The 57,671-nt window shown below is 44.9% G+C and carries 54 protein-coding genes, 1 tRNA gene and 1 pseudogene (1 of these 56 running past the window's edge); 25 read left to right on the top strand and 31 right to left on the bottom strand.

Annotated elements, in window-relative coordinates; all coding sequences use genetic code 11:
* The first annotated feature begins 245 nt into the window (after window positions 1-245).
* Window positions 246-1,865, top strand: coding sequence for a Na/Pi symporter (locus FTU40_RS12055; RefSeq protein WP_180041002.1), 1,620 nt, complete (start codon window positions 246-248; stop codon window positions 1,863-1,865).
* Here the strand turns inward: FTU40_RS12055 and FTU40_RS12060 are convergent.
* The 4 genes and pseudogenes from FTU40_RS12060 to FTU40_RS12075 form a co-directional block, all read right to left on the bottom strand.
* The gene (locus FTU40_RS12060) at window positions 1,831-3,210 is read right to left on the bottom strand and encodes a dihydrolipoyl dehydrogenase (RefSeq protein WP_180001895.1); all 1,380 of its coding nucleotides are present in this window, start codon (window positions 3,208-3,210) and stop codon (window positions 1,831-1,833) included. The two genes, FTU40_RS12055 and FTU40_RS12060, sit on opposite strands and share 35 nt — an antisense overlap.
* Before the next feature lie 85 nt (window positions 3,211-3,295).
* Window positions 3,296-4,502 (bottom strand): annotated as a pseudogene (locus FTU40_RS12065) (hypothetical protein).
* A 200-nt stretch (window positions 4,503-4,702) separates the two neighbouring features.
* On the bottom strand, window positions 4,703-5,125 hold the full coding sequence (locus FTU40_RS12070) for a beta-lactamase hydrolase domain-containing protein (protein ID WP_100329847.1): 423 nt from the start codon (window positions 5,123-5,125) through the stop codon (window positions 4,703-4,705).
* Complete coding sequence (locus FTU40_RS12075; protein WP_005098133.1) at window positions 5,118-5,453, bottom strand: TIGR01244 family sulfur transferase; 336 nt, start codon at window positions 5,451-5,453, stop codon at window positions 5,118-5,120. The genes FTU40_RS12070 and FTU40_RS12075 overlap by 8 nt, the downstream gene beginning before the upstream one ends.
* A 125-nt stretch (window positions 5,454-5,578) precedes the next feature.
* On the opposite strand from FTU40_RS12075, the gene FTU40_RS12080 reads away from it, so the two are divergent.
* Genes FTU40_RS12080 through FTU40_RS12090 form a run of 3 tightly spaced genes read left to right on the top strand, consistent with a single transcriptional unit; the run spans window position 5,579 to window position 7,353 of the window.
* On the top strand, window positions 5,579-6,475 hold the full coding sequence (locus FTU40_RS12080) for an alpha/beta hydrolase (protein WP_005168660.1): 897 nt from the start codon (window positions 5,579-5,581) through the stop codon (window positions 6,473-6,475).
* Window positions 6,476-6,907: a thioredoxin TrxC gene (gene trxC, locus FTU40_RS12085; RefSeq protein WP_180041004.1), complete on the top strand. Its 432-nt coding sequence runs from the start codon at window positions 6,476-6,478 to the stop codon at window positions 6,905-6,907.
* A 5-nt stretch (window positions 6,908-6,912) separates the two neighbouring features.
* Window positions 6,913-7,353, top strand: a complete 441-nt coding sequence (locus tag FTU40_RS12090) for an acyl-CoA thioesterase (RefSeq protein ID WP_218944670.1) — start codon at window positions 6,913-6,915, stop codon at window positions 7,351-7,353.
* Between the two features lie 61 nt (window positions 7,354-7,414).
* Here the strand turns inward: FTU40_RS12090 and FTU40_RS12095 are convergent, their stop codons facing one another.
* Window positions 7,415-7,918, bottom strand: a complete 504-nt coding sequence (locus FTU40_RS12095; protein WP_180041006.1) for a DUF4442 domain-containing protein — start codon at window positions 7,916-7,918, stop codon at window positions 7,415-7,417.
* Between the two features lie 28 nt (window positions 7,919-7,946).
* Window positions 7,947-8,435, bottom strand: coding sequence for a YajQ family cyclic di-GMP-binding protein (locus tag FTU40_RS12100; RefSeq protein ID WP_005098115.1), 489 nt, complete (start codon window positions 8,433-8,435; stop codon window positions 7,947-7,949).
* Window positions 8,436-8,526: 91 nt separating this feature from the next.
* Here FTU40_RS12100 and FTU40_RS12105 point away from each other — a divergent pair, with 91 nt between their 5' ends.
* Window positions 8,527-8,841: a rhodanese-like domain-containing protein gene (locus tag FTU40_RS12105; protein ID WP_005098114.1), complete on the top strand. Its 315-nt coding sequence runs from the start codon at window positions 8,527-8,529 to the stop codon at window positions 8,839-8,841.
* A 161-nt stretch (window positions 8,842-9,002) separates the two neighbouring features.
* On the opposite strand, the gene mnmC is transcribed toward FTU40_RS12105, so the two are convergent.
* The 4 genes from mnmC to FTU40_RS12125 are packed head-to-tail and all read right to left on the bottom strand — an operon-like array spanning window position 9,003 to window position 12,407.
* Window positions 9,003-10,913, bottom strand: a complete 1,911-nt coding sequence (gene mnmC, locus FTU40_RS12110; protein WP_180041008.1) for an FAD-dependent 5-carboxymethylaminomethyl-2-thiouridine(34) oxidoreductase MnmC — start codon at window positions 10,911-10,913, stop codon at window positions 9,003-9,005.
* Window positions 10,914-10,952: 39 nt separating this feature from the next.
* The gene (locus FTU40_RS12115; protein ID WP_005168651.1) at window positions 10,953-11,459 is read right to left on the bottom strand and encodes a hypothetical protein; all 507 of its coding nucleotides are present in this window, start codon (window positions 11,457-11,459) and stop codon (window positions 10,953-10,955) included.
* A 5-nt stretch (window positions 11,460-11,464) separates the two neighbouring features.
* Window positions 11,465-11,767, bottom strand: coding sequence for a YciI family protein (locus FTU40_RS12120; RefSeq protein WP_005098111.1), 303 nt, complete (start codon window positions 11,765-11,767; stop codon window positions 11,465-11,467).
* A 28-nt stretch (window positions 11,768-11,795) separates the two neighbouring features.
* Window positions 11,796-12,407: a septation protein IspZ gene (locus tag FTU40_RS12125; RefSeq protein ID WP_005168649.1), complete on the bottom strand. Its 612-nt coding sequence runs from the start codon at window positions 12,405-12,407 to the stop codon at window positions 11,796-11,798.
* Between the two features lie 44 nt (window positions 12,408-12,451).
* Between FTU40_RS12125 and FTU40_RS12130 the strand changes: the two genes are divergently transcribed.
* A complete protein-coding gene (locus tag FTU40_RS12130) occupies window positions 12,452-13,306 on the top strand; it encodes a PHP domain-containing protein (RefSeq protein WP_180041010.1) in 855 nt (284 codons plus the stop codon).
* A 74-nt stretch (window positions 13,307-13,380) separates the two neighbouring features.
* Here the strand turns inward: FTU40_RS12130 and FTU40_RS12135 are convergent, their stop codons facing one another.
* Together FTU40_RS12135 and radC are read right to left on the bottom strand one after the other, a co-directional pair.
* Window positions 13,381-14,292, bottom strand: coding sequence for a bestrophin family protein (locus FTU40_RS12135; RefSeq protein ID WP_004281608.1), 912 nt, complete (start codon window positions 14,290-14,292; stop codon window positions 13,381-13,383).
* A 65-nt stretch (window positions 14,293-14,357) separates the two neighbouring features.
* On the bottom strand, window positions 14,358-15,059 hold the full coding sequence (gene radC, locus FTU40_RS12140) for a DNA repair protein RadC (protein ID WP_074383531.1): 702 nt from the start codon (window positions 15,057-15,059) through the stop codon (window positions 14,358-14,360).
* Window positions 15,060-15,172: 113 nt separating this feature from the next.
* Here radC and coaBC point away from each other — a divergent pair, with 113 nt between their 5' ends.
* Both coaBC and FTU40_RS12150 read left to right on the top strand, forming a co-directional pair.
* Entirely contained in the window at window positions 15,173-16,447 is a 1,275-nt protein-coding gene (gene coaBC, locus FTU40_RS12145; protein ID WP_180041012.1) for a bifunctional phosphopantothenoylcysteine decarboxylase/phosphopantothenate--cysteine ligase CoaBC, read from the top strand.
* 229 nt (window positions 16,448-16,676) lie between these two features.
* Window positions 16,677-17,189 (top strand): hypothetical protein, encoded by a 513-nt coding sequence (locus FTU40_RS12150; protein ID WP_100357996.1) that lies wholly within the window; start codon window positions 16,677-16,679, stop codon window positions 17,187-17,189.
* Window positions 17,190-17,264: 75 nt separating this feature from the next.
* On the opposite strand, the gene dusA is transcribed toward FTU40_RS12150, so the two are convergent.
* A complete protein-coding gene (dusA, locus tag FTU40_RS12155) occupies window positions 17,265-18,290 on the bottom strand; it encodes a tRNA dihydrouridine(20/20a) synthase DusA (protein ID WP_373686063.1) in 1,026 nt (341 codons plus the stop codon).
* Window positions 18,291-18,562: 272 nt separating this feature from the next.
* On the opposite strand from dusA, the gene FTU40_RS12160 reads away from it, so the two are divergent.
* Window positions 18,563-19,207, top strand: coding sequence for a hypothetical protein (locus tag FTU40_RS12160; protein WP_180041015.1), 645 nt, complete (start codon window positions 18,563-18,565; stop codon window positions 19,205-19,207).
* Between the two features lie 14 nt (window positions 19,208-19,221).
* On the opposite strand, the gene FTU40_RS12165 is transcribed toward FTU40_RS12160, so the two are convergent.
* Window positions 19,222-20,409: an MFS transporter gene (locus FTU40_RS12165; protein ID WP_005098097.1), complete on the bottom strand. Its 1,188-nt coding sequence runs from the start codon at window positions 20,407-20,409 to the stop codon at window positions 19,222-19,224.
* Between the two features lie 759 nt (window positions 20,410-21,168).
* Complete coding sequence (locus FTU40_RS12170; protein ID WP_228127723.1) at window positions 21,169-21,312, bottom strand: hypothetical protein; 144 nt, start codon at window positions 21,310-21,312, stop codon at window positions 21,169-21,171.
* Window positions 21,313-21,381: 69 nt separating this feature from the next.
* Between FTU40_RS12170 and FTU40_RS12175 the strand changes: the two genes are divergently transcribed.
* From FTU40_RS12175 to FTU40_RS12185, 3 genes are read left to right on the top strand one after another with little or no spacing between them, the layout of a single operon-like run.
* Window positions 21,382-22,509 (top strand): Re/Si-specific NAD(P)(+) transhydrogenase subunit alpha, encoded by a 1,128-nt coding sequence (locus FTU40_RS12175; protein WP_074383527.1) that lies wholly within the window; start codon window positions 21,382-21,384, stop codon window positions 22,507-22,509.
* 11 nt (window positions 22,510-22,520) lie between these two features.
* A complete protein-coding gene (locus FTU40_RS12180; RefSeq protein WP_004281642.1) occupies window positions 22,521-22,844 on the top strand; it encodes a proton-translocating transhydrogenase family protein in 324 nt (107 codons plus the stop codon).
* Window positions 22,845-22,847: 3 nt separating this feature from the next.
* Window positions 22,848-24,293, top strand: a complete 1,446-nt coding sequence (locus tag FTU40_RS12185; RefSeq protein ID WP_005098093.1) for an NAD(P)(+) transhydrogenase (Re/Si-specific) subunit beta — start codon at window positions 22,848-22,850, stop codon at window positions 24,291-24,293.
* Window positions 24,294-24,551: 258 nt separating this feature from the next.
* Here FTU40_RS12185 and rsfS read toward each other — a convergent pair whose 3' ends face one another.
* The 5 genes from rsfS to FTU40_RS12210 all read right to left on the bottom strand — a co-directional run bounded on the left by rsfS (window position 24,552) and on the right by FTU40_RS12210 (window position 30,477).
* Window positions 24,552-24,959, bottom strand: coding sequence for a ribosome silencing factor (gene rsfS, locus FTU40_RS12190; protein WP_005098092.1), 408 nt, complete (start codon window positions 24,957-24,959; stop codon window positions 24,552-24,554).
* Between the two features lie 81 nt (window positions 24,960-25,040).
* Window positions 25,041-25,829 (bottom strand): hydroxypyruvate isomerase family protein, encoded by a 789-nt coding sequence (locus FTU40_RS12195; protein WP_159138804.1) that lies wholly within the window; start codon window positions 25,827-25,829, stop codon window positions 25,041-25,043.
* A gap of 40 nt (window positions 25,830-25,869) precedes the next feature.
* On the bottom strand, window positions 25,870-26,739 hold the full coding sequence (locus FTU40_RS12200; RefSeq protein ID WP_180041017.1) for an NAD(P)-dependent oxidoreductase: 870 nt from the start codon (window positions 26,737-26,739) through the stop codon (window positions 25,870-25,872).
* A 36-nt stretch (window positions 26,740-26,775) separates the two neighbouring features.
* Window positions 26,776-27,564: a crotonase/enoyl-CoA hydratase family protein gene (locus tag FTU40_RS12205; RefSeq protein WP_180041019.1), complete on the bottom strand. Its 789-nt coding sequence runs from the start codon at window positions 27,562-27,564 to the stop codon at window positions 26,776-26,778.
* Window positions 27,565-27,669: 105 nt separating this feature from the next.
* On the bottom strand, window positions 27,670-30,477 hold the full coding sequence (locus FTU40_RS12210) for an ATP-binding protein (RefSeq protein ID WP_180041021.1): 2,808 nt from the start codon (window positions 30,475-30,477) through the stop codon (window positions 27,670-27,672).
* A 366-nt stretch (window positions 30,478-30,843) separates the two neighbouring features.
* Here FTU40_RS12210 and cysM point away from each other — a divergent pair, with 366 nt between their 5' ends.
* From cysM to FTU40_RS12235, 5 genes are all read left to right on the top strand, one after another.
* Window positions 30,844-31,773, top strand: coding sequence for a cysteine synthase CysM (gene cysM / locus FTU40_RS12215; RefSeq protein WP_005168623.1), 930 nt, complete (start codon window positions 30,844-30,846; stop codon window positions 31,771-31,773).
* A gap of 18 nt (window positions 31,774-31,791) precedes the next feature.
* A complete protein-coding gene (locus FTU40_RS12220; RefSeq protein ID WP_005098085.1) occupies window positions 31,792-32,610 on the top strand; it encodes a 3'-5' exonuclease in 819 nt (272 codons plus the stop codon).
* Window positions 32,611-32,616: 6 nt separating this feature from the next.
* Window positions 32,617-33,993: a 23S rRNA (uracil(1939)-C(5))-methyltransferase RlmD gene (gene rlmD, locus FTU40_RS12225; RefSeq protein ID WP_005098083.1), complete on the top strand. Its 1,377-nt coding sequence runs from the start codon at window positions 32,617-32,619 to the stop codon at window positions 33,991-33,993.
* A 44-nt stretch (window positions 33,994-34,037) separates the two neighbouring features.
* Window positions 34,038-36,347, top strand: a complete 2,310-nt coding sequence (locus tag FTU40_RS12230) for a bifunctional (p)ppGpp synthetase/guanosine-3',5'-bis(diphosphate) 3'-pyrophosphohydrolase (protein WP_005098082.1) — start codon at window positions 34,038-34,040, stop codon at window positions 36,345-36,347.
* A 100-nt stretch (window positions 36,348-36,447) separates the two neighbouring features.
* Window positions 36,448-37,101: a hypothetical protein gene (locus tag FTU40_RS12235; protein WP_180041023.1), complete on the top strand. Its 654-nt coding sequence runs from the start codon at window positions 36,448-36,450 to the stop codon at window positions 37,099-37,101.
* Window positions 37,102-37,148: 47 nt separating this feature from the next.
* Here the strand turns inward: FTU40_RS12235 and secF are convergent, their stop codons facing one another.
* The 8 genes from secF to queA all read right to left on the bottom strand — a co-directional run bounded on the left by secF (window position 37,149) and on the right by queA (window position 45,431).
* Window positions 37,149-38,123, bottom strand: a complete 975-nt coding sequence (secF, locus tag FTU40_RS12240; protein ID WP_171255744.1) for a protein translocase subunit SecF — start codon at window positions 38,121-38,123, stop codon at window positions 37,149-37,151.
* An 8-nt stretch (window positions 38,124-38,131) separates the two neighbouring features.
* Window positions 38,132-40,030: a protein translocase subunit SecD gene (secD, locus tag FTU40_RS12245; RefSeq protein WP_005168609.1), complete on the bottom strand. Its 1,899-nt coding sequence runs from the start codon at window positions 40,028-40,030 to the stop codon at window positions 38,132-38,134.
* Window positions 40,031-40,081: 51 nt separating this feature from the next.
* Window positions 40,082-40,411 (bottom strand): preprotein translocase subunit YajC, encoded by a 330-nt coding sequence (yajC, locus tag FTU40_RS12250; RefSeq protein WP_005098077.1) that lies wholly within the window; start codon window positions 40,409-40,411, stop codon window positions 40,082-40,084.
* Between the two features lie 101 nt (window positions 40,412-40,512).
* Window positions 40,513-41,643 (bottom strand): tRNA guanosine(34) transglycosylase Tgt, encoded by a 1,131-nt coding sequence (tgt, locus tag FTU40_RS12255; protein WP_005098076.1) that lies wholly within the window; start codon window positions 41,641-41,643, stop codon window positions 40,513-40,515.
* A gap of 119 nt (window positions 41,644-41,762) precedes the next feature.
* On the bottom strand, window positions 41,763-42,614 hold the full coding sequence (locus FTU40_RS12260) for a DUF4303 domain-containing protein (protein WP_180041025.1): 852 nt from the start codon (window positions 42,612-42,614) through the stop codon (window positions 41,763-41,765).
* A 111-nt stretch (window positions 42,615-42,725) separates the two neighbouring features.
* Window positions 42,726-43,295, bottom strand: a complete 570-nt coding sequence (locus tag FTU40_RS12265) for a LemA family protein (RefSeq protein ID WP_005098074.1) — start codon at window positions 43,293-43,295, stop codon at window positions 42,726-42,728.
* Window positions 43,296-43,352: 57 nt separating this feature from the next.
* Complete coding sequence (locus FTU40_RS12270; protein ID WP_005098073.1) at window positions 43,353-44,381, bottom strand: hypothetical protein; 1,029 nt, start codon at window positions 44,379-44,381, stop codon at window positions 43,353-43,355.
* 15 nt (window positions 44,382-44,396) lie between these two features.
* Window positions 44,397-45,431, bottom strand: a complete 1,035-nt coding sequence (gene queA, locus FTU40_RS12275) for a tRNA preQ1(34) S-adenosylmethionine ribosyltransferase-isomerase QueA (RefSeq protein ID WP_180041027.1) — start codon at window positions 45,429-45,431, stop codon at window positions 44,397-44,399.
* A gap of 167 nt (window positions 45,432-45,598) precedes the next feature.
* Here queA and FTU40_RS12280 point away from each other — a divergent pair.
* Window positions 45,599-45,685, top strand: a tRNA-Leu gene (locus FTU40_RS12280).
* 257 nt (window positions 45,686-45,942) lie between these two features.
* Here the strand turns inward: FTU40_RS12280 and FTU40_RS12285 are convergent.
* On the bottom strand, window positions 45,943-48,174 hold the full coding sequence (locus FTU40_RS12285) for an NADP-dependent isocitrate dehydrogenase (RefSeq protein WP_159138812.1): 2,232 nt from the start codon (window positions 48,172-48,174) through the stop codon (window positions 45,943-45,945).
* A gap of 486 nt (window positions 48,175-48,660) precedes the next feature.
* Between FTU40_RS12285 and FTU40_RS12290 the strand changes: the two genes are divergently transcribed.
* Both FTU40_RS12290 and FTU40_RS12295 read left to right on the top strand, forming a co-directional pair.
* On the top strand, window positions 48,661-49,170 hold the full coding sequence (locus tag FTU40_RS12290) for a DUF1543 domain-containing protein (RefSeq protein WP_005098068.1): 510 nt from the start codon (window positions 48,661-48,663) through the stop codon (window positions 49,168-49,170).
* Between the two features lie 136 nt (window positions 49,171-49,306).
* A complete protein-coding gene (locus FTU40_RS12295; RefSeq protein ID WP_005168593.1) occupies window positions 49,307-50,299 on the top strand; it encodes a DUF2804 domain-containing protein in 993 nt (330 codons plus the stop codon).
* A gap of 61 nt (window positions 50,300-50,360) precedes the next feature.
* Here the strand turns inward: FTU40_RS12295 and FTU40_RS12300 are convergent, their stop codons facing one another.
* Window positions 50,361-51,239: a metal-dependent hydrolase gene (locus FTU40_RS12300; protein WP_180041030.1), complete on the bottom strand. Its 879-nt coding sequence runs from the start codon at window positions 51,237-51,239 to the stop codon at window positions 50,361-50,363.
* Window positions 51,240-51,381: 142 nt separating this feature from the next.
* Here FTU40_RS12300 and FTU40_RS12305 point away from each other — a divergent pair, with 142 nt between their 5' ends.
* On the top strand, window positions 51,382-52,419 hold the full coding sequence (locus tag FTU40_RS12305; protein WP_180041032.1) for an AraC family transcriptional regulator: 1,038 nt from the start codon (window positions 51,382-51,384) through the stop codon (window positions 52,417-52,419).
* Window positions 52,420-52,467: 48 nt separating this feature from the next.
* Here FTU40_RS12305 and FTU40_RS12310 read toward each other — a convergent pair whose 3' ends face one another.
* Entirely contained in the window at window positions 52,468-53,802 is a 1,335-nt protein-coding gene (locus FTU40_RS12310; protein WP_005098063.1) for a Na+/H+ antiporter NhaC family protein, read from the bottom strand.
* A 365-nt stretch (window positions 53,803-54,167) separates the two neighbouring features.
* Between FTU40_RS12310 and trpA the strand changes: the two genes are divergently transcribed.
* The 4 genes in view from trpA to FTU40_RS12330 are tightly spaced (at most 1 nt apart) and all read left to right on the top strand, a layout consistent with a single transcriptional unit that may run on beyond the window.
* Window positions 54,168-54,968 carry a tryptophan synthase subunit alpha gene (gene trpA, locus FTU40_RS12315; protein WP_180041034.1) on the top strand — a complete coding sequence of 267 codons (801 nt, stop codon included), beginning with the start codon at window positions 54,168-54,170 and terminating at the stop codon, window positions 54,966-54,968.
* A 1-nt stretch (window position 54,969) separates the two neighbouring features.
* Window positions 54,970-55,866 (top strand): acetyl-CoA carboxylase, carboxyltransferase subunit beta, encoded by an 897-nt coding sequence (accD, locus tag FTU40_RS12320; RefSeq protein ID WP_034608357.1) that lies wholly within the window; start codon window positions 54,970-54,972, stop codon window positions 55,864-55,866.
* Complete coding sequence (folC, locus tag FTU40_RS12325; RefSeq protein ID WP_100355751.1) at window positions 55,863-57,146, top strand: bifunctional tetrahydrofolate synthase/dihydrofolate synthase; 1,284 nt, start codon at window positions 55,863-55,865, stop codon at window positions 57,144-57,146. The genes accD and folC overlap by 4 nt, the downstream gene beginning before the upstream one ends.
* A protein-coding gene (locus tag FTU40_RS12330; protein ID WP_373686065.1) for an SPOR domain-containing protein crosses the window boundary here: on the top strand, window positions 57,137-57,671 show its 5' portion. Its footprint extends 515 nt past the window's final position; the window shows 535 of its 1,050 coding nt (coding positions 1-535); it begins with the start codon at window positions 57,137-57,139; its stop codon lies off the right edge, out of view. Before folC ends, FTU40_RS12330 begins: the two co-directional genes overlap by 10 nt.

A 57,671-nucleotide genomic window follows, 5' to 3' on the forward strand; every position in this document is an offset into this window, starting at 1 on the left:
GAACTCAGAAGTGAAACCTCTTTGCGCTGATGGTAGTGTGGGGTTACCCATGTGAGAGTAAGTCATCGCCAGCTCATTATTCGAAACACCCCCAACTTAACAGTTGGGGGTGTTTTTTTGTGCGCGGAATTTATAGCAAAATTAAAAAGTAAAAATAATATTCTGAATTTACTCAAGGTTATTTGCTGTTTTTAAATCAGCCTGATTATGTTTTAATCATTAAAATTTAAAGCCTAGGAATCTGCGTGTTTGAGGTATTTACACAGCTCTGTGGTGGAATCGGTTTATTTTTGCTTGGCATGACTTTAATGACCGAGAGCCTTAAAGATATTGCAGGTGAAACATTAAGACAATGGTTAGGTCGGTTTACTGGTTCTCCTTTTAAAGCAATGACTTCAGGTGTTGCCTTGACCTTGATTGTGCAATCCTCCACAGCCACGACGCTAGCAACCATTGGCTTTGTCAGTGCAGGCGTACTCTCTTTTTCGCAAGCCATTGGTGTAATTATTGGCGCCAATATCGGTACAACCAGTACTGGCTGGATTGTGGCTTTTTTAGGTTTAAAGTTTTCTATTGGACAAGTGGCTTTGCCTCTTATTGCCATAGGCGCTTTACTTAAAATATTAGCACATGGACGTACAGCGCTTACCGGCTTGGCGCTTGCGGGATTCGGCCTGATTTTCTTTGGAATTGATTTGCTTCAAGTAGCAATGTCAGGTGTCGCAGAACATCTCGATCTTTCAATTTTCTCGACCGAAAGTTTTGCTGCCAAACTGTTATTGGTGCTTTTCGGTTTGGTCATGACTGTGGTTTTGCAGTCCTCTAGTGCCGCCATTACAGCGACACTTGCTGCATTAGCAAGTCAGGCGATTCAGCTCGATCAAGCGCTTGTGCTCGTCATTGGTCAGAATATTGGAACCGTTGCAACTGCAGTACTGGCAGCCATCGGTGCAAATGCCAATGCAAAACGAACTGCTGCTGTGCATGTCTGTTTTAATGTCGTGAGTGCAATTTTTGCATTTTGTATTTTGGTTCCTTTGTTTTTATGGCTGTATCAACCACAGTATTTTTTATCTGGTTGGGATCATGTGGTCATTGTGGCAGCCTTTCATACAGCCTTCAGTGTATTTGGTGCCTTATTTTTTATGCCATTGATTCGCCCCTTTGAACAGCTGTTGGTGAAATATATTCCGGCACATGAAGATTCATTATTACAGGCCTTGGATGAAGCCAGTTTGGCAGTACCTGCGGTCGCAATTAATACGGCAGAACAAGTGATCTTTAAAACCATATTGACCCAATATTCCTGGATTCTAAAAGCCATCAAGTCAGCAGAATTGGTTTCGGCCAATGAATTAAAACAGCAAGATGAATTAATTTACAAATTACAGGATTATTTAGAAAAAATTGTTGTGCCTGAAAATAGCACTGATCAAAGTCGGCTGTTTAGCTTATTAAGGATGATGGTTTATCTGAAAGTGTTGCGTAGTGATTTGGAAAATCTAAAGCATGTTGTGAGTATTCGTACCCAACCCGCGATTCATCAACTTGCCTTGGATTTTATCCAGATTCTGGAAAATGCTGGAAATAGCATGCTAGATACTCGCTCATCTGAAGATTTGAGCCAACTGTATATTGAAATGGGACATCTAAAACAGTGGAGTAAACAGCATCGTAGTGAATTACGTGAAAAAATTAATATTTATGCTTCAACCTATCAGTTGAATGCAGCCAAAACTTTGGAGTTACTGGCTGCTCAGCGTTGGTTAGATCGTTTAGTTGCCCACAGTCATCGTCTGATTAATGTGCTCAATGAACGTCAGCAAGCACTTACAATGCATCAAATTGACGACGAGCATGTTTGAGTGCCGATCTGAGACCTTCTTCCAGCGTTGGATGGTAAAAAGGTTTCGCCAGAATTTGGTGGATATCCTGATCTGCATCAATGGTCCAGGCCAGAAGATGGGCAAGATGTTCGGCTTGTGAACAGAACAGTTCTGCGCCTAATAATTTGCCTGATTTTTTATCAATATAAACTTCGATACCGCCTTTATTTTCTGCCAGTACCAGCGCCCGTCCCTGATTTTCATAGGAGGCAAATCCTCGGATAAACTCAATCTCTTGCTGTTCTAGCTGCTTAAAACTTTGTCCCACAATCGCCATTTCCGGATGAGAAAATACGATTGCCAATACAGTGAGTGCTGGAATCGGTTTAACTTCTGGATAATTTAAACAGTTATGCACCACTTCTTTGCCGGCATGTGCAGCTTCATGTTGAATGGGGGCATCAGGTGCGGCATCACCGACTATAAATATTGGCAGATCTGCGAGTTGTTTGGTTTTTTTATTGATAGGCAGTTTTTTGATATCTGTAAAAGCAGGGTTTAATTGGTCTAAGCCTAAACGATCTAGGTTCGTCTGACGTCCTGTAGCACCCAAGATATAGTCAACTTCAATACTTTGCACTTGATCATTCTCAGTAAAATTAATCTTGATCTGATCGGCTAGTTTTTTGACTTGATCTGGCAAGACTTTAAACTTGATATTGATCTCTTGACTGAGCTCTTTTTGCGCGAGTGACTGCAAAGTAGGGCTGCTTAACGAGCCTACTTTCTGGCTACGAGCAAACATGGTGGTGGATACGCCAAGCCGTTGCATGGCTTGGGCCAGCTCAATGGCAATTACACCACTTCCGATTACTGCTAAGGACTTGGGTAATTGGGAAAGTTCAAATATTTCATCAGAAGTCAGATATCTGTCGCCTAATTCTTGCTTTAATACTTTATCAATATTAGGCCGTGAACCCACTGAAACAATAAAGCTTTTAGCCTGATAGGTTTGTCCATTGACTTCAACAGTATGTGTATCAATAAACTTGGCTTGACCGGAAATTTTATGTGAAGCTTCCCATTGATCTACGCCTTTCAAGGTTGCACGAATAAAACGTTCTCTTAAGCTATGCAAGCGTTGCATGACTCTTGAAGTATCCACCGCGGCATCATGTTGTAAAGCGAGAGCTTCTGCAGACTGAATGTCATGCATCCGATTTGCAGATGAGATCAGCAGCTTACTCGGCATACAGCCGACACGGGCACAGGTGGTATCCCATGGGCCATCATTGATAATTAAAATATTCTGGTTGTATTTGATGGCTTCATTATATGCACTGATTCCGGCTGTGCCTGCGCCAATGATGATGAGGTCGTACATATCTAGACTTTTTCAAAATTTGTATTCTTAATTCCAATATACAAAAAAACCCTCTATAAAAGAGGGCTTTTATTAAATCTTTACATTAATATTTTACATTTTTTGGAGAAGTAATATTGGTTGTTACACCACCTGTAGTATTGGTTGATGTTCCTTGATATTGAACTTCGTTAATAAGATGATTAAACGTCAATACTGAATTAAGTGTTGATGCTTTAAAGTTCAAAATATTTGGACCTTGTAAATAAATACTCCCAACAAATTCTTTCGCATTCAGTGTAGGTGCTTCATGCTCAACACGTGTACCCGCAATTGAAACACTTGGTAAGTTAAGTGTTTCAATATTATTTAAGATTTTGTATGTACTAGGTTTATCACCATGTGTAGATTCAATTTTGAAATTTACAGGCTCAGCATACGCGACATTGGTATTGTCATTAATCAGTGTATTAAAGCCCGAACCTGCTTCCGTCACATAGTATTCACTTTGATCAGCAGTTTTAGGGACTTTATAAATACTTAAGGCACCCATTGTGGTCACTTGATCTTCCCAAACAATTTCAGGCTCGCCTTCTTCATTCGTCACTTCAGTTGGAATTCTTTTTGTTACATCAATTTTGAAATCACTTGTTTCTTGGTTAATGAGAATAAAGCGTTTTTGAAGACCTTGTGTTTGTTTAAATGGATATGAAAATGCACCAGCAATCGTAATATCTTGTAAGTTTTTTAGAGGATTTTCATTTTCAAACACAAATAAATAGGTTTCACCATAGTAGCTATTTAAATCTGGTAGAATATCATCTGACTTTAGACGAATATTGGTCAAATCATCATAGGCAACGCCTGCTGCATTGATTCCTTTATCAATTTCAAAGTCCCACCCATCGTATTTACTGCCAAGTAAATTTCTAATTTCATTTCCTTTGAATACATAGCATGCGCGGAAATCAGTTGTGCTGTTTGCAAAACATTTCTCTAAACGATGCGTATTTTTAAAGGCAGTAATATTCACATTGCGAATATCTTGTGAAATTTTTAATACACTTTCAGCATAGGTATCTAAGGCGTGATCAATATAGCCCTTTTTTTCAGAATTAGCTTGACCAAATAAAGAAGCTGCTTCCACTTTTAAAGCATTAAAAACTTTTTGTTGATCTGCTGTTGACGGCGTTTCTGATGGATCAATAGTATTTTCTCCATTTGTAGAGGTATTATCATAGTAACCACCGCCCCCACATGCAGCTAAAAAAACCTGCTAAAGTGATAACAAGCACACTTTTATTAAACTTCATGTTTTACCCCAAAATAATTATATAAAGAATATAGTTTTACTATTTGAAGATTATCATATAAAAAAAATGGCGCAAAGAGCGCCATTCTCATTTGCTCAGAACCTTATAGAGTAGTTCCCACACTTACGCCTACAGTTGGCTTCAAGTTCATTGAACTACAGCCGATAAAGGTCAAGCTCAGACATAACACCACTAAGATTTTATTCATGAATCAATCCTTGAGATTTAGCCTGGTTAAACAAGGTCGCTGAACGTGTACCACTCCGGCAAACCATCAAAATAGGTTTAGGTAGCTCATTATAATATCGAGCAAATTCCTCAATATTGGCCTGAGAAAGCTGACCACTCACCACAGGCTGATAAATCACACTCACTTGAGATTTCTCCGCAATGGAGCGTAATTGACTCACCGTGACATTATTGCCAGTTTCCTGATCCGGCCGGTTTACAATCACAGATTTGAAACCTTGCTGAATCAATTGCTGAAACTTGCTTAATGTCATTTCACCTGACACACTCAGCGAAGAGGTCATTGCACGGCTGAGATCATTTGCGGCAAAACCAAGTGAGCTGACACTTAAACAGCTTGCCAGTACTACAATTTTCCAAAAAGACTTAGTCATCCAGCAGGTCCATCTGTTTTGCCAGTTGATATAAATTATTTGAGCGATTTCCAGTACGGCAGAACATCAGAATAGGTTTCGGTAATTCATTATAATGATTGGCAAAAGTACGTACATCGAGCTCAGTAATCTGACCAGCGACGACAGGCTGAAAGACATAATCCAGACCGGCACTGCGTGCAGCTTCTTCAATTTGTGCACTGGTCGGCTGCTCAGAACCACCTTCCATATCCGGGCGGTTATTGATAATAGATTTAAAACCTTTCTCGACCACCTGAGTCACGTGTTCCGGACCAATTTGACCAGCAAAGCCTACATTTTCGCTCATGACGCCACTCCATCATTTCATTTATATCGATATGCTTTATGATAGCATTAAGCGGAAAACATGCTGAAGCTGTTGTGAAATTTTTATAAATGATGATCACCATAAGATAACGCAATGGAGCGCGTATGCAGGCTTATACAGTTGAGCCACTGTATGTAAAAAGCGGTCAGGATGTGATTGCTGCAGATTTTTATCGGCCTAAAAATATAGAAAAACCGGCCGTGATCTTGATGGCCCATGGTCTGGCGGCCTTACGTCAATTTAAACTGGTGCACTATGCCCAGCATTTTGCCAGTGCCGGCTATGCGGTGGTGTTATTCGATTATCGCTATTGGGGGGGGAGCACCGGGCGACCGCGTGAGCTGGTCTCGATTTCTGCCCAGCTGGATGACTGGCGAACCATGATCAAGCATATTCAGGCACGTAAGTCGATTGACAGTCAACGGATCGTGCTCTGGGGAACTGCGCTAAGTGGAGGGCATGTACTCACCCTGGCAGCAGAACTGAAAAATATTCAGGCCGCAATGGTACAGGTGCCTTTTGTCGATGGGGCTGAAAGTGCCAGGCTTTATCCTTTGCAGCAACTCCCCAAGGCACTTAAGGTTTCTAGTCAGGACTATATGGGAAGCAAGGTCGGTATGCAGCCCAAAACCTTGCCGGTGGTCGATCCTTACGAGCTGTGTTTTATGCCGACACAGGACAGCTACGAGGGTTATCTGTCGATTGTGAATCCGGATTATTATTGGAGTGGTCAAATTCCTGCGCGGGTCTTTTTTAATTTAATGCGTTATCGCCCGATTCAGCAAGTTAGAAAAATCACCATTCCTGTGCTGTTTATTGCAGCAAAACTGGATAGTTTAATTCCGATTGAATCCAGTCGCGAAACCGTGACCAATCTTGCACCGTTTGTACAATATCAGGAGTGGAATATCCGGCATTTTGATATTTATCATGGTGAATGGTTTGAAAAAGCCGTTTCAACCCAATTAGAATTCCTACATCAACATATTGGAGTACGCTAGATGATTATTGTATGCCCAGAATGTCAGGCCAAAAATCGTGTTCCTGAAGATAAACTCACCGCCAACCCTGCCTGTGGTCAATGTCATCAGGCCCTGATTCCATTGGCGCCAATTGAATTAAATGAGCAGAATTTCAGCCAGTTTGTCACCCATAGTGATTTACCAATCCTGATTGATCTCTGGGCAGAATGGTGTGGCCCCTGTAAAATGATGGCACCGCATTTTTCGACTGTCGCGCAGCAATATCCAAACGTGGTTTTTGCAAAAATTGATACCGAAGCGAATCCGCGCTTAAGTTCAGCATTTAATGTTCGCAGTATTCCGACGCTGGTGTTGATGAATAAAAGCAACGAAATTGCTAGAATAAGCGGTGCATTACGATCAAGCGAACTACAAAAATGGCTTGATCAGCAGTTAAATACCCAACCCTAATTCAAATGCCTGGAGTGAATGTGTCAGATTCTCAAGTAAAACCAGAGGGGATTCTTTCCCTACAAACGATCGCAATGCCTGCAGATACCAACTGGAGTGGTGATGTGTTTGGTGGCTGGATCGTTTCACAAATGGACTTGGCAGGCGCGATTCACGCAGAACGATTTTCAAAGGGACGTTGTGCCACGATTTCGATTAACCAGATGACCTTTCTGGTGCCAGTGAAAGTCGGGGATGTCATTAGCTGTTATACCCAGATTTTAAAAGTTGGCAAGACCTCTATTCAGATGGAAATTGAAGTCTGGGACAGTCATGATGATTCACGTGCGCCGATTCGTGTCACAGAAGGAGTATTTACTTTTGTCGCGGTCGATGTAAAAGGCAATAAGCGTCTGATTCCAGAGGAAGCCAAACAGAAGTTTTTAGAGTCTCAAGCAGCCCAATGATTGAATGAGATATAAAAAAATCCCAGAGATGATCTCTGGGATTTTTCTTGCTTAGAAAGAATTATGATTGCTTGAGCTGATCTTTGGCAATCCAGGCCCAGAGCATTTCACATTGAATCGGCGTTTCACCGGATTCATCCGTGACCGTGACCTGAACCAATGTTTCGCCTTTATCGGAGCTTTGCATGAGTGCTTGTTGCTCCGGCGTCAAGGTAGCGACTGCAGTCATGGCGCCTTTGGTCGGACGTTTAAAATCAATCTTCAAACTTTTGATTAATACAATCGCGGTATCCGGCACATTCATTGCCGTCACAAAGCCGGTCGCAGTTTCTGCCACTAAGGCCATGGCGCAGGCATGTACCTGACCAATATGGTTTTGCATGGCTTTATGGTTGGCGATTGTGACCACCACTTTTTCCCCACTGAGTTCTACATAGCGAATCTTGGCAGAACCTACCATGGGAATAATCCGGCCAAAGGTTTTACTCAATAAAGTATTACGAATAGCTTGAGGTAGTCTGGAAGTAGCTTTTACCAGTTTGGTCAGTCGATTGCGATGCGTCATAATTCCTTCTTTAAGACACTGTGCGGTCTTAATCTTTAAAGTTATTGAACTGTAAAGGCAGACCAAATTGCTGTTCTTTTAAGAAGGTCATCACTTGTTGCAAAGTGTCGCGCTTCTTGTCCGTTACACGAATCTTGTCACCCTGAATAGAAGATTGCGCTTTAATGCCGCTTTCTTTAATGGCTTTATTGATTTTTTTTGCGGTATCAGAGTCAAGACCATCTTTGAGTTTGATTACCTGAATCACGTTTTTACCAGAAGCCGTCATTTTCTGTGGATCGAGTGCCTGAATATCAACTTTGCGTTTAAAGAAATGACTTTCGAGCATGCTATACACTTGTTCACACTGGAAATCACTTTCAGTCGAAATCTTGATTTCCTTGTTTTTTTCATTCAGTTCAATAGAAACGTCCTGACCGCGGAAGTCAAAGCGGGTCGCAATTTCTTTTTGCGTGTTTTGAACTGCATGATTTACTTCAAAAATTTCTAATTCAGAAACAATATCGAAAGAAGGCATGGTTTAGACCTTTACAAATGGAAAGAATATCTGAGATGCTAGGGATGTTTTCTTCATTTGCCAAGTGTTGTTTACATCAAAGGAGTGCGCAATGATCCGTAAACAAGAAATTACAACATTTGAGTTCCCAGAAAATGCAATTATCTGGGATGTACGCGATACAAGTGCTTTTGCTGAAGCACACGTGAAAGGGGCGGTGAATCAGCCCATTAACGATCTTTCAGCAGAGAGCCTAACTCAGGTGTCAGCGGATCAACCCATTTACATCTTGTGTGGTGGGGGTAGTAAAGCTCCACGTGCTGCTGAAAAACTAGAGGGTTTTGACAGTTCACGTGAATATGTCATTCTGATGGGGGGTACTCGTGCCGCCCGTGATGCAGGCTTACCGCTTGAACAGGGTGCATAAGCATTCTGTTAAAAAGAAGCGCCGCAAGGCGCTTTTTTATTGGCTGAAATTTAATCCCTCCCAACCTCCCTTTTCTAAAGGGAGGAGCTACAGGCATTCGATTTATTCATAAAAGTAGAGAAAAGTCCCCCTTTAAAAAAGGGGGACTTAGAGGGATTCATTCAAAAGGGTAATTCAATTTGTGGCTTAAAATAAGGCTTCTTGGCTTTTACTTTCTTTTGAAAGCGGCTCACGCTGAGTTTTTTAACCAGACTTGCTGGAACAGGACAGGCTTCACCCAGAATCTGGGCGGCCAGAATTTCACTACAAAGGGGTGCAAATAAAAAGCCTTTGGAGCCTAGACCGGCAAAACTATAAATTTCCTGTTCAGGCTGCATTTTACCGAGTAAAGGAAAGTAATCCTGACTTTGGGCACGTAGTGCTGCACGGCCTTGCCAGGTGTCCATCGGTGCTAATGACGCGGCATAATCTGGAAAGACGCTCTGGAGCAGCTCATGATTATGTGCATGATCTTCTGGGAGCACCTCTGTATCCTCCCGACCGGGATGGAAAGATGCACCGAGAATTAAATGTGTATCATCCAGTTGCATACAATAACCGCCGTAGTTATAAGCAGTATCTTTGCTTAAAGGCTGAGCGCTATTGTTTAGCCAGCTCACTTGTCCACGAATTGGCTTGAGTGCCGGATAATGCTCAAAGAATTGTGCTGTCTCGCGCGCGCTACAAACCAGCACATGATCAAACTGACCCAAATAATTTTCATTTTCAAAAAGTTCGGGTTGAGATAGCTGCTCAATTTTGGTGATTTTTGCTTGGATATATTTAATATTCGGATGCTGTAAAATTTCATCACGCAATTGATGCGGAGAAATAGTTCCTGCTGCTAAAAGTTTTAAACTTGAATATTCAGTATGCAGTTTCTGCTCATCCGCCGTTTGCACTGAAAGAATATGTGCTGGATATTCATTTGCCAGACTTAAAAGAGTTTCAGGATGTTTGAGTGCCAATTGACTGACCTGAATCGGTCGAAAGGCTTTGAATTTTGCATAATGAGTCAGGGCATGTTGCCAAGCCAAGGTCATTAAATGTTCTGCACTCTGCTCAATCGGGCAGAGTTTTGGGTTCAGTAGCGCAAGCGGATTACCAGAGCCACCAGCAAGTGGCGCTGATTGATCGTAAATCGTGACTTGGTGGCCACGCTGTGCAAAGGCCCAGGCAGTACTTAAACCTGCGATTCCGGCGCCAATAACCGCAATCTGGCGTACGTTAAATTCAAGCTCAGGATTTAATGCTGTTTTTTTTTGAGTAATATCCTGATCTGCACCCGAATTGGCTGGTTCAGATAGCTTCCAGATGGCTTTGAGCATTTCACGTTTATGCCCAAAACCTCTTGGACGTGAAATGGAAATCCCATGATTCTTTAGGCCACGTTTCAGGACACCTGCGACACTAAAAGAAGCGAAAGTGGTGCCGATCTCGGATAAACGCACAATATTATTTAAAACATTTTCTTCCCACATGTCTGGATTACAAGACGGCGCAAAACCATCCAGAAACCATGCATTCACAGGTGCGGTTTTTTCCATGATGGGAAATACATCATGGGCATCTCCGAGCCACAAGTCGATTGAGAAACGTTCTTCCGGGAAGCTTAAACGGTGGCAGCCTGCAATTGGCATCGGATATTGGGAAATCAGGTGATCTGCCAATGGTTTGAGTTCAGGCCAGACATTTAAAGCGCGAATCAGATCGGGTTTAGAGAGCGGAAATTTCTCCACTGAAATCGCATGCAAATGACTGTGATTGTCCGGACGGGTCTGTTGCCAGAGCTGCCATAACGCCAGAATATTCAGGCCTGTGCCAAAGCCGGTTTCGCCCACACAAAAATATTCAAACGGTTTTAAGTCAGTCAGGCGGGTCGGCAGGTCATTGCCATTTAAAAAAACATGGCGGGTTTCCAGCAAACCATTGTCTTTAGAAAAATAAACATCACCAAACTGTTTAGAGACAGGCACTTCAATGCCATCCACCAAGTGCCAATCGAGATCGGCGGTTTGAATTGCATGCGACAAAACGACTACAACCTTAAATAAGTCCGAAAGGGGAATAGATTACCATTGACGGCGACGCTTGGTATAAACGTAACTGGCAATCAGAAAGCCCAGCAAAACGCCCACGGCCAAAGTGGCAGCACCATACAGGAACATCTGCGCACTGCGTTCGCTTTGTAAAACCTGTACTTGCACGCCAAGATTGTCATTTCTGAGCTGTAGTTCCTGATTTTGTGCTAACGCTTCCAGATTGGCTTTTTCCAGCTGTTGCAGACGCGTCGCCTGATCCTTCACCAAAGCTTTTACTTTGGCGTCTTGCTGAGCTTTATTTCTGGCAAGTTCTTCAGCAGTCAGTGGCTTATTTCCAGTTGCCGGAAGGGCTTGAGATGCTGTTGCAACCACAGGGATAATTGCAGGTTTTGGCGTAGCAGTGGGGGTTGCGACCGCAGCTTGTACAGCAGCAGCGGCGACACTGTTTGGTGTTGTCTGAACTGTGGCAACTTCTACTGCCCATACAGAATGAAAGGTACAACAGAGGCCAATAACACTGGCAAGAACAACACGCATAAACCTTATCCTTGAGGGAATGCTTTGTTAAACGGTTTCACATCAATCTGTGCATATACACCTTCTTTCAGGAAGGGTTCATCTTCTAGCCAGGTATCCAGGTCTTCACGGCTGTCAAAATCGACAATGATGGTACTGCCATAAAAGCCGGCTTGTGGATTACTCGGATCTTTCGGCATCGCGCCTGCAACAATCAGACGGCCTTCATCATTCAGCTTTTGCAAGCGGGCAAGATGTTGTGGACGAATGGCAAGACGTTTCTCCACTGTACCTTCCTGATCGGTACAGCTAACGACAAATAACGGCATGATGATTCTCAATCGTTTGTAGTTGGATTTATTCAGCAGTCTTAAAGTATTTACGCAATACAATAAACTGGATAATGATAAAGGAAAACATCACGATCATGTCACCGAATGCCGTAAATTCGCCCCAATATTTTCCATCCAGCCACAAGTAGGCAAAGAAGGTATGTAAAAATGACATCAGTGCAAACATGGCGACCCAGGCATAGTTCAGTTTGATCCAGCCTTTTTCACTTAAGTTGAAAACCGGGCCAAACAGACGCTGAATCAGTGGCTTTTTATCTTTACTAAACCAAGGCGACAGCAGGAATACGCCGGCAAAGACCAGATTCAGCAATACCGCCTTTAAACGGATATAGAAATCGTCGCTCAGCATCAGAGTGATCCCACCAAAAATCACGGTCATAAACAGCACAATCCATTGCTGCTTATCCAAGCGGAATTTTTGCATGACAAATAACGCACCATAGACCACCAGCATAGCAATAATCAGACCAGTGGTTGCCACAAGAATATTATTATTGTCGACACCCCCCGCAGAACCGATCAATTGCAAAAGTTGATGGTCAGTGTCTTTTGGATCTACAGTTTTATATAAATAAAAGAAAATAATGAGTGGCACAAAGTCTAAAAGTGCTTTCATGTTAGAGTATCTAAATCTGATTAAATAAATGTCATAGTATAGAGATGCACGGCGTAGATTTACATACACATAGCAATATTTCTGATGGAACTTTAACTCCACAGCAATTGGTCGAGGCTGCCGTAGAGAAATCGGTGCATACTTTGGCATTGACAGATCACGACACTATGGATGGCCTGGAACTGGCACAAGAAGCCGCTAAAAATCATGAGATTAAGATCATTTCTGGGGTGGAAATCTCCAGCCAGTGGTCACGTCCAACCACCAAGAAAAATTATGGTGTGCATATTGTTGCACTGAATATGCAAAATCCTGAGCCTTTACAAAAAGCCCTCAATCAGCAGAAGAAAATCCGGGCGGAACGCTCGAAACAGATCTGTGACTTACTGATTCCTTTAATTGGTCAGGATATTTATGCCGATGTACTGGTCAAAGTCGATAATATCCCTGATCGGGTAACACGGACGCATATTGCCAAAACCTTAGTAGAAAAAGGTATTGTGACTCGCCCGCAACAGGCTTTTGATAAGTACATCAAGGAAGGCAAGAAAGCCTATGTCAAATTTGATGGCTTGAGTCTTGAAGACACGGTTCAGGTGATTCATGAAAGTGGCGGTTTTGCGGTGCTGGCACATCCGACCAAATATGACCTATCTGCGACCAACATTCGTTACCTGATCGAGACCTTTGCCAAGTTTGGTGGCGACGCCGTTGAACTGCCGCCAGCGGTAGATCCAAGTTCTACTCGCCAGATGGTCGATCGGATGATTGCGGAGCATCGTCTGAAAGTTTCGATTGGCAGTGACTTTCATGGCGACCATATGCCATGGATCAGACTCGGGAATGTGCCGAGCCTAAAACCGGGACAAGTCGGGATTTGGGAGAGTTTTGTTGATTGAGTGCTTTACTCGAACTTTGTTCTTGCAAAGCAGAAGTGCCCTTTGCTGATAGAAAAGGGCAAGAGAAAAATAAATTACAGTAGGTTATGATCTTTGGCCTGAATCGGTGGTGGGGTTGGTTTGCCTAATGTGCCTAAGAGTTCAATTTCAATGGTACGTACCATCGAATCGAGTGGCAAATCATTACTTTGCGTGCCAAAAGGTTCTTCAATTTCTGAGCTTAAGGCATCTAGTCCTAAAAAGGTATAAGCTAAAATACCGACCAGTAAAGGCGTAAATAAGCCCAATGTTGAACCCAGGCTAAAGGGCAAAATAAAACAGAAAAAATAGACGGTACGATTGAGCAAGACTGAATAGGCAAAAGGTAAAGGCGTCGTCGCAATCCGGTCACAACCAGTCTGGACAATACTCAACTCCGCCACGTGATTATTCATCTGCATATAGATGATGTCTGAGATTTCACCTTCTTTGAGCGCCTGCATTAACTCCCATTGAATCAGGCTTAAGGTATATTGCGGCGCGTTGGCCTGTTGATAGAGCTGGGTCACAGCTTGCTGGCTCATGCCGCTGGTTTCAACCAGTTCGGTCGGATTGGCTGTCTGATGGCGTAGCCGGTCACGGAGTACATTGGCAAAGACAATCACGTGCTGAATCACACGTTCACGGCGACCTTGAGACAGCATCCTGCAATCACGGTCAAAATGACGTGAATTGGCAATCAAAATGCCCCAAAGTTTGCGCGCTTCCCACCAGCGGTCATAACAGGCTGAGTTCTTAAATCCGAGAAAGATCGACAGCACCACTCCAATCAGGGTAAAGCCAACCAGGGGTAATTCTGGAAAATGAAAATAACCAATATGCGACAAGCCACCAATGATGGCTGACATCAGCATCACCACGCCTAAAGGCGGTAAAACTTTAGGTAAAATCGTCCCCCGCCAGGAAAACAGCAGTTTAAAAACAGTCGGCTGGTCACGTACGATCATTTATTGGAATCATCACAATTTTTTTCATGATCTTGTGGAGTTGTGCCTGCTTTGTCAAGTGCTATTCAATACTGCATTTCCGGTTTGATGAGTTGCTGCTCAGCAAAGGAAAAACTTCCCTCCAAAGCGATGATGCAGTGGTCAATCAGATGGATATCCACCAGTTGGCAAGCCTGTTGAATCTGGCGGGTCAATGCCAGGTCAGCCTTGGAGGGAGAGGGCCGACCCAGCGGATGATTATGTGCAATGACAATTGAGGTTGCCTGTTGGCTAATGGCATAACGTAGCAATTGATTAATAGAAATATCACATGCATTGATGGAGCCATAAAACAGTTTTTTAAAGGCAATTTTTCTTAGACTGGCATCCAGACACAGCACGGCAAACACTTCCTGAGTTTCACCGAGCAGTTCAAAACGTAAGTAATCTCTCAGCCGCTTGGAATTGGTAAGTTCCAGTGTATCCTGTTTCAGGTGCTCGGCAATGTAACGCCGTCCGAGTTCCTTGACGGCCATCAGTTGGGTATATTTACTGATGCCCATGCCATGAAACTGGCTGACTTCCTGTAAAGGTGCATCCAGTAACGCAGTCAAATGACCAAAATGCTGAATCAGCAAACGCGCCAGATCAACTGCCGAATGTTGCTGGGAACCGGAACGTAGAAAAATGGCCAGTAGCTCGGCATCGGACAGACTTTCTGCGCCATATTGAATTAAGCGTTCTCGCGGCCGTTCTTGTTCCGGCCAGTTTTTAATAGAAAATTGCATAGTTATTAGACTTATTTATTATGAATTATCAGTTTTCCCGCAAGCCGATCGCTTGGGAATGCGATTATTTAATGCTATTGTGAGCCCCACTGCAACAGAAAGGTAGCCTGTTTGTGAGCTTCGACGTAAGTGTAATTCCTCATAAAAATATCATTTTAGCTGTGACTGGCGGCATTGCTGCCTATAAAAGTGCGATTCTGGTTCGTCGTCTGAAAGATGCCGGATTTAATGTGCGGGTGGTGATGACCCAAGGGGCACAGGCTTTTATTACACCTTTAACGTTTCAAGCCTTATCAGGCAATCCGGTCCATACGGCATTACTGGATCCTGAAGCGGAAGCAGGTATGGGGCATATCGAGCTGGCACGTTGGGCGGATCTGTTACTGGTTGCACCTGCAAGTTGTGACACCTTGGCAAAGTTTGCAGCAGGTCTGGCAGATGATTTGCTCAGTACTTTATATCTGGCGACCAAGGCACCGGTCTGGGTAGCGCCTGCCATGAACCAGCAAATGTGGGCAGCTAAGCCAACACAACGCAACTTGGCCACTTTAATTGAAGATGGTGTGCATGTGATCATGCCGGATGCCGGATCTCAAGCCTGTGGCGATGTGGGTTTAGGCCGTATGCCTGAGCCGGAAGATCTGGCACGACAAGTCACAGAATATTTCCATCAAGCACAGCGTGCGATCGCAGAAAAATTTGGTCAGCTTGCGGGTAAACGTGTCACCATCACCGCCGGTCCAACCCGTGAAGCGATTGATCCGGTACGTTATATTTCCAATCACAGTACCGGTAAAATGGGCTTTGCTCTGGCAGCTGCCTGTTATGCCGCTGGGGCAGATGTGACCCTGATTGCAGGGCCAGTGACTCTGGATACACCAAATGGTGTCAAACGCAAAAATGTCAGTTCTGCCGTAAAAATGCTCAATGAAAGCATGCAGATGCTGGAAGATGGCTGTGATATTTTTATTGCAACTGCTGCGGTGGCGGATTACCGCGTGGCGCAAGTTGCAGAACACAAAATTAAAAAATCTGGCGATGAGCTGAATGTGGCGCTTGTGAAAAATCCGGATATTGTGGCGACTATTGCCCAGCAAGAGAAACGTCCATTTATGGTCGGTTTTGCGGCGGAAACCCGCAATATTGAAGAATATGCCGCGGGCAAACTGGTCGCGAAAAAACTGGATATGATTGCCTGCAATGATGTCTCACGTGCCGATATCGGTTTTGCGTCGGATGAAAATGCCATGACCGTATTTTTTGCCGAACAGTATCAGATGGATAAGCGTGATCTGGAAAAAGCCTCCAAGCAGGAAATTGCCCAGCAGCTGATTGAAGCGATTCATGATGCCTTGCATCGTGATCCATCCAGTGATGACGATTTTTAAAAGAATCTTCACAAAAAAAGCCCTGTTAGATTCAGGGCTTTTTTATGAGTAAATTTTTATCATTTATTCAAAAAGCTGTAGAAATCTTAAATAATTTAGTCATGATTCATGCACTGCTTATTTCTTGTTTTTTCAAAAAAGCATAAAATAGGTCACAGAATAAGCAAGCATAACAATACTGCATATATCAGCTATAAGCAGGAACAGGAAAGAAAAAGAAGGAGGCGCTATGAGAACAATCATTGTGTTATGGATGATCGCCTGTCTGGCTGGATGCAGTTACTTTGTCTCGATGGATGAATTGGCCAGAAATATTCAAGCGCAGATGCAACAGGAATTTAATTCCAATCAGGATTATCAACGCTATCGTTTTACTGTGCAGAAGGTCAAAATTGTCCAGCGGCAGGGCAATCAATTTAAAGCGATTTCTCATCTGAATTATCAGGGGGAGGCATATCCGGTCAATGTCAAAATTTTTAAGGTCGATGGAGGCTATAGGTGGTCGATCGAAGAGGATGCCTTTGCTTTTATTGATGAAATTGAAATAGAGCAATACCGGCAGCAACTGGATCGGGAGTTACAGCAGCTGGCTTCAGCCTTAGATGACCTGGAACCTGTAGATGAGTCAAAAGAACATGAGCACGGTTCTCTGGTCACACCCATTGCCGAGCCAGAATTTCAAGGTGTTTCTTATCAGGAAGAACCGGTTCCGGTCGGTAATATCACCGCATATACTCAATAACGTCTTCGCTCATCTCTATAAAAAAGCACCGATGATCGGTGCTTTTTTATATCGATTAGACTTTTAAATTCGTATTTAGAATTCAACTTGCTGATGTTCACGCACATAGTCTTCAGTACGTTGCATTGCTTCTTGAATATTAAACAGCGCAGTTTCCACATCTTTCAAGGTTTTGGCATTGCCACCGCTTAGTGCCTGACGCCATTTACGTGCACCCGGCAAGTTCTGGAACAGTCCTAAAATATGACGGCTAATAATTGACAATGGTGCACCTTCTGCCATGCGCTGGGTAATATAAGGCAGCATTTGTTGCATGATCTCGAAACGATCCGGTGCATCCAGATTCCACAATTGGCCCAGTTCAGCCAATAAGTACGGATTATGATAGGCTTCACGACCAATCATCACGCCATCGACATGTTTGAGATGTTCCAGCGTTTCGGCATAGGTCTTGATCCCGCCATTGATTTCAATCAGCAGATCAGGACGATCCTGCTTCAGGCGATAAACATCTTCATAACGCAGGGGCGGCACATCGCGGTTTTCTTTAGGCGATAGACCTTTTAATAAGGCAATGCGCGCGTGTACGATAAAATTATTGCAGCCGGTTTTGGCTACGGTATCGACAAAATGCAGCATTTCTTCATAAGACTGCATATCATCAATCCCGATCCGGTGTTTTACAGTCACTGGAATATCCACCGCATGCTGCATTTCAGCAATACATTCCGCGACTAAATCGGGTTCAGCCATGAGGCAGGCCCCAATTTTATTATTCTGTACCCGGTCACTCGGGCAACCCACATTTAAATTGACTTCGTTATAACCCCAATCCTGTGCCATCTTGGTACAGATCGCGAGATCTTTAGGATTCGAGCCACCAAGTTGTAGCACGATCGGCTGTTCTTCGGTGTTAAAGTCCAAATGCCGTTTGGCATCCCCATAAATGATGGCACCTGTGGTGACCATTTCAGTGTACATAATCACATTTGGGTTAAACAGACGGGCAAAGAAGCGATAGTCTTTGGTGGTCCAATCCATCATCGGGGCAACACTGATTCGTGGTTGAAGTTTATTTTCAATGGTGGTCAGATCAGTCATTCAAAATTATGCCTTAACGAAATGGAAGAAGAAGGGATGAATAAATCACCCAAAGATTATTTTTTTTGCCCAAGCTCGCTAGGCCAACATCGCAAAAAAGAGGGCGTAATACTAGCATAAAATCAGCAGAACGACCCGGCGAACTTGAGTCAAGCCAGTAAGTCCAGGACATAAAACAAGAAATAAAATTAGAATTCCAAGTCATTCCAGAATGGTATATTTTGATAGTAGAAACACCAATATAAAAAATGATAGAAATAAGGAGAATAATTATGCTGTTATTGGAGGAGATTTATAAAAGCCATAAAGCACAAAATTCAGCACATTTTAACTTAAAAATTCATCGTGGCTTAGGCTGGTTTAAAAAAGCGCTAGACTTGGATCAAGATCTGGATTTTAAATTCATCAGTCTATGGATTGGTTTTCAGGCTATTTATGCAGAAGAGGATGATCGGGTTCAGGGAAAGGATAAGCTGCGTCAATTTCTAGAAATACTTTGCCAAAATGATCTGGACCAGAAGATTAATCATATTGTCTGGGAAAAGTACAGTCAGCCAATCCACTCACTCTTAGCGAACCCCTATATGGAACAAAGTTTTTGGGATTATCGTCACCAGAAAATTAGTCTGGAATGCTGTAATGCTGAACTGGAAACACAGAAAAAAATCATACAGCATGCTTTAAATGAGCGGAATTCTGTCGAAATTTTAGTCGGGGTGTTTCGTCGTTTATATACATTACACCATCAGCTCATGCAGGGCGGAATTACCTATCATAGTTCCCTGAATCACAAGTCACTCGAGGAAAGCTGCCGGATTCTGGCCGCTTTGCTGCCGGTCTTTATCTGTATTTTATTGGAAAATTCAGTTGCTCTAGATTTAAATAAACCTTTCTATCCAGCGGCTCAAGTCAGCTAAGTATAGTTAAGCATCTAGGCTGCTGTCCGGGCGTGATGCCATTGATCCAGTAAGGCGAATAGGGTAGCGCCTAGGGCCAGCCCGAGTCCTGCCATACAGGTCATGCTCCAGCCCCCATGATGCCAGGCATAAACCCCTAAGGCTGAACCACAGGCACCGCCAATAAAATACAGGGTCATATACAGTGAATTGACCCGTGATTTGGCATCCGGGCGCAGGCGGAAAATCACATTCTGATTACAGCTATGCGTAATCGCCAACCCCAGATTAATCAGTCCATAGCCCAGAATATAGCTCAGCAGCGATACCGCACCAAAATATAGGAACAGCCAGCTCCCAATCAGGATCGAACAGCCAATCCAGCTCAAGGTTTTGATATGGCCCCGATCGGCCCATTTACCAATGAATTGAGTCGACAATGCGCCAAAGACGCCGACCAGTGTCACCAGACCGACCATGACATCAGACAGCTGGAAAGGTTCTTGGGTCAGCAGCAGGGCAATGGTCGAGAACAGCATGCTCATGGCGGCAAAAGCACAAGCACCGGTAAGAGAGCGCAAGACCAATCGTGGTTCATGTTTTAATAAGCTCGCCATAGATTTGAAAATCGCTGCATAGCTGATTCTCAGACGTGGCAGACTCGGTAATTTTCCTCGCAGATAAAAACTTAAAGCCAGCATGCTGATGCCACTGACGATATAGATCATTTTCCAGTGAAACAGGTCGGACAATAATCCCGCAATACTGGTCGAGAGCAGAATACCGACCAGCAAGCCGCTCATCAGGAAACCCACTACTTCTCCAGTTTTTTCCGGTTTGACTGCCATGGTGGCCAAGGGAATCAGAATCTGTGCAGCCACGGAAAACAGTCCGGCAATGATGGTGCCAACCCACAGCATCGGCAGGTTTATCGCACTGGCACAAATAAATAAACCTGCAGCTGCACCCAGCATGAGAAAGGGAATCAGCTTGGTTTTATTCAGCATATCGCCCAAAGGTACAATAAACAGCAAGCCTAATGCATAAGAGATTTGAGCAAAGGTAACGGTGAGTGCCACTTGTGATTCCGGCACCTGATAATATTGCTGAATCGATGAAATCAGTGGCTGGCAATAATAGTTGGCGCCGGCACATAAACCACAGGCAATCGCCATCAGCCATAATAAGGGCTTGTTTTGACTGATATCGAGGGGCGTGTTCATAGCAGCAACCTTATCTAAGCCGAGGAGAATTTAAAACAAGCAGCGCATTGATGCAGGAATGAAAGGCACTATAAGTGAGAACTTTAGGCTTTAAAAGTAGAAAAATATTACAATGACTCAATGAAAAGATCTTAGATCGCAAGGACTACACAAGACTTGAATTAGAAAACCAGTCAGGAATGATCAGGTTGCCAGATTTTTGATCAATAGCTGGCTTTATTACAACGCATAGGACAAAGAAAGAACGGAAAATCCCCTGAAAATGAAAAAAATTAAATAATGGCTCTCATTTTATGCGCAGATATGGTGCATAAACTTTATTTTAGTCACTTATTCGGTTTATGACATTAATATAATAAATGGTCAGCAAGATTTTTGTTCCTCTTGGTCTGATCATTTTAGAGATAAGTGACCCTTAGACCCACAGATCTCGTTGTGTCACATCCATCAATTCAACCCTAGCTCGATGGGTGCTAAATCATAACTAAATTGAATAAAAGGTATTACTTTACAGATCAGATAGCTTATCGGGAATAAGTTCTTTATTTGTCAATAAAGTCAAATTTAGAAAACTTGGAAAGCTAAAGTGCCGCTGTCCTTAGCAGAGAGACCTATTCAGAAACGGGTAGCCTAAAGAACCAAAACAGGAATTTTGGTCAGAAAGATCAATGTAACAAAAGAAATCTCAAGTAGGCGGCTTATCAGCCGAGCGCATTTTCAGGTTTTCATTCAGGTAAATGAATATCGTTTATAAAATAATCAAATATAAATATTTGGCGTATGTAAGCCACGCACCAGTACAGCAACATTTTTATGAATCATCAGTTCAATATATAGGCATTTATTAAATAAATAGTAGGTAGTAATTTCAAACAGTTTGATTAGAATCCAAAAATTCAACAAGAACACATCCTGAGGGGAAGCATCGTTTAAGCGATGTTTACTTAAGAAAAATTAGCTTGAGGAACGCTCATGCAGATCGGAATTCCAGCCGAAACTGTTGTCGGTGAAAATCGCGTCGCTGCGACGCCAGAGACAGTAAAGAAATTGATCAGCGCAGGACATAGCGTGATTATCGAACGTAGTGCAGGGCTTAAAGCTGCCTATATCGATAGTGCCTATGAACAAGTTGGTGCCAAAATTACGGATGATGCCTACACCGGCAGTCAATTGATTTTAAAAGTTCGTGCACCGAAAGGTGAGGAAATTCAAAAACTCAATCCGAACACCGCCATCGTGGCGATGTTTGATCCTTACCGTAATACTGAGCTTGACCAATTTGCGGCACAGAACGTGTCTGCATTTGCATTGGAACTTTTGCCACGGACCTTGTCTCGTGCGCAGAACATGGATGTCTTGTCTTCTCAAGCCAACCTTGCAGGATACAAATCGGTGCTTTTGGCTGCGGCTGAATACCAGCGCATGTTCCCGATGCTAATGACGGCTGCGGGGACGGTCAAACCGGCCCGTGTGGTGATCATGGGGGTCGGTGTCGCGGGTCTGCAAGCGATTGCCACTGCAAAACGCTTAGGCGCTATTGTGGAAGCCACAGACTTGCGTCCAACAGCAAAAGACCAAGTGGAATCATTGGGCGGTAAATGGTTGGACGTGCCGATGTCTGCCGAAGAGCAGCAAAAAGCGGCGGATGCGGCCAAGAATGGTTATGGCTGGATGCCGGGTGAGGAATACATCCGCGATCAGGCTGCCATTGTGGATAAAGCCGTATCAAATGCTGACATTGTGATTACCACAGCGCTTTTACCCGGCCGTGATGCACCGCGTTTAATCCGTGCTGAAACAGTTGCGAAAATGAAACCGGGTTCAGTCATTTTAGATATGGCAGTGGAATCGGGCGGTAACGTTGAAGGTTCGAAATGCGGTGAAACTGTGCATACCGACAACGGCGTCAAAATTTTGGGTATTCCCAATATTCCTTCGACTGTATCGACTGAAGCATCGGCTTTATATGCACGTAACGTGTTTAATTTTGTCGAAACGCTGTTTGATGCCGATAAGAATTTTGTCCTGAATCCAGAAGAAGAAATTCAAAAAGCCCTACTTGTCACTCATGCCGGCCAAGTGCTGCTAAAACGTGGTTAAGGAGAAGACTCATGGTTGAAACAATTACGATTTTTGTCCTTGCCATTTTCGTAGGTTACTACGTGGTGTGGGGTGTAACACCAGCATTGCATACGCCGTTGATGGCGGTCACCAATGCCTTGTCATCGATCATTATTGTCGGTGCGATGATCCAGACCGTTGGTCTGCCGGTGATCGGCGTTGAAGGCAGCGTGGATTTCCAGACCATTAACGTGGTGAGCGTGCTGGGTGCAATCGCGGTGTTCCTGGCCAGTATCAATATTTTCGGTGGCTTTGCCGTGACTGCACGTATGCTGGAAATGTTTAAACCTAAGCAAAAGAAAAAAGAGGGTTAATCCATGGAAATGATTCGAGAATATGCGGATTGGTTCTACCTGATTGGTGCCGTTCTTTTTATCCTGACGCTACGTGGTTTATCAGGTCCTAAAACTGCAATTCAAGGTAACCGTTACGGTATGATCGCCATGGCGATTGCAGTATTGACCACCTTCTTTGTTGCAGATAATCCTGTGGTGTGGATGATTGTGGGCGCAATGGTAGCAGGTGCGGTGGTGGGTATTGCCCGTGCGCGTACTGTCCCTATGACCCAAATGCCAGAAACTGTGGCGCTGATGCACTCATTGGTGGGTCTGGCTGCGGTCTTGATTGCGATTGCTGCAATTATTCATAACAACAAACTGATTGAACTCGGTCCAGACCTTTTGGCGGCCAATGGTGTCAATTTCCATGAAATGAGCCGTGTTCATTTATTTGAACTGTTCGTGGGTTGTTTTGTCGGTGCAATTACCTTTACAGCATCAGTCTTTGCTTATGGAAAACTGGCTGCGAAGAAATGGGCAAAAACCATTTCTGGCGCATGGGTAAAACCTGTTCAGGCCATCATCTTTATTGCCATGTTGGTGTTTGGTTTCATGTTCTTCTCAACAGGGAATATGACCGCATTCTGGGCAATGACAGCACTTGCACTGGTCTTTGGCTGGGTATGGATTGCACCTGTCGGCGGTGGTGATATGCCGGTGGTGGTCTCGCTACTCAACTCATTCTCTGGTTGGGCTGCAGCCGGGATTGGTTTCACGCTTGAAAACAACATGCTGATTGTGGCAGGTTCACTGGTCGGTTCTTCAGGTGCGATTCTGTCTTATATCATGTGTAAAGCCATGAACCGTTCAATCATCAACGTTCTGTTTGGTGGCGCAATGGGCGGTACAGCTGCGCCGACAGCAGGTGCGGGTGAGCAGGTACAACGTAACCACCGTTCTGGTTCAGCAGATGATGCGGGCTTCCTCATGTCAAATGCGGACAGCGTGGTGATTGTACCGGGTTATGGAATGGCGCAAGGTCGTGCACAGAATGCGGTCAAAGAACTTGCGAACATCTTAAAAGAGCAGGGCGTAACCGTACGTTTTGCAATTCATCCGGTGGCAGGTCGTATGCCAGGTCATATGAACGTATTGCTGGCTGAAGCTGATGTGCCGTATGAAGATATTTTAGAGATGGATGAGATCAACTCTGACTTCCCGGCAACGGATGTGGTGCTGGTGATTGGTGCAAACGACGTTGTCAACCCGGCAGCCAAAGATGATCCAACATCGCCGATTTATGGCATGCCGATTCTGGAAGCGCATAAAGCACGTACTATTATGGTAATCAAACGTTCAATGGCGACCGGTTATGCAGGTCTGGACAATGACTTGTTCTATAATGACAAGACCATGATGATCTTCGGTGATGCCAAGAAAGTGGTGGAAGATATGACCAAAGCGATTAATGGGACGGGTCACTAATCATTTAAATCCCCCTAAGTCCCCCTTTAATAAAGGGGGATTTTTTATTTTATATTTTGGAAAAAAGATGATTGAGCGGTCATCGAACGTCTATGTTTATGATGAATTTATCCTAAAATACCCATCAAATCGGTGCATAATACAAGATGAAAATTAAAGAAAAATAGCTGTAGCTTGAGTTGTATTAACGCTTATAAAGTCCGATGAACAGGCAATAAAAAAGCGACCTACACAGGTCGCTTTTTTGAATATTTGATTTTACGCTACAGAGTTTGTATCTGCAGGATTGCGCCATAAGCTTTCTAGATCATAGAATTTACGCGCTGTTGGAAGCATACAATGAACCACTACATAACCGAGGTCGATGAGGATCCATTCAGCATCACGTTCGCCTTCAATACCAAGCGGACGGAAGCCAGCTTTACGTGCTTCTTCAGCAACGTTATTGGCCAGTGATTTGATATGACGTGTCGATGTGCCGCTTGCAATGACCATAGCATCAGCCACATTACTGATACCGCTGACATCAAGCTCAACAATTTCTTTTGCTTTTACATCTTCAAGTGCAGCATGTACGACTTTTAAGCAGTCCTGTACAGCTTGAGAATTTGAATTCATAGTAAGATCGTGAGAATTAGAAGCGCTGGGCGATGGTTCTAAATTCATGGGGTGTGTAATTTCCTAACAATTATGCATGGTCTAATATAGCGGTTTTAGTGCTGAATTTCAAATGAAGCCGCAGTCCACTCAGTCATGCTCCGGAAAGAATTCGGCTTTCCAGACAAAGGAGTCATTGGAATGCTGCATCGGCTTATATTCGGCAGCGACATAAGCTTGATATTGACTATGTTTTAACCACTGAAATATATCATGATATTGAATAGACGCCGTATTGGGTTGATGTCGTCCCGGACAATCCGCAAACTGGATATGACCAATCAGGTGAATATTTTCTTTTAAATTTTCCAGTACATCTTCGCCCATCATCGCCATGTGATAGCAGTCATACTGCATTTTTAAGGCCGGATGATTGACCGCTTCCAGCATTTCCTGAGCTTGTGCAACATTTTGAATCAAAAAACGTGGCATATCGGTGCCATTGACCATTTCAAAGACCGGTTCAATTTGATGCTCGAGCAGCATTGAACAGGCTATTTTCAGATTACTTGCCAGCGTATTCAGGCAGGGCAACAGGTCACAATCCAGAGGCTGTTTGCCGGCCAGAATATTGACCCGAGGTACATTTAAGGCCGTGGCATACTGGATAGCTTGTTCAACAGCATGACGGAACTCGATTTCCCGCCCCGGGATACCGGCCAGGCCATGGCCGCCCTGCATTAAATCACCGGCAGGCACATTAATCAGGCATAAGTTCAGTTGATGGATGCTGAGCTGATTTTGAATCTGGCCAATCGTCAATTCATAAGGAAACTGGATTTCGACATGATTAAAGCCCTGTGCTCGAGCCAGCGCGAAGCGTTCGATGAGTGGCACTTCGGTAAAAATCATCGACAGGTTAACGGCAAGTTTAATCATGTATTTTCCTTATACATTCAGGGTATTACAAAAGTAAAAATTATGCGTGCTTGAGCTGTTGAATCACAGTGGCCAGATCGGCCTCGGCAAAGCCCTGGGCCTGATGGATTTGCAGCTGTGATAAGGCCTGAGTCGCGACCGGAACATTCAGGTCAAAGCTTTGGGCCAGTTGCACGGCATTGTTCAGATCTTTAGATAAGGTCTGCACTTTCCATTGCACCGGTTCGAAAGTTTGTGTGGCCATACGTGGTGCCAGAATCTGGAAAGGTTTGGAATCGGCAAAACCACCTGCCAAGGCAGGTGCCAGTAGGCGTGTATCTACACCTGCAAGGCCCGCCAATGCCACTGCTTCCGCGATCAGGGTACTATTGGCTGCGACAATGAGCTGATTACAAATTTTGGTCGCCTGACCAGTACCGGTGTCGCCCATACGGGTGACGCGCTGTGAAAGTGCTGCATAAATTGGGTCAAGATGTTCAATCATTGCGGCATCACCACCGGCAAAAATCACCAGACTGCCTTGTTCAGCACCTGCGGTACCGCCTGAAACTGGGGAATCAATCCAGCTCACCTGTTTGGCCTGTGCTTGTGCTGCAAGCGCGTGAGTTTGCTGCACCGAAAGGCTGGAAAAATCCACAATGATTTGATCGGCAACCAAATACGGCACGATCTGCTCAAAGACCGATTGCACCGCCTGATCATCTGCCAAGCAAGTCAAAATCACTGGATAATCCGCAATCTGATTCAAAGACAGCGCAGTTGCACCCAAGTCGATTAAGGGATGGCAAGCCGCCGAGGTACGGTTCCATACCGCGACCTGAAAACCTGCCTGTAGTAGACGGGTCGCCATCCGGCGTCCCATCAGGCCCATACCCAAAAAGGCAATCTTAGTATCGCGATTTAACTGCATGCTTTTTCTTATTCCTTGCTTGGACTCTAACTCGATTTAGTTATATTGGCGTGGCACGAACTGGACTTCCGGATTCTTGTCCTTTTTGCGAGCCAGCTGACTGTTTTTACCTAGCAGTAATTTGAGCTGCCAGATTTTTTCCATACGTAAAGATTTATTTGGGCGATGCTGCATGGCATCCAGTACAAACTTAGAGGCCATCAGGGCATCCGGAGAGCGTTGCAGCATTTCCTCAGCCAATGCTTGTGCGCGTGCCAGTGGTTCTTGATCCACATGGGTAACCAGACCAATCTCTTTGGCATAGGCACCGTCAAAAATCCGGGCAGTCAAGGTCAGCTCTTTGGCCAGATCAATCCCAATCAGGCCTTTCAGCGAACGGCTGAGTCCCATATCTGGTACCAGTCCCCAACGGGTTTCCATAATCGACATTTTGGTATCAGGATGTGCAATACGGATATCTGCGGCCAGAGCAAGCTGCATACCAGCGCCAAAACAGAAGCCCTGCATCGCAGCGATCACCGGCACAGGTAATTCCTGCCAGACCAGAAAGGCTTTCTGGAACAGGCTCTGACCCGGACGGATTAACTCCCAGGCCGCATAGACACGATTTTTAGGATTATTTAAATCGGCCAGATCAATGCCGGCACTAAACACCTGCGCTTCACCGGTTAAAATGACGCAACGGATACTTTTATCTTTTTTGATTTTCTGCGCAGTCGCAACCAGTTCACGCAGCAGGGCAAAGCTCATGGCATTGCGTTTATCCGGGCGATTCAGTGTAACTGTGGCAATGCCGTTATTTTTTTCCAAGCGCACGAGTGACATGGCATTCTTCCTTATTTTTCCTGAGCCGAGCATAGCATGCGGCCTATGAGCTTGCATGACAGCTCAGTCATACTTTCTAAGTCACGGACTGAGCAGCTTCAAGTTTTAATTCAAATGTTGTTTCAGAATTTGCTGGGCGGCCTGTTCAACTTGTTCGACCACGGCTTTAAGTTCATCAAAATGTTTCAGCACGTCTTGAACAAAGTTTTCGTCGGCCTTGCGACGTTCTTTGCGCAGGGTTGAAACGAACTGTTCAAATCTGCCCGTGACTTTCTGTAAAGTTGGTGCGCCGACATAGCGGGTTGCACCATATAAACGATGCAAGACATGTTCCAGTTGCGGGAAATCTTCCAGCTCAATTAACTGCTGCATTTCAGTGAGTGCATCGGCAAAACTGTCGACCAGCATGCGCAACAGGTCTACTGCCAGATCTTCCTTATTGGCTGCCAGTTGCAGGCTTTGCTGCCAGTCCAGAATATTCGGATCCAGTGCATCAATCACATGGGCGCGTTCCAGCACTGGAAGCCGTTTAAAATGTTCGGTGGTCCAGTGGGTCAGAATCTGCACAATCTGCTCGATCTGGATCGGCTTGGTGACATAATCATCCATGCCATTTTGCAGCAGCTTATGTTTTTCATCCGACAGCGCATGTGCAGTCAGGGCAATAATCGGCAGTCGGTTATGGTTTTCAAAGGTCGATTCCAGTGAGCGAATCGCACGTGTGGTATCAATTCCCGACATCACCGGCATCTGAATATCCATAAAGACCAGATCAAAAGCTGGCTGTTTCTGCTCATAACGGCGCTGGATGATATCAATCGCTTCCTGTCCGCTCAGGGCTTTGCTGGTGGTGACATTCAGTTCAGCGAGTAATGCTTCCAGAACAATCAGGTTGGGCAAATGGTCATCGACGGCCAGAATATGCAGACCCTGACCATTAAAGTCTTCATGCTGTTCCTGATCGAAGACCGGTTGATTGCCCAGCAGCTGAATCAAGGCACTGCGGCTGAGTGGCTGATGCAGAGCACGGGCACGATGGTCGTTCAGCATGCTTGGATCGAGTTGCATCTGATAACCATATACGGCCAAATGACCCTGATAACGCGAGCGGATCTCGCGTAACAGGACTTCGCTGTCGCCACTATGATCGACGATGAGCCAGGTGTTTTCAGAATTCTGTAGATGATTCAGGCGGCTAAACAGATCCAGAATCGATGCGCATTCAATATGCTTGACCTGATAATTTTCCAGATAATGACGCAAGACGTTCGCGGTTGCCGGATGGGCCAGATAAGACACCACCGTCAATTCATTGAAATCTGGATGTTCAATTACAGTATCTTCATCGACCAGGAATTGTGCAGTAAACCAGAAAGTTGAGCCTTTTTCGGTTGGGGCACGTTCCTGATTATCTTCAAAACCAATCTGGCCATGCATCAGGCTGACCAGCTGTTTGGAAATGGCCAGCCCCAGCCCTGTACCGCCAAACTGACGGGTGACCGAAGTATCGCCCTGTGAGAAAGACTCGAATAATTTTTTACGATCGGTACCACTCAGGCCAATGCCGCTGTCCTGTACACTAAAATGCAAGACACATCGATCGATCCCCTCATGTTCCATACGTGCCCGCACGATGATTTCGCCATCCGGAGTGAACTTGATCGCATTGGAAATCAGGTTGGTCAGAATCTGCTTAAAACGTAAGGCATCGCCAATCACATGTTTCGGTACACTGTCCGCATAGTAAAACGCCATATCAATATGTTTTTGCGCGGCCAGTGGCGAGAGCATGTCCATCACATCAAAAATGGCTTCTTCCAGATCAAAAGCTGCTGTTTCCAGTTCCAGTTTGCCGGCATCAATTTTGGAAAAGTCCAGTACATCATTAATCAGTGCCAGCAAATGCGCCGAAGATTTACGAATGGTCTGCAAATATAAGCTTTGCTCATTGCTGAGATTGCCCTGACGCAAGAGCAGATGAATAAAGCCATCAATACTGTTTAGCGGGGTACGTAGCTCATGGGAAATGTTGGCCAGAAATACCGACTTGGCCTGATTGGCCGAGATTGCCTGGTCACGTGCCTGACGGTAGGTAATATTCTGGACTTCCAACGTGTCCAGAGTACGGCGTAAATCATCTTCGGTCTGTTCGGTATGTTCGCGCAGTTCCAGAAAGCTGAAATGCAGACGTTTCACCACATTGGCGATATCACGCTGCAATAAACGCAGTTCTCCAGTGCTGTTAATCACCATATGCTGACCCAGGGTGTCGGCATTCAGGCGTTGCAGCTGCATGCGAATTTCATACATCGGTGCAATCCAGCGCCGTGAGTAGAAATTCAGACAGAGTAATAACAGCAATAAGGTCAACAGACCGGTCGCAATCAACACGATCAAGACCCGGTAACGGGCAATTTCCAGCGGCTGATTATCCAGTTCAATTGCCAGCCAGCCTTTAGAGAAACTGTTTTCATTCACTTTAATGGCATAAATATGATTGTCTTTATACAGAATCGGGCCAATAAAGTTACCGCTTTTATCAAAATCGGGCCAAGCGGCCTGTTCCTGAAAGCCGATACCTAAACGATTCTTGCCACTGTCATCCAGAATGGCTGCCCGAACCAGATGCTTTTCATTGAGCATATTCTGCATGGCATTGTGGGCCTGATCATATTGCCAGGGATACAGGCTTAAAATATCCAGTGCATACTCAGACGTGCCTTGAAAACGCGTCATAATGGCAATCGCCATCTGCTTTTGCTGGGCACGTGCGGCATTCGAGGTTTCAGTCAACACCAGCATCGCGCCAACACAGGCCAAAATAGTAATCGGCACAAAAATCAGCGCAATCAACTGTCCATAGGCGTGATTTAAGTGTAGGCGTTTAAACAGCTTTTTATTGATCGTTGACATGATTTAAGCAGTATTTTCTTTATGTCTGGCATATTAGCATGCTTTAAATCGACAGTTAAAATTTAAGCATTATTTTTATAAGGGTTCAGATCAACCTTTAAAAATACAAGAGATTTCAGTTAAATGATTGTTGAAATACAGTGAAAAGCGGGCGATGAAGACTTCAGTCGTCTGAAAATCCGGGGCTGAAAATAACGCTTTTATATTCACAGCTGAGCTGCTTGATCTTGCTAAATCACAGGAAAATGAAGTTTATAGCGGGATACTGAGTCCGTTTTAGAGAGTTTCCTGAAAAAGCAGTGCTAAATGGATGCAGGGAAAAGCATTTTTTCATACAATAGCCGCACCTCGATATAGGTGCACACAATGAGTAATACCACCCCCGATTTTCAAGCAGATGAATTTTTGTTAGACCACTATGTTGGCAAAACGCCATTGGTGCGTTTACAGCGTCTGGCAAGTCACACTCAAGCTACAGTACTCGCGAAACTCGAAGGCAATAATCCGGCAGGATCGGTCAAAGACCGTCCGGCCTATAATATGATCATGCAGGCCGAGAAGCGTGGACAGATCAAACCGGGTGATACCCTGATTGAAGCAACGAGCGGAAATACGGGGATTGCATTGGCGATGGTCGCAGCGATGCGTGGCTATAAAATGAAGCTGATCATGCCGAACAATATGAGTCAGGAACGTAAGGATGCGATGCGTGCTTATGGTGCCGAGCTGATTGAAGTTACCAAAGAACAAGGCATGGAAGGTGCACGTGATCTGGCCGCTCAAATGCAAAATGATGGCGTGGGTCTGGTACTGAATCAGTTTGGCAATCCGGATAATGTCGAGGCACATTATCTGACTACAGGTCCTGAAATCTGGCAGCAAACCGGTGGCAAGATTACCCACTTTGTCAGTTCTATGGGTACCACCGGCACTATTATGGGTGTCTCGAAATATCTGAAGGAAATGAATCCGGAGATTCAGATCGTGGGTTTACAGCCATCTGATGGTTCAAGCATTGCCGGAATCCGTCGCTGGCCGGAAGAATATCTGCCGACTATTTTTGACCGCAGTCGCGTGGATCGTATTATTGATATTCCACAAATTGAAGCTGAAAAAACCATGCGCAAGCTGGCGCAGAAAGAAGGCATCAGTGCTGGTACTTCATCTGGTGGTGCGGTGTGGGCTTCCATCAAGCTGGCGGAAGAACATCCGGATGCCGTCATTGTGTGTATTATTTGTGACCGTGGTGACCGTTACTTGTCTACAGGGTTATTCTCTGTGCAAGATTCTGAATAATTATTTGAGCACTGTGTTATGCGCCTGCCTGTTTTAACTTTCGATATTGAAACCCAAACCGATCTCAAATCAGGCGCGCATTTATTTGGTCTGGACCTGCCTGAAGCAGATCTGGATCAGGCCCTGACCAAACTGCGCCGTCAGGATTCAGGCTCTGATTTTCAGCGTCCGCCCTTGCATGAAATTGTCTGTATTTCCGGTTTATGGATCGATGAGCAGGGCATGAAGCTGTTTTCTTTTAGCCGGGAACAGCATTCTGAAGCGGAAATTTTAAGAAAATTCTTATCGATTTTTGATAAGCGTCATCCGACGCTGGTCAGCTGGAATGGTTCACAGTTTGATTTACCGGTGATTTTATACCGTGCCATGTATCATGGACTCTCTGCACCGAGTCTATTCGATCAGGGCGAAATTGACACGCAAAAGCGTTATAATAACTACCAGAATCGTTACCATCATCGTCATGTCGACTTAATGGATGTGATGGCCATGTTCCATGCGCGTCATTTCCAGAAGCTGGACGATGTTGCACATTTGCTGGGTTATCCGGGTAAACGCGGTGACGGGGCCTATCGGGTTCCTGAATATGTCCGCAATCAGCAATGGACCGAACTGACCTCTTATTGTGAAGGCGATGTGCTGAATACCTGGCTGGTCTATATCCGCTGGCTGTTGTTAAAAGGACAGCTGTTATTGCCGGATTATCAGCATTTGCTGCACAGTACGATTCAATATTTGCATACCCAACCGCAGCATGCGGACTTTTTATCGGTTTGGCGTGAAACGTCACAAAGAACTGACTTTACCCGTTTTGATTTTCCAACTCCCACATCCTAGGTTTTCATGAAGCATCGAGCACACACACGTCCTACCCAGCAACCCGAGTACATTTTTCAGGTTGAGTCACTTTCGCATGAGGGACGTGGCATCGCTCATTATGGTTCACACCCGGATCATCCACCGCATAAACACGGCAAGAAAGTCTTTATCCGTTATGCCTTGCCCGGTGAAACCGTGCGTGCTCGCATTACCCGTGAAGTTAAAAAACTGGAAGAAGCTGACAGTCTTGAATTACTCAGCGAAGCTTCCGAAATTCGCGTCAAGCCGATCTGTGCACATTTTGGGGTCTGTGGCGGCTGTAATATGCAGCATATCGCAGCCGATGCACAGATTGAACTAAAACAGAATGTGCTGAAATCGCATTTACAGCATTTTGCTGGCATCCAGCCTGTGCAGTGGCTTGCACCGCTACGTTCCGAGCGTGAAGATTATCGCCGTAAAGCCCGGATCGGAGTGCGTTATCTGCCGGCTAAAGACACATTGGTGGTGGGTTTTCGTGAGAATCAAAGCAATAAATTAACCTCGATTGATCGCTGCATGATTCTGGATCGTGAATTTGGATCGCTTACAAGCCTTAAACAATTGCTGCAAAGTCTCAATGGCAAGGCTGACATTGGTCATATAGAATTGGCCATGGGGGATCAGGATATTGCCTTACTGGTGCGTGAAACTGCAAAATTATCAGTGGCTGATGTCAACCAATTGCGCGAATTTACGTTACAGAAAGGCTGGCAACTGTATGTGCAGCCTGCCGGCAAAGATACACTCTCGCGAATTGATGCTCCAGATGCCGCGGCGCGCTTGCACTATAGTCTTGATGACTTTGATGTGAAATTCGGTTTTAATCCTGTGGACTTCACTCAGGTGAATTCGACTATCAATCCGCAAATGGTAGCGCTGGCATGTAATTTGCTACAGCTGCAACAGGGTGAGCGGGTTCTGGATCTATTTTGTGGATTAGGAAATTTTTCTCTAGCACTGGCACGCTGTGTAGGCACATCTGGTCAGGTGATTGCAGTGGAAGGGAGTGAAGAAATGGTGCAACGCGGTGCGGAAAATGCCAAAAATAATGGTATTGCCCAAGTTGCTTTTTATTCACAAGATTTAACCAAAGATTTCTCGCACCAGACTTGGGCAAATCAAGGTTTTGATGCATTATTGATTGACCCGCCACGTGCTGGCGCAGAAGAAGTCATGCATTATCTTCCTCAGTTTGGCGCAAAAAGAATCGTTTATGTGTCATGTAATCCTGCGACACTCGCAAGAGATGCAGGGCTCTTGGTACAACAGGGTTATCGCCTCACTCAAGCCGGAGTGATGGATATGTTCACGCATACTGGGCATGTTGAATCGATTGCATTGTTCGAAAAAGAAAATTAAATGAACGATTGAAGAAATGATGTATTTACAAGTAGGAGAAGGGTATGGTCACAGTACGTGAGCAACTCCCTGGACGACTCAATGAGTTGTCACAGGAGACGACTGTAGAACATGCCGAACAAGCACACCACGATCTGACTGAGTGGTTGGATCGGGTTCGTGGCATATTAGATGGGGCACCTTTACAGCAGCTCGAAGAAGTCGCCCATTTAACATTAGAAAGAGAGCTGCAAAGTACGGTTCAGCATCGTTCCAATACCTTTTATACCGGTATTGAGATGGCGGATATTTTGGCACATCTGCATGTCGATGAAGATACCCTGTCCGCGGCCATGCTCTATCGTTCGGTGCGTGAAGGCGTCATGCCACTGACTGAAGTGTTAGAAAAATTTGGTGAGCAAGTGCATAGCCTGGTCAAGGGCACGCTGGCCATGGGTAAACTGTCTGAACTGATCGAAAAGAATAAACGTCTGGAAGACCATTTCGATAATAATCAGCGTGAACATCTGTCCGGCATTTATAAAATGCTGATTTCAGTGACCGAAGACGTGCGTGTGGTTCTGGTGAAGTTGGCAGAGCGTACCTATGCCTTGCGTGAGCTGACCAATTCCTCGCGTGAGCGTCAGGAACGGGTTGCCCGAGAAATTCTGACGATCTACTCACCACTGGCGCACCGTTTAGGCATCGCCCAGTTAAAGTGGGAACTGGAAGACTTGGCCTTCCGTTATCTTGCGCCAGAACGTTATAAAGAAATTGCTTCTTTACTGAATGAAAAACGTTTAGAACGAGAGCAATATATTCAATTCGTGATTGATAAATTACGCAATGAATTGTCTGAATATGGCATCGAAGCTGAAATTAACGGACGCGTAAAACACATTTATTCGATTTATCGAAAAATGAAAAGCAAGAGCCTGAGTTTTGACCAGCTCTATGATATTCGTGCCTTAAGGGTATTGGTCAAGAGCGTACCGGAGTGTTACCATAGTTTAGGGATTGTACATCAGATCTGGCGACATATTCCGCATCAGTTTGATGACTATATCACCAATCCAAAAGCCAATGGCTATCGTTCCCTGCATACGGCTGTAATTGCCGAGAACAAATCACTTGAAGTGCAGATTCGTACTTACAGCATGCATGAAGAAGCAGAGCTGGGGGTGTGTTCGCACTTTAATTATAAAGAAGGCTCGAAAACCACCGATCATTCTTTTAATCATCGTTTGCATTCTTTACGCGCAGTTCTCGAGCATTATCAGGAACGCAATGAGTCCAGTGCACATAAAGAAGCAGAAGATGAAATCGAAAACTTCGAACATATTCAAGACTTCGAAGGCTTCGAAAAAATTTATGTGTTTAGTCGTGATGGTGATATCAAAGAGTTGCCGCGTGATTCAACTGTGCTCGACTTTGCTTATCATGTGCATACCGAAGTTGGTAACAAATGCTATGCCGCGCGTGTCAATCAGCGCTATGTGCCACTGACCTATACCCTGAAAACCGGGGAACAGGTCGAGATTCTGACCAAAAAAGACCGTGAGCCGAATCGGGACTGGCTGGTTAACTCTCTGGGTTATATCAAGACTGCACGTGCGCGCGACAAGTTGCGCCACTGGTTCCGTCAACAGGACCGCAGTAAAAACCTGGAAGTCGGCCGTGAAGTGCTGAATAAAGAATTGTCACGTCTGGCGATTCATCCAAAATCGATCGATTTGAGTGATTATTGCAATCATTTTAATGTCAAAACCGGTGATGACATTCTGGTGAATCTGGTCAATGGTGATATCAGCCTGCATGCCTTGATTAATCAGGTGAATCGTCATATGCATCTGGATCAGGATGAACCTGAGCTGGTGCTGAAGCCAGCGCTGAATCCGCGTGCCAGTCATACCCTGTCAGCGCACGGTATTCTGATTGACGGGCTGGATAACGTTGAGCTGCATGTCGCGCAATGTTGCCAACCGGTGCATGGTGAGTCGATCGCTGGCTATATCACCTTGAATCGTGGGGTAAGCATTCATAAGGTGGCTTGTCCAGACTATGTGCGCATGATCACCCAAGAGCCTGAACGTGCGGTAGAAGCCGACTGGGAAATGCAGCCGACTCGTGGCCAGAGCGTACAGATTGTGGTGGAAGCCTATGATCGACGTGGTCTGCTCAAAGATCTGACGCAAGTGATTTTTTCCGATCAGATCAATATCCGTCAGGTCAATACTATTTCGGAAGCGGATGGTATTGCCAATATGAAGCTGTTGATTGAAGTTAAAGGCCTGGCGCAACTTTCCAAGCTGCTGGCTCGTCTTGAGCAGCAGCCGGGCATTATCAGCGCCCGCCGTCTGGTACAGGGCACTTAATTCTTTATTTCTAAGCTGAAGAAAGCCTGCAATTCAATTGTGGGCTTTTTTATTGTAAGGTATTTGAACAAAATGGATAAAAACAGATCAACAGACCGATATGAGTGCGACAGAAATATTTGAACGAAGACGACATCATCTGGCAAAAGTGATTGATCAGCTGATTGACACCCAGCAATTTAAAACCGGCAAAGAGATCTGCGAGCATTTTGGCTTGTCTGCTGCCTATATCGCGCAGTTACTGAATAGCAAACGCCAGATCGGAGAGAAGGTGGCAAGGGAACTGGAACAGCAACTTGGCTTAGCTCATTTAATTCTGGATCAGACGGTCGAACCGAAGATTGAACTTGCTACAGCTATAGAACAGGTCGCTTTATTTCAGATGCAGGTGGTACAGCAGCAGGCCTTTAAACTCAATCCCATAGATTCTACGGTTTCGTTCAATCCGGATATTTTTCATCTGCAAGCACAGCATTATGCGATTCAGGTGGCAGAGCACTATTATTTTCCCAGTCTGAAACCGGACTGGTGGCTGGTTTGTGATAAAGAGTTGCCAGTTTTTGGGATGTGCTGTGTGTATCTGGCCAACGGCTTGCAGCTCATTTTGGAGGGGGTGGGGGAAGCTCAAGATACTTATGAATTTCAAAGTCTGGATGAAAATCGGAAAGTCATTTTCCAAAAAACAGATATTGAAAAAATCCATCCAGTGATTGCGATTCTGCCGGCTACTTCAACATTCAAACAGCAGAAATAATTCAGCCCATCCTAGGACGGGCTGAACGATGAAAATGAAATATCAGATTAGGGAATCTGGTTTTCGTCTTCAAATTCTGGCTTGACTTGTACGATAAAGTCCTGACGGTTTAAACCACGCCAAAGTGCAAATCCAGTCCCGATATAGATTGAAGAGTAGGTACCGACAAAAACGCCGACAAACATCGCAATCGAGAACCATTTCAGGCCATCACCACCCATGAGCATCATTGCAACAACAACCAGCAATAGCGTCATAGAGGTATGAATGGTACGGCGTAAGGTTTCGGTCAGGGCAATGTTAATCACTTCAAGCGGTTCTGCACCCCGAATCTTACGGAAGTTCTCACGGATACGGTCAGAGACCACGATATTATCGTTCAGTGAGAAACCAATGATCGCAAGGAGTGCCGCAAGTACCGTCAGGTCAAATGGCCACTGCGTCATGGCAAAAATCCCGAGGGTCACCACGATGTCATGGAATAGCGACAGTACTGCACCGATCGCCAGTTTGAGCTCAAAGCGGATGGTGACATAGACCAGCATCAGCAAGAGTGCCAGTGCCACCGCGCCACCAGAGCGGACATACAGCTCATTACCCACCTGTCCGCCGACCACATCAAGCTTCGGTACCTCTGCCGCATTATTTGGCAGCTGAACCGCTGCTGTGACCGCTTTGGTCAGGTCTTCAGCTTCAATGTCTTCCTGAACGGGCATACGTACCATCAGGTCGCGTTCTGAACCTAAAGTCTGCACCACGGCATCGTTGAAGCCAGCCTGGCTCAGTGCCTTGGAAACATCCTCCGGTTTGACCGGATTGGTATAGTTCAGCTCGGCTGCCACACCACCGGTAAAGTCCAGACCCAGGTTCAGACCTTTAGTGGCAATAAAGAACAGACTCGCAACCGTTAAGAAGATAGACAACAATGCCGCAGGCAAAGCAATCTTCATAAACGGAATGACGCGTTCGTCTTCAGGGCGACCATACTGTTTCTGATTCAGTTGAGTATTTTCAGTCATCATCGATCTCCTTAAATGCTCAACTTTTTCAAGTTACGTTTTTTGCCATAAATGATCTGTACCACGGCACGGGTTACTGTAATGGCAGTAAACATCGAGCAGACGATACCAATCATCAGGGTCACGGCAAAGCCTTTGATCGGACCTGTACCAATCGCGAACAGAATGAATGCAACCAGGAAGGTGGTGAGGTTCGAGTCAAAAATGGTGTTATAGGCTCGATCATAACCCGCCACGATCGCCTGTTTCGGCGAGGCACCCCATTTCATCTCTTCCCGTATTCGTTCACAGATCAGTACGTTGGCATCGACCGCCATACCGATGGTAATCACGATACCGGCAATACCAGGAAGGGTCAGAGAAGCCCCAATCCATGACATGACGGTAAGAAGCATGGCCAGGTTAAAGACCAGAGCAAAGTTGGCAATCACACCAAACAGACGGAAGAATACCACCATCCAGATCGCCACCAGAATGAAGCCGATTTGCGTTGAAAGTACCCCTTTGTCGATGTTTTCCTGACCCAGACTTGGACCAATCACACGTTCTTCGACAAAGTACATTGGCGCAGCCAAAGCACCTGCACGTAGCATCAAGGCAAGTTCAGCAGCTTCCTGCGGAGAATCCAGACCAGTAATACGGAACTGAGAGCCGAGTACCGCCTGAATAGTTGCAGCATTAATCACGACAGATTCAGTATATGGGGTACGAACTTCAGTTTGAGTACCGGTCGCAGGGTCTTCCACATAGCTAATGCGCTGTTTGTTCTCGATGAACAGTACAGCCATACGTTTGCCAACCGCATTACGGGTCGCATCCGACATCAGTTTGCCGCCTGCGCTGTCTAGCGTAATGTTGACTTCAGCACCGCCGGTGTCCTGACTAAAGCCAGAAGATGCATTCTGAACACGTTCACCAGTCAAGATCCGGTTGCGGTTCAAAAGCAGCTGACGACCACTGTCCAGGGATTCATAAGCGAATACTTCTGTACCTGGTGGCAATGTGCCAGTCGCCTGACCGGTATATGGATCAATATATTGATCATTCAGGTCAGAAACCAGACGAAACTCGAGGTTCGCAGTACGACCCAAGACACGTTTTGCTTCTGCAGTATCCTGTACACCCGGCAATTCAACCACAATACGGTTGCTGCCCTGGGTTTGCACCAGTGCTTCTGCCACACCCAATTCGTTAATACGGTTACGTAACGTGGTCAAGTTCTGGTTGACTGCATAAGACTCGATTTCTTGCTTACGTACATCAGTATAAGTCAAACGTAAAGTCGAGCCGGTATCAGTCGCAACAGCCTGCTGGGTAAACTCATTGCCATTACGGCGCAAGAAGTCCATCGCTGCAGCACGATCATCGTTGCTGGCAAACTGCACCACAATGGTGTTGCTGCTTAAGTTCAGGCTATTAAATTTCAGGTTGTTATCACGCAACTGACGACGTAGGTCTGTCGCAGAGGTTTCCATGCGCTGCGCAATCGCTTTGTCCATGTCCACTTCAAGCAGGAAGTGAACACCGCCACGTAAATCCAGACCCAGCTTCATTGGCTTGGCACCAATTTTTTGTAGCCATTCCGGCGTGGTCGGGGCAAGGTTCAATGCAACCACGTAATCATCACCTAATCCGCGACGTAAAGCTTCTTTGGCTTTAAGTTGCAGTTCACTTGAATCTACACGTAATAAGGCAGCATTGTTGCTAAAGCTATTGTCATGGGTGGCAATATTTTCAGTTGTTAAAATTTGCTCTGCTTTTTGTACGATGCTTGCATCAATTTGAGTACCGGCTTTGGCACCCGAAATCTGTACAGCAGGTTCATCTGGATACAAACTTGGCAGGGCATATAAGGTACTGATGACTAGTACAACTAGAATCAGTACATATTTCCATGCTGGGTAACGCATTTATTTTCTTCTTAAAATGAAAAAGTCGTGCAAGGGCACGACTATTTTTGATTAAAGGTTATTTAAAGTGCCTTCAGGAAGGACTGAAATCACACTCGCACGCTGAACTTTAACTTCTACGCCACGGTTCAATTCAACCACTGCGAAGTCACCTTCAATCTTGGTGATTTTGCCCATTAATCCGCCTGCAAAAACGACTTCACTGCCAACACCAAGGCTTTCAACCAAAGCACGATGTTCTTTGGCACGTTTAGATTGAGGGCGCCAGATCAAAAAATAGAAGATTGCAATAAAAACCGCAATCATCAAAAGGTTCGCCATCATGCTGGGTTGTTGTGCAGCTTCACCTGCAGCGTGAGCAGTCGAAATAAAAAGGCTCATTACATTTTCCTAAAATAAAAAAACTGGTGATCAACTTGATAATAAATTGACATATTCTTGCAATTTACATTGTCTTTTTCCTCAGCGCAAATGCTGATGGATTAATCTTGCGGGCAAGGGGGTACTTCCAGGCCACGACGGGCATAAAAGTCCTGCACAAACGCATCAAATGTACCGTTGTCCAAGGCATCACGCATGGATTCAGTCAAGCGCAGGTAATAACGCAAGTTATGAATGGTACCGAGCATCGAACCGAGCATTTCCCCACATTTTTCGAGGTGGAATAAATAAGCACGAGTGAAGTTGGTACAGGTATAGCAATCGCAATGTGGGTCAAGCGGGCTTTGATCGTGACGATATTTCGCATTACGGATCCGTACCAGACCATCTGTGACAAAATAATGACCATTACGTGCATTTCGGGTTGGCATCACGCAGTCAAACATATCGACACCACGGCGCACCGCTTCCACAATATCTTCAGGTTTGCCGACACCCATCAAATAGCGCGGTTTATCTGCCGGCATTTGTTCTGGAAGATAATCCAGTACCTTGATCATTTCCTCTTTAGGCTCGCCAACGGACAGACCGCCAATCGCGTAACCATCAAAGTCAATATCCAGCAGGCCTTTTAACGATTCTTCACGTAAGTCTTCATACATGCCACCCTGAATAATCCCAAACAGTGCATTACGGTTTTTCAGAACCTCATGATGTTGGGTTTTACAGCGCTTCGCCCAGCGCAAAGACAGTTGCAAGGATTTTTGCGCTTCTTCATGCGTCGCAGGGTAGGGCGTACATTCATCAAAAATCATCACAATGTCAGAGTTCAGCGTGTGCTGAATGTCCATTGAAATTTCAGGCGATAAAAATACTTTTGAACCATCGATGGGTGAGCGGAAGGTGACCCCTTCTTCTTTAATTTTACGCATTGCGCCCAGACTGAACACCTGGAAGCCGCCGGAATCGGTCAAAATGGGATTATTCCACTTCATAAATTCGTGCAGGCCACCATGTTCACGAATCACATCGAGTCCTGGACGTAAATACAAATGGAAGGTATTGCCCAAAATGACTTGAGACTTGATCTCTTTAATATCACGCGGCAACAGGCCTTTCACCGTACCGTAAGTGCCGACAGGCATAAACATCGGGGTTTCAACCACACCATGTTCAAGCGTTAAACGACCACGACGGGCGCGACCCGACTGACCTAATTTTTCAAACTTCATAGGAGTTCCACATCCAGGCGAAAAAACAGTTCGCTGCTAGTTCATAGCTAAAGGGCGCTATTTTCCTTGATTCTTACGCTAAACGCCAGCATTGTAGAGCATTCGCTCTGTAATTTTATTTATCGTTGAATAAATGCAAGATCAGGTGAAATAGTCGAATTTGCAGAAAACTGTTGCAAGCGCTGCTGGATATCTTCCCGGCTAAGAGCACAGCTGCCATCCGGCTCAGAGGCCATGGCAGCGATATGCTGGATCAGTTTCTGGATATAGATATTGCTGTCGATAAAGTAGGATTCCAAGGTCAGCAAATAGGCATCGTGCGCCACTTGCAGATAATCATAAGGCTCCATCACCAGCATTTGTTCCAGATCAATCAGAATGTCCTTGTCATTTTGCGAGAGTTTTAATCGCTTGCTGATTTCAGAAAAAGGCTGGGCATGTCGGGAGACTAAAAAGTTTTGCAATAAGGCGCTTTCTGGGTTGAGTTCCAGTGTAGATCGGCGCTCAAATTCGACTTGGTTTGGCAGGCTCAGGAAAAAAAGTATATTGCCCAGATCCAGACCATAGGCTTCGGAGAGGCGGTATTTGGTCTGTTTAAACGTGTGCAGTAATAAGTCCAGATGTGTTGTGTGGAGCTGTTGCTGTCCCAATAGCGGATGACCAAAACTATGCTGGGTTTTAAAATAATCGGCCAGCAAAGTTTTGAACGGGATCAGTCCAGAGTCGGGCGCAGCTTGTGCCCGATAACGCCATTTTGGGACATTCCAGCGATCTTGTTCAGCCAGATATTGCCGCTGATCTTCCGGATCTTTAAAAATACTGCATTCAGTCGAAATGGCCAGATCATCCAGCAGTAAAAATTCGTCAAAGACCAGACTACAGGCATAGATTCCATCGTCCTGATAATGGTCATAAAGCTGATAAAATTCCTCGACCAGCGTCTGCTCTAAGCACTCTACATAATTCAGCATAATTTTTATTCTTTATTTTATTGGTTTTATAAAGGTGTAGCTTCATCCTGGGTCATTTTATTATAAGTTGAGTACGCCAGGATGAGAAAGTCGATCAGATGAGATAGTTGCTCAGTGAAAATTTGGACGATAGTCAAAACTCTGGGTTGCGCTCTGATCGCGAAAAGGGCGAACTGCTTTTTTTCCTAACAGCATATTATTAATCACATTGTGTGGGAAAATCTGGATCTGGTTATTGAACAGTTCCACATTGCGATTATAAATGGTAATTGCCGCACCGACATTTTCATTCTGTTCTTCAATTTCAGCCATCATTTTCAGATAAATGTCATTGGCTTTTAGCTCGGGATAGTTTTCAACCACTACATTGAGGCTATGCATGAGTTGTTTGTTCAGGCTTTCAATGCGCTGTAACTGAGAAATGTCGGCATCGTTGATATTTAAATTCATGATGTTCTGACGCAGTTCGGTGACTTTTTCCAGTGTGCCTTTTTCAAAAGAAGAATATTGCTCGACCAGCGGCTGCAGCCCATCCAGAATTTTCAGTTTCTGCCGTTCATAACTGGCAACATCCGACCAGGCGCGAATCGTCGCGTTGTGATGACGGACAATACTGTTGCGGATCATAATGATCAGCACAATCAGCGCAATAATGATCAAACATAAAACCAAAAATCCCATGCGAGATCTCCCCAATTCATATTTATATTCTGAAAATATTGATTTAAAAAAAAGCAGTTATTTTAAAAACTGCACAAGATCATGTTGTAACTGTTCGAGTTGTCTTAATTTAAACGTTCTGAGATGGCCGCGCAATGTCGAAATATCATTGATATGACGATGCTTGCTCGACACCTGAAATAGGTCATGAGGCCCCAGATAGCAGAGCATCCGATTTTCTGGATGAAACAGTAAATCCCCCTGACGCTGTGCAAAAAAATCGGCCAGACGCAGTACAAAACCCGGACTGAGTAATTTGGCGGTTTGCATCGGATCACTGCCATAAAAGCTTAAGCGTTGATTGGTACGAATATCGCTACTATGCCAGGGATGGCTATAAGGATAATAAAATTTACGTCGAGAAGTCGTGACCGCCAGTCCCTGAATCTGGATATCAAAGACAAATACGCCCCACAGGTCTTTGTGAACCTGCATTAATTTGACCGGCTGCCCTTGCTTGTTGCGAACCTGTACTTCATCAATATAGTGATATTGAAACAGCAGCACCTGATGTTGCTGGCCGTTTTCATCTTCCCATATCGTACTGGCATAACGTGTAATCTCATTACTCAAAGAACCTTGATTGAATAAGGGGAATAAACGTTTTAAATGTCCAATAAAATGCAGGGGATTTAAAGGAATTGAAATATGCTGTGGCTGTTGCTGAAAGGCAAGCTGATATTTTTTGGCCAGTGCTGCATCTTCCAGAAAGCCAATAACTTCATCTAATGGTTGTTGTTGCTCATAGCAAAGATAGGCCCAGAACAGCAGCAGACCGCCCAGAAAAACGCCACTTTGAATCCAGATATTTTCCGGTGCAATAAAAATGCTGACGATGAGCAACAAACCAATACCAGCCAGCGCCAATGGCAGATTATTTTCAAATTTTAGCGTTATCGGGCCATTCCAGGGATGCAATCCGTCCAGCAGGTCTTGATGACTCTTGGCTTGACGGCCCAAATCCCACAGCCGGGCAATATTCTGAAACACCACTGCATTTTTCTTGCGGCGAATATGAATGGACTGTTGTACAGACTCGATCGGCATGGGCAGCTATTCTCGCTATTGTGCCTGATCAATCAGCATGGCATCGCCATAACTGAAGAAACGATATTGGCTGTCTACTGCATGCTTGTAGGCATTCAGAATGTTGTCACGATTGGATAGGGCAGAAACCAGCATTAACAGGGTAGATTCCGGTAAATGGAAATTGGTAATCAGACGATTGACCACTTTGAACTGATAACCCGGATAAATGAAAATCTGGGTATCACCGGTCCAGCCTTTCAGCTCACCGCTATTGGCCTGCGCCGCACTTTCTGTGGCACGGGTAGCCGTTGTACCAACGGCAATGACTTTATTGCCACGCGCTTTAGTTGTTTTGATGAGTTCCATCGACTCATCGGACACCTGGCACCATTCGCTGTGCATGATGTGATTTTCAATATCGGTAGTGCGGACTGGTAAGAATGTACCTGCGCCAACATGTAGTGTGACAAAGGTGGTCTGAATCCCTTTGGCTGCTAACTTTTTCAATAAGTCTTCATCGAAATGCAGAGAAGCCGTAGGTGCTGCGACACTGGCTAGCTTGGTTGGATCATTAAACACAGTTTGATAACGTTCGGTATCAATTTCTTCTGCTTCACGGTTGAAATAGGGCGGAATAGGGAGGGCGCCATATTTGTCTAAGACATCTAAAATCGGCTGTGAAAATTCCACAATAAACAGGTTTTCATGACGACCTTGCACGGTCACTTTTACTGCATCTGGGCCAATAAACAGTTCTGCACCGGCTTTCGGTGAGTTGCTGGCCTTGATATGACAATGTGCAATGAACTGATCCATCATGCGTTCAACCAGTACTTCTATGGCACCGCCTGAGGCACGTTTGCCTTTTAGACGTGCTTTCATGACTTTGGTGTCGTTCAATACCAGTAAGTCGCCGTCTTCAAGCAAGTCCAGAATGTCGGTAAATTGATGGTCGTGATATTGACCGTGTGCGTCGAGGTGCAGCAGGCGAGAGGCACTGCGTGTTTCCAGAGGATAGCGAGCAATCAGCTCATCGGGGAGATCAAAATTAAAATCAGAAAGTTGCATGATGATTTACGCTAAAAAAACTGCGGCTAGTATAAACTTTTTTCTTTTTTATAGCGGGAATTGCTCGATTTTAAAACGAAAAAATGCCATTTGTTTTAAAAATAAACAAATGTAAATATTCTGCGTTGACAGTGCCGAGAAATCGCGTATTATACCTTTCATCCACTCCCGAGGTGGTGAAATTGGTAGACGCGGCGGACTCAAAATCCGCTGTCAGAGATGACGTGTCGGTTCGAGTCCGACCCTCGGGACCAAAATTCTAGAAAACCCCAAGCACATTCAGTCTTGGGGTTTTTTATTGTCTGTATATTTAAAAGTATTTATTTTCATCATTTCTTAAAATGGTTTTTGACTGAATTTGAGTGGTTTTGTCAGTAAGATGATGATTTATATCTATAGCGAAAAATAGATTAATTGAATAACTTTGATACATCAATCAGACATAAAAAACCGGCGCCTAGACGCCGGTTTTTTTATTTTACATTACTGATCAAGTCAGTTTTGCAAAAGCTTAGATCGTAGCAAGTGCTGCATTCAAAGTAGCACTTGGACGCATCACTGCATTTACTTTCTCTTGATCAACAGCGTAGTAACCACCGATGTCTACTGATTTACCTTGAACTTCAGCAAGCTCAGTAACGATTTTCTCTTCATTTTCAGCTAAAGTTTTTGCAAGTGGTGCAAATTTCGCTTTCAATTCAGCATTTTCGTCTTGAGCAGCAAGTTCTTCAGCCCAGAACTTCGCCAGGTAGAAATGGCTACCACGGTTGTCGAGTTCGCCAGTACGACGAGAAGGTGACTTGTCGTTATCTAGCAATTTGCCAGTTGCACGGTCTAAAGTTTTAGCAAGTAACTTGATGTTGTCATTGCCTTCTTTAATACCCATTTCTTCTAGAGAAACTGCAAGCGCCATGAATTCACCGAGTGAATCCCAGCGTAAGTGGTTTTCTTCAACTAACTGCTGTACGTGTTTAGGCGCAGAACCGCCTGCACCTGTTTCATACATGCCGCCACCCGCCATTAACGGCACGATTGACAACATTTTCGCAGATGTACCCAATTCCATGATCGGGAACAAGTCAGTCAGGTAGTCACGTAAGATGTTACCTGTTACAGAAATGGTATCTAGACCGCGCGCAACACGTTCAAGCGTATAACGCATTGCACGTACTTGTGACATGATCTGGATATCAAGACCGGCAGTGTCGTGATCTTTCAGGTATTTTTCAACTTTCTTGATCAGTTCATTTTCGTGTGGACGGTACGGGTCAAGCCAGAAGATTGCCGGCATGCCAGAGTTACGTGCACGCGTTACTGCAAGTTTCACCCAGTCGCGGATCGGTGCGTCTTTCACCTGACACATACGCCAGATATCGCCTTCTTCCACGTTTTGTGACATCAACACTTCGCCAGTTTCAAGATCAACGATGTTGGCAATACCCGCTTCAGAGATCTCGAAAGTTTTGTCGTGTGAACCGTATTCTTCCGCTTTTTGCGCCATCAAACCAACGTTCGGTACGGTACCCATTGTACGTGGATCAAAATTGCCATTCCACTTACAGAAGTTGATCATTTCCTGGTAAATACGTGCGAATGTTGATTCAGGCATAACGGCTTTACAGTCATAAGGTTTGCCATCAGCGCCCCACATTTTACCACCACCACGGATCATTGCAGGCATAGAAGCATCTACAATCACGTCGTTTGGTGAATGGAAGTTCGTGATGCCTTTGGCAGAATCAACCATCGCAAGTGCTGGACGATGTTCTTGGCAAGCATGTAGATCTGCAATGATTTCTTCACGTACAGAGGTTGGTAGAGTTTCGATCTTTTCATAAAGACCAGCCATACCGTTGTTTACGTTCACGCCAAGCTCATCAAATAACTTGCCGTGTTTTTCAAATGCGTCTTTGTAGTAAATTCTCACACAGTGACCGAATACGATCGGGTGTGAAACTTTCATCATGGTTGCTTTCACGTGAAGTGAGAACAAGATGCCGGCTTCTTTACAATCATCTAATTCTTTTTCATAGAAATCGCAAAGCGCTTTTTTGCTCATGAACATTGAATCGATGATTTCGCCATCTTGAAGCGCAACTTTTGGCTTAAGAACGATGGTTTTACCAGACTTGGTGATCAATTCCATTTTCACATTACGTGCACGGTCTAAAGTCATCGACTTTTCGCCATGGTAGAAGTCGCCTTCGTCCATGTGTGAAACGTGAGTTTGAGACCACTGTTTCCACTCGCTCATAGAGTGTGGGTGTTTTTTCACATAGTTTTTAACGGCAGCAGGTGCACGACGGTCTGAGTTACCTTCACGTAGTACCGGGTTTACTGCTGAACCAAGACATTTGCTATAACGTGCCTTGATTGCTTTTTCTTCTTCAGTGGCCGGGTTTTCAGGATAGTCAGGAAGGGCATAGCCTTTAGACTGGAGTTCCTTGATACACGCTGTTAGCTGGCCAACAGAAGCACTGATATTTGGGAGTTTGATAATGTTCGTGTCTGGATCTTGTGTAAGACGACCTAGCTCAGCTAGAGTGTCAGGCACCTTTTGCTCTTCGCTTAGGTAATCTGTAAATTCAGAGAGCACGCGCACAGCTACAGAGATGTCACTTTTGACGATCTCAACGCCAGCTGGCTTAGTAAAGGTCTCAATGATCGGCAGCAGAGAATAAGTCGCCAGTAATGGCGCCTCGTCGGTCAGTGTGTAAATGATAGTTGACTTTCCACCAGCCATATATAGCCCCTTGCGTTGGATTGAGTTTCTGAGGGCCGAACTTTTGGTCCAGCCTCATTGAACCGATTTGCTTAAATAAAAACATTGAGAGTATCGTCTTTCAGCGCATTTCAGTCAACGAAATATGCTTTTAGATTGAAATTTGGGCGAAAATTTGTACAGATTTGTATGGTTTAGCTGTGTTTGTATTTTGTACAAAAAAATAATTTTCTGCGCTTAGAAATCATTATGGTGCTGGAAAGAAATTTTATGCTACCAGATTGTATTCACTGAAGATGAGTTTTTGAGCATTGGGTGGGATCGTGATGATCCCGAAATACAAATGAATGTTGAGTGATCAGATGCTATTTCGGGGCAGTTTCTTCGGGTCAATTGAGGCAATTTGCCTTGACGAATCATCATCTCAATATCATGGAATTACTTTGCGATATACTTCTAAGCATTGATCAAATCATTCTTAAAATTGCAGCGAAATAAGGAAATCGGATGCCCAGTTTATTTATTGTGATGCTTGGTGGCCGTCATGCCCGTGCCAATACAGAAGTTCATGATGTGGTACTGGCAGTAGGCGAAACTCTGGAAGAAACCTATCCTCAACTGAAAAATGCCTGGTTTGCCGAGCAAAAAGGGCTGCATATTGATGCTTGGGCGCAAATTAATGGACTGGAGTTCGAGGGCAAAAATTATCACGTTCAATTTAGCGATGCTGCCCCGAATCAGGCTGCCGAAAAGCTTTGGCTGATTAATTTAGGGGGTTATGATGCACGTGAATTTGGTGAGCTGCACCGTTATGTGCTGGTGGTGGCACAGAATGCCATGGTGGCAAAACAGCGCGGTAAAGCTTATTTCGCCAAGCACTGGCAAAAACAGCATACTGACCGGGTGCTGGATGTCGATGATTGCATTGCGATTGATCAGGTGTATGGCCGATATGTACAGCTGGTGGAGGGACATTTTAGTGCGAATCGCTGGGAAAATACCTATCTCACGATTTAAAACTGAAGCATAGGGCTATAGCGTGGCTGAGGGTCAGGATTCGACGAGTGACTTAAAAAAAATCTTTATCAAAGTTCAATAATCTGCATAATACCGGAAAGGAAAAACAGCTTTTGACTGAGATGGAACATCTTAAATGGATTTAATTCAGGCAAATGGACAACCGCACTATGGACGTTTCAAGGAACTTCCAAAAAGTATTGACTATCAGGCATATCAATACAAGAACCCTTATGGTCAGGTGTTGTCAGGCTGGCGTAAGCATCTAAAATATAAGAAATTCAAATTTTGTAGTATTCAGCACGAACATTATACCATTGGGCTGGCGATTGCCGATATTGCATGGGCAGGGCACAGTTTTGTCTATGTCTACAACCATATGACCAATGATGTTCTGGAATGGAATGCGATTAATTTCCTGTCTCGCCATACTGTGCTGGATGAACAACCATTATTCAATCACAGTTATTTTCATAAATCGCCTTTTCAGGTCGATATTCAGCATGCCAACGGTGTGCGCTATATCAATGTCAGTAAATACGGCGAAATTCAGCTCAGTGCACGAATCTTTTGTGCAGGAACCGATCCTTTAAGTATGTGTAGCCCAACTGGTATCAACGGTTGGACTTATACGCAAAAGCTCACGACCTTAGGTTGCGAAGGCTATTTTTTAAATAAACAAAAACAAAAGATTCAATTTAACGAACGAACTTTTGCCTTGCTGGATGACACCTGTGGCTTTTTACGTCCAGAAACTGCCTGGTTTTGGTTGTCGTGTAACTTTTGGGATGCGACCAATCAGCGGATTGGAATTAATTTAGCATCCGGTGTTAACGAAAGCTTTGGTAATGAAAACTGTTTATGGATCAACGGAAAAATTTATCCATTGGCTGATGTGCTCTTTCAGCAGGAATCCGAAACTCAATGGACGATTCAATCGCTAGATGAAAAGCTAAATCTGACTGTAAGCACAGGCTGGCGACGTTATGAAAATCTGAATTTGCGTCTGGTCGGCAGCCAGTTTAGCCAGTGGCAGGCCAAAGTCTGTGGCACCATTCAGCAGGATGATCAGGAAATTATTTTACTGAATGAATATGCCTTGCTTGAGCAGCATTATGCCAAATGGTAAATCAGCTTAAATCAAAAAGCCTTCAATTTTGAAGGCTTTTTGATTTAAGCGATGCTCACGTTTAGTCTTTCGCGGCCTGCCAGAAGGCTTCACCGGCTTGAATCGGATCGCCGGTTTCATTTAGGGTGTTGATCCAGACCTCGTATTGGGCAATCACTGGGTGCTGACTCGGATGAAAGTCTTTTTTAAACCAGTCTCGATACTGTTTGCCCATTCGGGTCAATGTGCCTTTTGGACCAAAAAACCAGGGTAAGCTCTTGATATTCATCTGCAAGCGTTGCAAGGGACTAAAGCCATCATGTTTCAGCATGACATTGGCACGATAGACGGTAAAACTAAACATTAAAATGGTCGTGCTGACTAAGGTGGCTCGACGGGTAAATTCTGGGGTTTTAGCCACATTTTTCATCACATCAAAAGCTACATCGCGGTGTTCCATTTCCTCAATGGCATGCCAGGCCAATAATGCCCGTACAAAAGGATGGGCATCTTTCAGGGTCTGTTTTTGTCCATAAAAAGTTTCTGCCATAAGCGCCGTTAAGTGCTCTGCCGCAGCGGTAATGGCAATATTAAACTGGGGTGAGCGGTGCTTCAGATCATAATTGAAAATTTTATTTAAACGTTCAATAAATTGGTCTACAGGCATGCCTTGCTCGCGCATCAACTGATTCATTTTGTCATGCGCGATGCCGTGCTGGGCTTCCTGGCGGATAAAATCCGCGACACGTTGTTGCAGCTCTGGGTCCTGGATCTGATCGCGGAACAGGCGGACACTCTGAATAAAATAGCGCTCGCCGTCTGGAAAGGTCAGGCTCAGGGCATCGAACATGCGTGTCATAAAGGGATCGCCGCCGAACCAGTAACGTGGAATTTCATCCAGTTTAAAATCAAGTTGGGTGCGAACCACAGGCTGTAGGGCGGATTTTAATATGGCGTTCATCTTGTAGATTCTTTTTTGTGACGATGCTGACAGTATGTCGGCGAATCTCGCCATTGTTTTGACAGAGCTTGCCAATTTTTATACATTTTATGCCAAATGAAAATAAAACTGGTCAGATTAGAGCTGCCAGCGAGAATCGCACATGCAAGACATAAAAATATCCAATGGTTATCTTCAGCTCTGGGCGACTTATTTGCGTGATGTGGGGATTGAACCCTTAACTGCCGACTTTCTGCAAGATGTGCATGACTCGCTTGTGACCCTCATCGATCAGCCTTTTGATACACAAGTACCTTTGGAATTGTTGAATCATATTATTTTAACTACTCGGCAACATCTGAACTGTCCGCAGCTGATTTTTGAAATCGTGCAGGTCATTCGTCCTGAGCATTTTGGTGTACTGGGTTATATGGTTTCACGTAGCAGTAGTGTCGCGGAAATGATCGGCTATAGCATGCGCTTTCAGCGGCTGGTGATTGATGGCAGTGAATTCGTGCCTTTACAGTTGAAGCAGCATGAACACAGTATGGAACTCTATTGGGGCTATTTAGATGAAAAATATAATTTGTTAAATGAGCTCACCATGGCAGCAATGGTGCAACTGGGACGGGTTATTTTGCAAGAGCAGCCACTTTTATTGCGTTGTGTACGACTGGCTCATGCAGCTGAAATGGCACAAATGCATTATCAAAAATTCTTTGCCTGTGAGGTTCAGTTTTCTCAAGATTATTATGCTCTGGAACTGGATGTACAGGGGTTAGCTCATGGGTCTGAGCATGCTGACCCCATATTATTGCAGTTGCTGACTCTTCAGGCGGAACAGGCGATTGCAGCAAAAGCACCTGTTGAAAATACCTTGCAGCAAGCACAGCAAATCATTGCCGAACAGTTGCGAACCAGGCAACAGGCGATCAAAATTGAGCAGCTTGCCCAGCAGTTGTGGATGTCGACCCGAAGCTTGCAACGCTTATTCAGCATATATCAAACTTCATTTAAAAAACTGCTGCAACAGCAGCGCATCAAACGCTGTGAGATTTTGTTACAGCAGGGGCTTAGTCTGAGCGAGATTGCTGAAGCGCTGGATTATTCCGACCAGTCGGCCTTGGCCCGCGCCTATAAAGCAGCCACCGGACAGACTTTGTTCCAGCGCAAGAAACAGTTAAAGCATGCACAGCAATAAAAAAGCGACCCAATCAGATCGCTTTTTGATGTGAGGATGATACAGAGATTAAGCGGTTGCTTTAAGGTTGGGGAATCTCAACGCAATCGCAGCAATTGCGAAGATGGCCAGAATCCAGCAATAGTACAAGCCGCCAATCAGTTCAACCGGTGAGATTTTTGCAATCGAGCAGGCGAGGAGCAACTGTGCGCCATAAGGAATCAGACCTTGTACCACGCAGGAGAAAATATCCATCAGTGCTGCAGAACGCTTGGGATCCACGCCGTATTCTTTGGCGACTTCACGTGCCATATCACCCGACAGAATAATTGCGACGGTATTATTGGCCACAAAGATATTTGAAAATACCACCAGAAAGCTGATCCCGATTTCGCCGGCCCTTTGCTGCCCAACTTTAAACAGGCGGGTCAGGCTATAAATGCGCTCGATTAGCCAGCGTAAACCACCTTCACGTTGCATGATCGCTGACAGGCCACCCAGGAACATGGACAGTAATGCCACTTCAAACATGCCGACAAAGCCATCATAAATCGAAGTATTCAGCTTGAGCAGGTTAAATTCAGGTGTTGCAAACAGGCCGAACAGACCCGAAAGCAAAACACCAATGGTCAGTACTGCGAGGACATGCAGGCGACTAAAAGCCAAAACAAAGACCGCAATATAAGGTAAGACCAGTAACCAGTTAAAATCTTTATATTCTACGGGGCTGGAGCTGCCTGTACTTAAAATATAAATCACAATGGTGCTGATAGAGGCCGGTACAGCAATCCAGACATTGACTTTAAACTTGTCACGTAATTGCACCCGCTGGCTGGTGGTGGCTGCAATGGTGGTATCTGAAATCATGGAAAGGTTGTCACCGAACATGGCACCGCCTACGACTGCACCAATGGCGTAGATCACATTAATATCGGTGACCTGGGTAAAACCAAAGGCAATCGGGGCACAAGCTGCAATGGTGCCCATGGAGGTGCCCATCGCCGTGGCAATAAATGCCGAGATGATAAACAGCATCGGCAAGATAAATTCAGGCGGAATAATCGACAGGCCCAGTTGTACCGTGGCATCCACACTGCCAATCGCACTGCTGACACTGGCAAAGGCACCGGCCAGCATAAACACCATAAACATCAAAATTAAGTTCGGATGACTGGCCCCTTTTAGAAAGGCTTCAATGCCCTGATTGAGTTTGCCGCGATACACCAATGCAGCCAAAATAATCGCAGGCAGGGCAGCAACAGGTGCTTTCACCTGATAGAACGCGAATTCGGTTCCAATCAGGGAATGATAGATCCCGCTACCCAAAAACAGGGTTAAAAATACAATAAGCGGCAGCAGTGCAATGGCGCGTGCCTGCACTGTAGCCTCAGAATCAGTCTGCATAGGAGATAAAAAAGTAAGAGAATAGGACTAGTATAAAGCAGGTTTTGCAATTTCAGAAAACTTTAAATGAATGCGCTAACATCTGCATTTTTATTAATTTTTATATGATAAAAATAAGTTTATCTAAATATTCAAGATTTTAGGTAATAGCAAAATTAGGCATCTTTGATCATTGTGAAAAAAATCAAAATAATCGTAAATAGACCCTTCCGAATTGTTTTGAAATCTTCGCACAGGAAATGAAGTACTCGAGGTCGGTATCGCAGACTGTTCATTGGACAAAAAATAGCGTTACAATGCGATGTCTTGTATTTCTACATAGTCAATGCCTCAAGTTTGAAACACGTTAAGGAAAATATCACCCTATGTCACGTTTAGCCGCCCGATTTGCACAACTTAAATCTCAACAGCGTAAAGCTTTAGTTTCTTATGTAATGGCTGGTGATCCGCATCCAGAAATTACGGTGCCTTTGTTGCATGAGATGGTGGATGCGGGTGTCGACGTGATTGAGCTGGGACTTCCTTTCTCAGACCCGATGGCAGATGGACCGGTGATTGCGCTAGCTGCTGAACGTGCTCTGGCTGGTGGGACCAATACACTGGATGCACTGCATATGGTGAAAGAATTTCGCTTGAAAGACCGCGAAACACCAGTGGTGCTGATGGGTTATCTGAATCCGGTTGAAGTAATTGGCTATGAAAAGTTTGTGGCTTATGCCTATGAATGTGGAGTAGACGGCGTACTGCTGGTGGACTTACCGCCAGAAGAAGCAAAAAGTCTGGGTGAAGTACTGGAAAAATATGACATGGATCAGATTTTCCTGCTGGCACCAACTTCAACCGATGCACGTATTCAACATGTAGCAAAACAGGCCAGCGGCTTTATTTACTATGTGTCACTGAAAGGCGTGACTGGTGCAGCAACTTTAGATGTTTCTGAAGCTGCTGCACGCATTCAAAAGATTAAAGCTGTGACTGATGTTCCTGTAGGCGTAGGTTTCGGTATCAGTGATGCTGCATCTGCGAAAGCGATGGGTGTTGCTGCCGATGCAGTTATTGTGGGTAGTGCGTTTGTAAAGCAGTTTGCAACGCTCGCACCAGAACAAGCCGTTATTGCAACGGTGAATAAAGTCAAGGAGCTTCGAGCAGCGCTCGATGAGTTATAGTATGAGTCAACCCGTGAAATCAGGCAAAATTCTGAGCCCATCGACCCCATGGACGGAACGCATTGTTCCAGGCATTCATGTACCCGATGAGCAAACGATCTACAAAGCGACATTTACCGAGCCTACGGTCGAGTGTCCTGAATGTCATGCTTTGGTGACCCGTACCGCGATGTCATTCAATGCCTATGTTTGTCCGCAGTGTGATGAGCATTTACGCATGAAAGCCCGTGATCGCCTGAACTGGTTCTTTGACCAGGTACAGACTGAACTGGGTCAGGAGTTTAAGGCTAAAGATCCGTTAAAGTTTGTCGATAGCAAAGCTTATCCAGAGCGTATGGCAGAAGCGCAAAAGAAAACCGGCGAAACCGAAGCGTTGGTCGTGATTCAAGGCCTGCTAAAAGATGTCCCAATGATTGCCTGTGCATTTGAATTCGATTTCATGGGCGGCTCTATGGGGACAGTGGTCGGTGACCGTTTTGTTCAGGCGGCAGAGCGTGCGATTGAAGCCCGTCAGCCCTTGATCTGCTTTGCTGCTTCAGGTGGTGCACGTATGCAGGAAGGCATGTTGTCCTTGATGCAAATGGCACGTACTTCGGCTGCTATCCAGCGTTTAAAAGAAGCAGGCCTGCCTTATGTGGTGGTATTGACGCATCCGGTATACGGTGGTGTCACTGCATCATTGGCGATGCTGGGTGATGTACATCTGGCTGAACCGAAGGCGATGATTGGCTTTGCCGGTAAACGAGTGATCGAACAAACTGTCCGTGAAAAACTGGAAGAACCGTTCCAGCGCGCGGAATATTTGCTTGATCATGGGGTAATCGATCAGATTGTTCACCGTCACGCATTACGTGATACAGTTTACCGTATTGTTACGAAATTGATGAACCTGCATTGAACACAGCACCGCTAGCAACAGATTCTTTAAGTACATGGCTCGATTATTGGAGCCATGTTCATGTTACGGGTATTGATTTAGGTCTGGAACGGGTTATTCCGGTGGCTGAAAAGCTCGGTGTGACACGTCCGGCGGCCAAAGTGCTGACGGTGGCTGGAACCAATGGTAAGGGTTCAACCACCACCACACTGGCTGCGATTTTGAATGCACAAGGCTTCAAGGTCGGACTGTATCAATCTCCACACGTGTACCGTTTCAATGAGCGGGTAAAACTGCGCGGCATTGAAGTTGAAGATCAGTTGTTGGTGGATGCTTTTGTTCAGGTGGATCAGGCTCGTCGCGAATGTGATTTGAGCCTGTCTTTCTTTGAAGCGACCACTTTGGCCGCTTTTGTGATTTTTAAAGATCAGTTATGTGATGTCTGGGTGTTGGAAGTCGGTCTGGGCGGTCGTCTGGATGTGGTTAATGTGGTTAATCCGGATGTAGCAGTGATTACCAATATTGGTCTGGATCATACCGATTGGCTCGGTGATAGCATCGAGAAAATTGCCTTTGAAAAAGCCGGAATTATCCGGCCGAATATTCCGGTGGTGTTTGGTGGACAGCAACAGATTCCACAAGCCATTTTAGATAAAACTCAGCAATGCAACGCGCCCCTATATGCGGTGAATCGTGATTATTTCTATGAAGCCTTTGAAGATGGGCAAAGCTGGGCATTTGCTTCTTCAGGTACGACCTTAAAACTCCCAACAGGTTCACTGGCGCTAGATAATATTTCTACCGCTGTGGCTACCATTCTGCTGAGCGGATTAAACGTCAGTCAGCAGGCGATTGCACAAGGGATTCAAACGGCAAAGTTGCCGGGACGTTTTGAAGTCTGTCAAATCCAGAATAAAACCGTGATTTTTGATGCCGGACATAATCCGCATGGGGTCGAGTTTCTGCTGAAACAGTTGCGAAACTATTTAAATTACAATCAAAACTATAAAAATATCGTTTGTGTGTTTTCAATGTTGGCAGATAAAGATATAAATTCTGTCACCAAGTTATTGAAAGACACGGTTCAATTGTGGAAAATTGCACCATTATCCGTCCCACGTGCGGCAGAGCTCACAGTTTTGGCTGAAGCTCTAGGCGGTGAGGCGGTAGAACAATTTGACAATGTGAAATTAGCTTTTAAATCAGCACTGGATCAAACAGATAATAATCAGCTGATTTTGGTATGTGGATCATTTCATACCTTAGAAGCGGTATGGGAGTATTTGGAAGAATGTCAATGAATAACAAACAGCGCTGGATGGGCGGTGTTGTTTTACTCGGTGGTGGTGTTTTATTGGCAGCATTACTCCTGAAAGGTCAAGATGAAATCAAGCAGGACCGTCAGCAGAAACCGGCACAGGTTGCGGAAGTGGAAACTAAGGATGCAGTGAATCATTCGCTGGGTTCCTTGACGGTCGATGTGGAAACAGAAAAGCGTTTACTTGAACAGCAACGCCGTGATCGGGAAAAATCTGTGGCAGAGCAGGAGGCTCGTGCGGCTGAATTTTTAGCGATGCAGCAGCAGGCAGAAGCAGATGCGGCGCGTAAAGCGGCTGAAGAATATGCTGCACTTAATGCGCATCGTATGGGACAGCAAAGCTCGGATAATATTCCACCAGAACTGGTCGAAGACGAACAGACCAAACAGAAACGCTTGGCTGAAGAAAAGGCTGCACAAGACAAAAAGCTAGCCCTGCAGAAGCTTGAGCAGCAAAAAGCCAACAGTTCAACTGAAGCGGCCAAGAAAGAAGCGGAGCGTAAAGCCG

The sequence above is a fragment of the Acinetobacter sp. YH12100 genome (assembly GCF_013419135.1).
Classification (GTDB): Bacteria; Pseudomonadota; Gammaproteobacteria; order Pseudomonadales; family Moraxellaceae; genus Acinetobacter; species Acinetobacter pseudolwoffii.

Bases quoted from the DNA above. Each gene is read 5' to 3' on its own strand.
- FTU40_RS12060 (WP_180001895.1), bottom strand. From the start codon at position 3,210: ATGTACGACCTCATCATCATTGGCGCAGGCACAGCCGGAATCAGTGCA.
- FTU40_RS12070 (WP_100329847.1), bottom strand. From the start codon at position 5,125: ATGACTAAGTCTTTTTGGAAAATTGTAGTACTGGCAAGCTGTTTAAGT.
- FTU40_RS12075 (WP_005098133.1), bottom strand. From the start codon at position 5,453: ATGAGCGAAAATGTAGGCTTTGCTGGTCAAATTGGTCCGGAACACGTG.
- FTU40_RS12080 (WP_005168660.1), top strand. From the start codon at position 5,579: ATGCAGGCTTATACAGTTGAGCCACTGTATGTAAAAAGCGGTCAGGAT.
- trxC (WP_180041004.1), top strand. From the start codon at position 6,476: ATGATTATTGTATGCCCAGAATGTCAGGCCAAAAATCGTGTTCCTGAA.
- FTU40_RS12090 (WP_218944670.1), top strand. From the start codon at position 6,913: ATGCCTGGAGTGAATGTGTCAGATTCTCAAGTAAAACCAGAGGGGATT.
- FTU40_RS12095 (WP_180041006.1), bottom strand. From the start codon at position 7,918: ATGACGCATCGCAATCGACTGACCAAACTGGTAAAAGCTACTTCCAGA.
- FTU40_RS12100 (WP_005098115.1), bottom strand. From the start codon at position 8,435: ATGCCTTCTTTCGATATTGTTTCTGAATTAGAAATTTTTGAAGTAAAT.
- FTU40_RS12105 (WP_005098114.1), top strand. From the start codon at position 8,527: ATGATCCGTAAACAAGAAATTACAACATTTGAGTTCCCAGAAAATGCA.
- FTU40_RS12115 (WP_005168651.1), bottom strand. From the start codon at position 11,459: ATGCGTGTTGTTCTTGCCAGTGTTATTGGCCTCTGTTGTACCTTTCAT.
- FTU40_RS12120 (WP_005098111.1), bottom strand. From the start codon at position 11,767: ATGCCGTTATTTGTCGTTAGCTGTACCGATCAGGAAGGTACAGTGGAG.
- FTU40_RS12125 (WP_005168649.1), bottom strand. From the start codon at position 12,407: ATGAAAGCACTTTTAGACTTTGTGCCACTCATTATTTTCTTTTATTTA.
- FTU40_RS12130 (WP_180041010.1), top strand. From the start codon at position 12,452: ATGCACGGCGTAGATTTACATACACATAGCAATATTTCTGATGGAACT.
- FTU40_RS12135 (WP_004281608.1), bottom strand. From the start codon at position 14,292: ATGATCGTACGTGACCAGCCGACTGTTTTTAAACTGCTGTTTTCCTGG.
- radC (WP_074383531.1), bottom strand. From the start codon at position 15,059: ATGCAATTTTCTATTAAAAACTGGCCGGAACAAGAACGGCCGCGAGAA.
- FTU40_RS12150 (WP_100357996.1), top strand. From the start codon at position 16,677: ATGAGAACAATCATTGTGTTATGGATGATCGCCTGTCTGGCTGGATGC.
- dusA (WP_373686063.1), bottom strand. From the start codon at position 18,290: ATGACTGATCTGACCACCATTGAAAATAAACTTCAACCACGAATCAGT.
- FTU40_RS12160 (WP_180041015.1), top strand. From the start codon at position 18,563: ATGCTGTTATTGGAGGAGATTTATAAAAGCCATAAAGCACAAAATTCA.
- FTU40_RS12165 (WP_005098097.1), bottom strand. From the start codon at position 20,409: ATGAACACGCCCCTCGATATCAGTCAAAACAAGCCCTTATTATGGCTG.
- FTU40_RS12175 (WP_074383527.1), top strand. From the start codon at position 21,382: ATGCAGATCGGAATTCCAGCCGAAACTGTTGTCGGTGAAAATCGCGTC.
- FTU40_RS12180 (WP_004281642.1), top strand. From the start codon at position 22,521: ATGGTTGAAACAATTACGATTTTTGTCCTTGCCATTTTCGTAGGTTAC.
- FTU40_RS12185 (WP_005098093.1), top strand. From the start codon at position 22,848: ATGGAAATGATTCGAGAATATGCGGATTGGTTCTACCTGATTGGTGCC.
- rsfS (WP_005098092.1), bottom strand. From the start codon at position 24,959: ATGAATTTAGAACCATCGCCCAGCGCTTCTAATTCTCACGATCTTACT.
- FTU40_RS12195 (WP_159138804.1), bottom strand. From the start codon at position 25,829: ATGATTAAACTTGCCGTTAACCTGTCGATGATTTTTACCGAAGTGCCA.
- FTU40_RS12200 (WP_180041017.1), bottom strand. From the start codon at position 26,739: ATGCAGTTAAATCGCGATACTAAGATTGCCTTTTTGGGTATGGGCCTG.
- FTU40_RS12205 (WP_180041019.1), bottom strand. From the start codon at position 27,564: ATGTCACTCGTGCGCTTGGAAAAAAATAACGGCATTGCCACAGTTACA.
- FTU40_RS12210 (WP_180041021.1), bottom strand. From the start codon at position 30,477: ATGTCAACGATCAATAAAAAGCTGTTTAAACGCCTACACTTAAATCAC.
- cysM (WP_005168623.1), top strand. From the start codon at position 30,844: ATGAGTAATACCACCCCCGATTTTCAAGCAGATGAATTTTTGTTAGAC.
- FTU40_RS12220 (WP_005098085.1), top strand. From the start codon at position 31,792: ATGCGCCTGCCTGTTTTAACTTTCGATATTGAAACCCAAACCGATCTC.
- rlmD (WP_005098083.1), top strand. From the start codon at position 32,617: ATGAAGCATCGAGCACACACACGTCCTACCCAGCAACCCGAGTACATT.
- FTU40_RS12230 (WP_005098082.1), top strand. From the start codon at position 34,038: ATGGTCACAGTACGTGAGCAACTCCCTGGACGACTCAATGAGTTGTCA.
- FTU40_RS12235 (WP_180041023.1), top strand. From the start codon at position 36,448: ATGAGTGCGACAGAAATATTTGAACGAAGACGACATCATCTGGCAAAA.
- secF (WP_171255744.1), bottom strand. From the start codon at position 38,123: ATGATGACTGAAAATACTCAACTGAATCAGAAACAGTATGGTCGCCCT.
- secD (WP_005168609.1), bottom strand. From the start codon at position 40,030: ATGCGTTACCCAGCATGGAAATATGTACTGATTCTAGTTGTACTAGTC.
- yajC (WP_005098077.1), bottom strand. From the start codon at position 40,411: ATGAGCCTTTTTATTTCGACTGCTCACGCTGCAGGTGAAGCTGCACAA.
- tgt (WP_005098076.1), bottom strand. From the start codon at position 41,643: ATGAAGTTTGAAAAATTAGGTCAGTCGGGTCGCGCCCGTCGTGGTCGT.
- FTU40_RS12260 (WP_180041025.1), bottom strand. From the start codon at position 42,614: ATGCTGAATTATGTAGAGTGCTTAGAGCAGACGCTGGTCGAGGAATTT.
- FTU40_RS12265 (WP_005098074.1), bottom strand. From the start codon at position 43,295: ATGGGATTTTTGGTTTTATGTTTGATCATTATTGCGCTGATTGTGCTG.
- FTU40_RS12270 (WP_005098073.1), bottom strand. From the start codon at position 44,381: ATGCCGATCGAGTCTGTACAACAGTCCATTCATATTCGCCGCAAGAAA.
- queA (WP_180041027.1), bottom strand. From the start codon at position 45,431: ATGCAACTTTCTGATTTTAATTTTGATCTCCCCGATGAGCTGATTGCT.
- FTU40_RS12285 (WP_159138812.1), bottom strand. From the start codon at position 48,174: ATGGCTGGTGGAAAGTCAACTATCATTTACACACTGACCGACGAGGCG.
- FTU40_RS12290 (WP_005098068.1), top strand. From the start codon at position 48,661: ATGCCCAGTTTATTTATTGTGATGCTTGGTGGCCGTCATGCCCGTGCC.
- FTU40_RS12295 (WP_005168593.1), top strand. From the start codon at position 49,307: ATGGATTTAATTCAGGCAAATGGACAACCGCACTATGGACGTTTCAAG.
- FTU40_RS12300 (WP_180041030.1), bottom strand. From the start codon at position 51,239: ATGAACGCCATATTAAAATCCGCCCTACAGCCTGTGGTTCGCACCCAA.
- FTU40_RS12305 (WP_180041032.1), top strand. From the start codon at position 51,382: ATGCAAGACATAAAAATATCCAATGGTTATCTTCAGCTCTGGGCGACT.
- FTU40_RS12310 (WP_005098063.1), bottom strand. From the start codon at position 53,802: ATGCAGACTGATTCTGAGGCTACAGTGCAGGCACGCGCCATTGCACTG.
- trpA (WP_180041034.1), top strand. From the start codon at position 54,168: ATGTCACGTTTAGCCGCCCGATTTGCACAACTTAAATCTCAACAGCGT.
- accD (WP_034608357.1), top strand. From the start codon at position 54,970: ATGAGTCAACCCGTGAAATCAGGCAAAATTCTGAGCCCATCGACCCCA.